We start from the raw sequence: 55,389 nt of genomic DNA, 5'->3' as shown, positions 1-55,389 counted from the left end.
ACTGTGCATGTGAAGCCCTTCCCGCAGGCTTCACGTGGGGCTGAACGGATGCGCTGGACGTCACGCGGTTGGCGTGGCCGCGATCACGTCGTGGAGAGCGCGATGCGGGACATCCCCTTGCACCCGATCCGCCTGGCATGAGAAACAGCCATGCGCCGCGTTGTGCAACTGCACGAAGGCCACCTCCGGATCAGCGAACAGCCTGTCCAGCTGCGCAGCAACCTCGGTCCCGGCGCAGACCTGCGCGCTGCGCATCAGCGCTGCGGCGTCATAGGCGCGCAGCGAGATCATCCGGCGTTGCACATATGGCGGCACGTCACCGGGCCGCAGAACGCAACGGCTCACCCCGCGCTGCACGAAGATCGGGCCGGACGCATGGTAGGGCGAGTGCAGGGGCAGGTGGACGTGTGACAGCAGGAGCAGTTCGCTGCCCGCGGGCGGATCGCTCAGGCTGATCCGGCAGGGATGGCCGCCGTTCGCGCCGGCCCAGCGGCGCTGGATACCCAGTGCGGCAAGGGTGCTGTCGCTCTTCTCGAACAGGTGCTGGAACGGGCGGTGGTCGAGGCCACCGAGGTACCACGTGTGCATGGGCGTCTCCCTGGTCTTCCGCGGATTCTGGGCACGCGTCGGCCGTGCTGCTCGCCGTTTTCCGACCCCGCATCCTGGGTGGCCCGCAGATTGCGGCGGGGATGGCGCGGCAAGGCGCTAAGATGCGCGCGCCGCCCCGGCCGACGAGCGCCGCATGTCCCTGGATTTCCCGACCATTACCGTGCTTGGCTTCCTGCTCTGCATCGGCATTGCGGTGGGCTTCTCGCTGCTGCTGGTCGTGCTGCGCGGACAGCCGGTACTGCGGCAGTGGACCATCAGCCTGTGGTTGCTGACCCTGGGGGTGACCCTGCTGGCCATGCGGCCCTACCTGCCACTGGTCCCGGCGGTGCTGGCCGGCAATGCGGCGATGGCCGGCTGCGGGCTGATGATGCTGCGCGGCGTGGCCCTGCATCTTGGGCAACCATTGCCGCTGTGGCGGCCGCTGCTGATGGCGGCCGCGTTCATGGCCTGCATCTTCGCCTTCCTGGTGCTGTGGCCGAACCTGGGCATGCGCCTGCAGGTGTTCAGCGTGTTCGCGCTGATCGTCGACGGCTGGATCGCCGGGTTGCTGCTGCGGCATGCACCGCCACAGCAGCGCACCAGCTGCCGCCTGGCCGCCGCCGTGTTCCTGGCAGAAGCGGCGTTGTATGCGGTACGCCTGTTGCTGCCGCTGGCGCCCGATGCCGGTGAGGACATCATGCGGACCGGTTCGCCGATGTTCGCCACCTATATTGCCGGGGTGATGCTTGAACTGGCGCGTTGCTTCGCGATGGTGCTGCTGCTGGTCGAGCGCATGCTGGTCGACCTGCGCCATGCGGCCCGCACCGATGGTCTGACCGGCCTGCTCAACCGCAGCGCAGTACTGGCCGACGGCCAGGCGCAGCTGCAGACGCTGCGGCGCCAGCAGCGCCCGCTGGTGCTGTTGCTGATCGACGTGGATCACTTCAAGAAGATCAACGATCGTTGGGGCCACCCGGCAGGCGACCAGGTGCTGCGCCATTTTTCGGCGACGCTGCAGCACTGCGTGCAGGGCCACGAGCACCTGTTGGGCCGCTACGGCGGCGAAGAGTTCGTGCTGGTGCTGGCTGGAAGCACGCGCGGCGAAGCGATGGAACGGGCCGCCGCGATCCGCGCGCGCCTGCAGCAGCGGCCGGCGCTGCTGGCCGGCGGCCCGGTGCTGGTCACCGCCAGTGTTGGCCTTGCGATGGATGCGGGGCAGGGGGACCTGTCGACGTTGCTTGCCGCCGCCGACGCGGCCCTGTACCGGGCCAAGGCCGAGGGACGGGACCGCCTGGTCTGTGCGCCGACGGCCGCGGATTCGTCATTGCCCATCGCCGTCGGCGCGCTGCCCGTGTAAGTTGGGTCACATCTTCCGCGGCAGCCCGTCGTGGTCGACAGGAACGTCCTCCAGGGGAAACGAGCACGATGCAAAGACACCACCTCGCGCTGGCCGGGATGCTGGCCAGCCTGATGCTTGCCGGGTGCAGCCAGACGCCGCCGGCCGACGCCGGAAGCGCCAGCGACGCACCCAGCCGCCGCTTCGGCACGATCGACTTCCAGCCCTGCACGCTGTCCACCGAAGGCGCCAGCGCCAACGTGGAGGCGCAGTGCGCCACCCTGCAGGTGCCGGAGGACCGGGCCCAGCCCGATGGCCGCCGGATCGGCCTGCGCATTGCCTGGCTGGAATCGGGCAGCAGCGGCGCCAGCCAGCCCGACCCGGTGTTCTTCCTGGCCGGTGGCCCCGGCCAGGCGGCCAGCGAGGTGGCGGTCATCGTCGATACCGCGCTGCGCCAGGTGCGCAAGCAGCGCGACGTGTTCCTGATCGACCAGCGCGGAACCGGCGGTTCCAACCCGCTCAGCTGCCTGGGCGCGGACGGCAAGCCACTGCAGATGGACGAGGATGCCGCGCCTTCCGAGGCATCGCTGCGCGATTACGCCCAGCGCTGCGCCGCATCGCTGCAAGGGCGTGCCGATGCACGCTTCTACACCACCACCGAAGCCATCGCCGATCTGGATGCGGTGCGTGGCGCGCTTGGCGTGGACCAGCTCAACCTGGTCGGCGGCTCCTACGGCACCCGTGTGGCCCAGCGCTATGCCGGGGCCTATCCGCAGCATACCCGCAGCATCGTCATCGATGGCGTGGTACCGAACGAGCTGGTGGTCGGTGGCGACTTCGCGACCACCTTCGAGGACGCGATCGCCCTGCAGTCGGCGCAGTGCCGCAAGGATGCCACCTGCAGCAAGCGTTTCCCGACCGACACCCGCGCGCAGCTGCGCAGCGTGGTCGATACCCTGCGCCGAGCGCCGGTTTCGGTGGACTATCGCGATCCGGGTACCAATGCACCACGGCAGGATGTACTGACGCCGGACAGCGTGGTCGGCCTGGCCTTCGCCTTCTCCTACGTGCCGCAGTACTCCTCGCTGCTGCCACTGGTGCTGGATGAGGCCGCACAGGGTCGCTACGCCCCGTTGGCATCGCTGGCGCGCGGCGCGAACCGCAGCATGGATTTCCAGATCAACCGTGGCATGCAGTGGTCGGTGATCTGTAGCGAGGATGCACCGCGTTACCACGCGCCGGCGGAAGATCCCGAGCGGCTGTTCGGCAACGAGGTCGCCAGTGCCTTCTTCGCGGCCTGCCCGGTGTGGCCGCACCGCCCGGCGCCAGCAACCGACGCCGTGCCGCTGCGCAGTGACGTGCCGGCGCTGCTGCTGTCCGGTGAGCTGGACCCGGTGACGCCGCCGCGCTACGCCGCGCAGGTGCTCAAGGGCCTGCCCAACGGCCGTGCGCTGGTCGCCCGAGGCCAGGGCCACGGCACATTGACCGCCGGCTGCATGCCGCGCCTGCTCGGCCAGTTCATCGACACGACCGATGCCAAGGCACTGGATGCCGGCTGCCTGGACACGCTGAGCTACGTGCCGGCGTTCACCTCGTTCAACGGATGGGAACCATGATCGTCGCCGACAACCTGCACAAGGCCTTCGACACCCGCACGGGCCGCATCCAGGCGGTCGCCAACGTCGGCTTCCGCGCCGGGGACGGGCAGATCACCGGCCTGCTCGGTCCCAATGGTGCCGGCAAGACCACCACCATGCGCATGCTCTACACGCTGATGACCCCCGACCAGGGCAGCATCAGCGTCGATGGCATCGATGCGGCGCAGAATCCGGTGGAGGTGCGCCGCCACCTGGGCGTGCTGCCCGATGCGCGTGGCGTCTACAAGCGCCTGACCGCACGCGAGAACATCGCCTACTTCGGCGAGCTGCATGGCCTGTCGGCCGAGCGCATCCGCGAACGTATCGAGGTGCTGTCGCATGCATTGGACATGGGGGACATCCTCGACCGGCAGACCGATGGCTTCTCGCAGGGCCAGCGCACCAAGACCGCGATCGCCCGCGCGCTGGTGCACGACCCGCGCAACGTCATCCTCGATGAACCGACCAACGGCCTGGACGTGATGACCACGCGCGCGCTGCGCCGTTTCCTGCTGGGCCTGCGCGAAGAGGGACGTTGCGTGATCCTGTCCAGCCACATCATGCAGGAGGTGGGCGCGTTGTGTGACCACATCGTGATCATCGCCAAGGGCACGGTGATGGCCGCCGGCAGCGCCGATGAACTGCGTGCGCAGGCCGGTGAAGCCAACCTGGAAGACGCATTCGTGAAACTGATCGGCAGCGAAGAGGGCCTGCACGCATGAGCATGATGTCGACCCTGATGACGGTGATGCGCAAGGAACTGCGCGACCTGTCGCGTGACCGCCGCACGCTGCTGCTGACCCTGCTGTTCGGGCCGCTGCTGTACCCGGTGCTGCTGCTGGGCATGGGCAAGCTGGCCGAGAGCCGGGTGCGCACCCAGATCGAAGAACCGTTGCAGATCCCGACCATCGGCGCCGAGAACGCGCCGAACCTGGTGCGCTTCCTCGCCGCACAGGGCCTCAATGCCGCACCGGCACCGAAGGACCTGGCCGAGGCCATCCGGACCCAGGACATCGATGTGGCGCTGCGCATCAGTGATGACTTCGGCAAGGACTGGGCCGATGGCAAGCCGGCACTGGTGGAGGTGATCAAGGACAGCACGCGGCGCGCCGCCGAAGTCCCCGGCGCCCGCCTGGAGGCGGCACTGGCCACCTACAACGGCCAGGTCGGTGCGCTGCGCCTGATGGCGCGCGGCATCGACGCACAGGTGGCACGCCCGCTGGACGTGGCGCGCCAGGACCTGGCCAGTGCCGAGGCCAAGCGCGGCATGATCCTGTCGATGCTGCTGCCGGTACTGCTGACCCTGACCTCGTTCATTGGCGGCGCCTACCTGGTGATGGACGCTACCGCCGGTGAGCGCGAGCGGCAGTCGCTGGAACCCCTGCTGGCCACCCCGGGCTCGCGCAGCGCGATCGTCAGCGGCAAGATCGCCGCCGCCTGCGTGGTCGGTTTCGTGTCGCTGCTGCTGACCCTGGTCGCGTTCAAGGTGAGCGCGCAGATCGCGCCCGGCAACATCGGCCGCCAGTTCAACATGAACGTCGGCTCGATGCTGCAGATGCTGCTGGTGATGTTGCCGATGCTGCTGATCGGCACCTCGCTGCTGACCTTCCTGTCGGCTGCGGCCAAGAGCATGAAGGAAGCGCAGAGCCACATGACCTGGCTGATGCTGCTGCCGATGCTGCCCGGCTACGCGCTGGTGGCCTATCCGCTGAAGAGCGAGATGTGGCAGTACGCCGTGCCGTTCCTGTCGCAGAACCAGATGCTGCTGAAGGTGATCCGCCACGAGACCATCACCCCGTCGGTATGGGCGATCTACCTCGGCGCCAGCCTCGGCCTGGCCGCCGTGCTCTGGTTCGCCGCCGTACGCCGCTACCACAACGAGCGCCTGGCCATCTCCGGCTGACCAAAAAGGGGACGGAGGGGATTAAGTCGCTTCTGCCTCTCCCGTCCCCTCCTTGCGCGGACGCCCCCGTCTGCGCATCACCACGGGGCGCCCCAGCGTCTGCTCCACCATCCGCAGGAATGCAGCGTCCCCCATTGGGCGTTGCCTGGCGCTGTGGTTGCGGATCGCCGGTACATCGGCGGATGCATTCACGTCGCGCAGGAACCCGGCATACAAGGTCGCCCTTTTCCGGGCGGTCGCTGCCAGCGCTTTGAACGCAGGATGCTGCGTCAGCATCGGATCATCGCGCCGTTGAAGGTTGCCGTGCACGCTGGACCACGGATGATCTTCGGCGCTGGCTGCGATCCCGGCGCGAACCGGATTGCGTTCGATGTAGCGGTATACGCTGAGGAGATAAGCGTCGCTGTCGATCATTGAGGAATGGAAGCGGCCCTGCCACAGCGGCCCACTGCGCCCGTGCCGCTGGTTGAAGGCCTGCACGTAGTTGTTGCCCTGCATGCGCATCGCACCGGCCAGTCCCTGCTGTGTGGATGGCGTGGCCAGCAGGTGGATGTGGTTGTCCATCAGGACATAGGCATGCAGTGCGACGTGGTGCTTGAGGAATGCACCGTGCAACAGGTGCAGGAACAGCTGGCGGTCGATGTCGTCGACGAAGATCGCGCCCTTGTTCACACCGCGTTGGATCACATGATAGGCCTGGCCTGCCAGCATCAGGCGCGCTTGTCGGGGCATGGGATTCGGAGGCTGAAAGGGGTTCCAGCCTGTCATCACGGTCGCGGACCAGGACATCAGGCAATGCCGCGAAGCGGTGTCGGATGAGTCAGAAGCGACTTAATCCCCTCCGTCCCCTTTTGCGTAGCGCGCTGGTGTCATCCCCATTTCGCGCTTGAACACGGCGATGAAGGCACTGGAGGTGTCGTAGCCCATCGACAGTGCGACGCTGATCACCGGTTCGCCAGCCAGCAGGCGTGGCAGCGACAGCAGCACGCGCAGGCGTTGCCGCCACTGGCTCAGCGTCATGCCTGTTGCGGCCAGCCAACGGCGGGCGAGACTGCGACCGGACAGGCCGCTTGTGGTTGCCCATGCATCGACACTGCGCAGGTCGTCCGGCGAACGCGCCAGCGCCGAAGCGATCTTCCGCAATCGCCGATCCTGCGGTTGTGGCAGGGCAAGCGGCAGGGGCGTGCTGGCGGCGATCTCATCGATGATCACGCCAACCAGGCGTGCCTGCGCAGCGTCCAGTGCCGGGTGTGGCCAGCGCAGCGCGCGCGTCATCGCGGCCTGCAACAGCGCGCTGGGCTGGAAAATGCGTGGCAGGTCGGGCAGCCCCATGCAGGCCTCGGCGCTGAAGTACAGGCTCCAGCCATCGAATCCCTCGGCCCCGACCAGTGCGTGGGGCAGCGAGGGTGGTATCCAGGCGACGTGCCCTGCCGGAAGCAGCCACTGCAGATGCCCGGCTTCGATCCGCAGCAGGCCGTGGTGGGCACCCAGCAATTGTCCGCGCAGGTGCTGATGGCGCGCGGTGCGACGCCGCCCGGGCACGCGCAACTGGGAGGCCAGCACGATGGGGCCACCGTCGGCATCGGCCAGAGCGGGGTCAATCAGGGCTGGTGATGTCTGATCTGCCATATCGAATGGCAGTTATACGGCAGAAGCGCCGGCGGCGGGGCGGCACACTGGGCTCCCGATCCCACAGGAGCATCACCCATGCGGCCACAGTACATTCTTCCCGACCACCAGAACGAGGTGCAGATGAACGGTCTTACCGTGCGCAAGGGCAGCGTCGGTGCCTTCCTTGCCAGCGTCCGCGACTGGCAGGACCCGGCCAGTGATTCCACCCGCCGCGCCACCGCCGAGGCCGACCTGCGTGCGCTGCTGCCGGCCCTGCATGCGCTGGGCCTGTTCCAGGTACTGGCCGCGCGCGATCCGGCATTGCAGCGCCTGATCGACAGCCTGCCCTGAAACGGATACGGCCCGGACTTGCCGGGCCGTGTCGTCATGGCGGGGTGGAAACGACTTAATCCCCTCCGTCCCCTTTTTGCGGTCAGGTGCCGCCCGGGGCGAATACCAGGGTGCGGCGGGTGGTGACCGGTGCGCTGACCGGCTCGAAGCGCCAGCGCTTGACTGCGTTCATGGCTTCGCGATCGAAGACGCGCGACGGCGTTGCGCGCAGCACGCGGGCATTGATCACCGAGCCATCGGTGCCGACGGTGATTTCCACCAGTACTTCGCCGGAAGTGCCGGCGCGCAGTGCTTCGGACGGATAACGCGGTGCCGGGGTGCTGACCGGGCGCAGGTTTGGAGCTGCAGCGGCGGCCGGTGCCGCGGCCTGGCGTGCGGCGCTGGCCTGCTGGGCAGCGGCCTGCTGCTGCTTCTGTTCGGCTTCGCGGCGGGCGGCGGCCTGGCGCTCGGCCTCCTGGCGCTCGTTGTCGCGGCGGGCGGCGTCCTGCTGGGCGGCGATCTGCTTGGCTGCGTCGGCTTCCTTGGCGCGCTGCTCGGCCAGGCGCTGCTGTTCGGTCTGCTGCTTGCTGCGGTCCTCGGCGTCCTTCTTCGCCTTCTCGGCTTCGGCCTCGGTGCGCTTGGCAGCGTTCTGCACGCCCTTGGCCAGGCCCTCCTTCAGGCGAGGCAGGGCCGGCGCGGACGCATCCACCTTCTCGATCAACGCCACCAGGCGCTGTGCTTCGGTGTAGTCCTCGCGGCCCAGGTGCTGTTCGGCGGCGATCAGGGTGTAGGGCAGCAGGTCGGTCAGCGCGCTCTTCACCGAGGCGTCGTCCGGGGTCTTGTCACGCAGGGCGAGGTAGTACTCGATGGCGTTGTCGCCGGCCGGCGCATACATGCGGTTCTCGCGCAGCGCCTGGCTGGCCGATTCACGCAGCTGCTCGGTACCCATCGACTGCACCTTGGCGGCGACTACCGGTGCGGCCGGTGCGGTGGCCGCGGGTGCGGCGGCGGGGGCCGGTGCTGCGGTTTCTTCCCTGCCCGAGCAGGCGGCCAGTGCCAGTGCCAGGGCAACCGGCAGCCACCGGCGCGCGGCGGTGATCGTTGAGACGTGCGACATCCTGCTCCCCTCTAGAAGACGACGTGACGTAAATCATTGATACGCATGGCCGGGACCTGCGGTCCGGGCGCGGCAGGGTGACGTTTCCCGACGCCACCGCCGGCAACGGCGAGGGTGCAATCTAGCATCCCGGCCACCGCCACGTACAAGGGCGGTGACCGGGAGGGGCAACGGCGGCCACGCCGTTGCCGGCGGCGACCTCAGTGGTCGTGCGCCTTGTCGTGCGACTTGCTGTGGCTGCTGGACATCAGCTTGTCGGTCCAGGCGATGCCGATCGCCGACAGGATGAACACGCAGTGGATGATGGTCTGCCACAGCACGCCGTCGGGAGTCAGCGTCGAACAGGTCTGCTCGCCGATGTTGGCGGCGGCCGACGCCATGCGTTCCGGCGGGCACAGCGGGATGCCGCCCAGCGCGCCGCTGGCGATGAAGGTCTTCAGCAGGTGGATCGAGGAGATGCCGATGATCGCCATTGCCAGCTTCACTTTCAGCACGCTGGCATTGACGTGGCTCAGCCATTCCGGCTGGTCCGGGTGGCCTTCCAGGCGCAGGCGCGAGACGAAGGTCTCGTAGCCGCCGACGATCACCATCACCAGCAGGTTGGAGATCATCACCACGTCGATCAGGCCCAGCACGATCAGCATGATCTGCTGTTCACCCATCGAGGCCGAATGCGAGATCAGGTGCCACAGTTCCTTGCCGAACAGGAACACGTAGACGCACTGCGCCACGATCAGGCCCAGGTACAGCGGCAGCTGCAGCCAGCGCGAGGCGAAGATCAGCGTGGACAACGGGGAGAGCGGCGGGCGGTTTGCACTCATGCGGGGGATGCTGCGTTTCGGGGGAGAGGCGAGGTTACCGGCCCGCCATGACGGTGCCAACCCAACTCACGCACTAGACTTCAGGTTCCTTTCCGCACCCCGAGCCGACGCCATGATCGACCTGTATTACTGGCCCACCCCGAACGGCCACAAAGTGACCCTGCTGCTGGAAGAAACCGGCCTGGAATACCGCATCCACCCGGTCAACATCGGCTCGGGCGACCAGTTCAAGCCGGAATTCCTCGCCATCTCGCCCAACAACAAGATGCCGGCCATCGTCGACCAGGCCCCGGCCGATGGCGGCGCCCCGCAGAGCGTGTTCGAGTCTGGTGCGATCCTGCTGTACCTGGCCGAGAAGACCGGCCGCTTCCTGCCCAGCGACCCGCGCGGCCGCGTCACCACCCTGGAATGGCTGTTCTGGCAGATGGCCGGTCTGGGCCCGATGAGCGGCCAGATGGGGCATTTCAATGTGTATGCGCCGGAAAGGATCCCCTACGCGGTCGAGCGCTACGACAACGAAGTGCGCCGCCTGCACGGGGTGATGGACAAGCGCCTGGCCCAGCATGCCTTCCTGGCTGGCGACGACTACACCATCGCCGACATGGCCAGCTACCCGTGGATCGGCGCCTACGACAAGCTGCCGGTGGATTTCGCCGCGTTCCCGAACCTCAAGCGCTGGCACGAGGCCATCGCCGCACGCCCGGCCACGCAGCGCGCCTATGCCTTGCGCCAGCAGGTGAACCCGAACGCCGGCAAGCCGCTCAGCGACGAAGAGCGCAAGCACCTGTTCGGCCAGCGCTGACCCAGGGCGCTGGCCAGGGGTCGGATCCCTTTGCACTGCAAAGGGCTCTGACCCCTCAATGCTCTGGCATGGGCACAAGGTCATGCTGCCTTCCTGCACGGGCTTGGTTAGGATGGGGGACAACCGCCCCGCGCCAACTCTGCGCGGCGGACCTGCCGTTTGCCGGGACCCTCCATGCGCCACCTGTTCGCTTCGCTCGCCCTCATGCTCGCCACCAGTACCGCCGCCCACGCCGAAAAGCTGACCCTGGAAGCCATCACCGGCCCGCTGCCGCTGTCCGGCCCGACCCTGATGAAGCCGAAGGTGGCGCCGGACGGTTCGCAGGTCAGTTTCCTGCGCGGCAAGGACAGCGACCGCAACCAGCTGGACCTCTGGAGCTACGACATCAGCAGCGGCCAGACCCGGCTGCTGGTCGATTCCAAGGTGGTGCTGCCCGGCACCGAGACCCTGAGTGATGAGGAAAAGGCCCGCCGCGAGCGCCAGCGCATCGCCGCGATGACCGGCATCGTCGATTACCAGTGGTCGCCGGACGCGCAGCGCCTGCTGTTCCCGTTGGGCGGCGAACTCTACCTGTACGACCTCAAGCAGCAGGGTGCGGCGGCGGTGCGCCAGCTGACCCACGGCGAAGGCTTCGCCACCGACGCCAAGCTGTCGCCCAAGGGCGGCTTCGTCAGCTTCATCCGCGGCCGCAACCTGTGGGTGATCGACCTGGCCAGCGGCAGGCAGCTGCAGCTGACCCACGACGGCAGCACCACCATCGGCAACGGCGTGGCCGAGTTCGTCGCCGATGAAGAGATGGACCGCCATACCGGTTACTGGTGGGCTCCGGACGATTCGGCGATTGCCTTTGCCCGCATCGATGAGGCACCGGTGCCGGTGCAGAAGCGCTACGAGGTCTACGCCGACCGTACCGATGTGATCGAACAGCGTTACCCGGCTGCCGGCGATGCCAACGTGCGCGTCCAGCTGGGCGTGATCGCACCGGCCGCCGACGCGCAGCCGCGCTGGGTCGACCTGGGCAAGGAACAGGACATCTACCTGGCCCGCGTCGATTGGCGCGATGCGCAGCACCTGAGCTTCCAGCGCCAGTCGCGTGACCAGAAGCAACTGGACCTGGTGGAAGTGGCGCTCGATTCCAGCCGCCAGCGCGTGCTCGCCCACGAGACCAGCCCGACCTGGGTGCCGCTGCACAACAGCCTGCGCTTCCTCGACGACGGCAGCGTGCTGTGGTCGTCCGAACGCACCGGCTTCCAGCACCTGTACCGCATCGACAGCAAGGGCAGGACCACCGCGCTGACCCACGGCAACTGGCCGGTGGACGAACTGTTGGCGGTCGATGAGAAGGCCGGCAAGGCCTACTTCCGCGCCGGCATCGAGAGCTCGCGCGAGAGCCAGATCTACGCGGTGTCGCTGCAGGGCGGCGAGCCGCAGCGCCTGTCCACGGCGCCGGGCATGCATAACGCCACGTTCGCCCGCAATGCCAGCGTCTACGTCGACAGCTGGTCCAACAGCACCACGCCGCCGCAGATCGAGCTGTTCCGCGCCAACGGCGAGAAGATCGCTACGCTGGTGGAGAACGACCTGGCCGATCCCAAGCACCCGTATGCGCGCTACCGTGATGCGCAGCGCCCGGTCGAGTTCGGCACGTTGACCGCTGCCGATGGCAGGACCCCGCTGAACTACAGCCTGATCAAGCCGGCTGGCTTCGATCCGTCCAAGCGCTATCCGGTGGCGGTGTATGTCTACGGCGGCCCGGCCAGCCAGACCGTCACCGACAGCTGGCCCGGCCGTGGCGACCACCTGTTCAACCAGTACCTGGCCCAGCAGGGCTACGTGGTGTTCTCGCTGGACAACCGCGGCACCCCGCGCCGTGGCCGCGACTTCGGTGGCGCGTTGTATGGCAGGCAGGGCACCGTGGAAGTGACCGACCAGCTGCGCGGCGTGACCTGGCTGAAGCAGCAGCCGTGGGTGGACCCGGCGCGCATCGGCGTGCAGGGCTGGTCCAACGGCGGCTACATGACCCTGATGCTGCTGGCCAAGGCCTCGAACCAGTACGCCTGCGGCGTGGCCGGCGCGCCGGTCACCGATTGGGGCCTGTACGACAGCCATTACACCGAACGCTACATGGACCTGCCGGCGCGCAACGACGCCGGCTACCGTGAAGCACGCGTGCTGACCCACATCGATGGCCTGCGTTCGCCGCTGCTGTTGATCCACGGCATGGCCGACGACAACGTGCTGTTCACCAATTCGACCAGCCTGATGAGCGCGCTGCAGAAGCGCGGCCAGCCGTTCGAGCTGATGACCTATCCGGGTGCCAAGCATGGCCTGTCCGGTGCCGATGCCCTGCATCGCTACCGTGTGGCCGAAGCCTTCCTGGGACGCTGCCTGAAGCCTTGATGCGCAAACGGGAAGGAGCCCGCCGATGACCCTGCCACCGCCCATCCCCACCCATGGCCCGAGGCCAGCCGGTTGGTGGCGCCGTCACTGGCGCTGGGCGATGCCGCTGGCCGTGCTGCTGGTGCTGGCCGGTACCGGTGGCGTAGTGGCCTGGAGCGTGCTGCGCTGGAGCGAGGCGGCACGCACGAGCCCGCCGATGCGCGAAGCGATGCGTCGCGCCGGATGCAGCATCGAACTGGTGGCAGCCTTCGGCGAGCCGCTGCGTGCCGAATCGATGCCGCTGGGCAGCATGCAGACCGCGATCAACGGCCAGCGCGATGTCGGCCTGACCGTGGCCCTGGAAGGACCCCATGCGCATGGCCGGCTGTTCGTGAAGGGCACCCGCAGTGACGATGTGTGGGACTACCCGGTGATGTACGTGCTGGGCGAGGACAAGCAGACCTTCGACCTGACCGCACTGGATGACGATGAAGCCGCGCAGGAGTGCGAACTGCAGGCCTGCCGCGAACGCGGCGAATGCGCGCTGACCGCTGCGCTGTGACCTCCGGCCGATTGTCGCCATCGCGCTGAGCGCGTAGGGTGCGGGCAACCCTGTCCTGGAGTGCACCATGAAGCCGATCGCGTTGGCCGTTGCCCTGGCCCTGACCGCTGCCCCGTTGCTGTCCGCACCGCCGGCGCTGGCTGCACCCGCCGCCAAGGCCGCTACCCCGGCCAGCCCGGCCTGGGTGGTCCGCAGCAATGCGCTGGCGCAGATCCTGCTCGATGCACAGGGCCCGTTCCAGCCGGAAGAAACCGGCTTCTTCGGCGTGCCCGGCTACGACGACAAGGTGGCCGACCTCGGCCCGGACAACGGCAAGCGCTACCGCGCCGCGATGGCCAAGGCACGCGACGAGCTGAAGGCGAAGCTGGCCACCGAGAAGGATCCCAATGTCCGCCAGGACCTGGAGATCATGATCCACGCCGCCAACCAGAACATCGAAGGCAGCGAGCTCAACGAGAAGTACCTGCTGCCGTGGAGCGATGCGCCGCAGACGGTGTTCAGCGGCCTCAACCTGCTGCTGTCCGACCAGGTGCCGGCCGAGCGCCGGGCCAAGGCGATCGACCGCCTCAAGGCCTATGCGGGCCTGCAGCCGGGCGGCACCGCCTTCACCACGCTGGCCCGCCAGCGCTACGAGGAGCGGCTGAAGGACGGCAGCCTGCTGCAGCCGACGAAGATCGAAGTGCAGCAGTCGCTGGACAACGTCGAGACCTACATCACCGGCATCGAGTCGCTGTTGAAGAAGTACCAGATCGCCGGTGCCGATGAAGCGATGAAGGCCCTGGCCGGGCAGATGAAGGACTACGCCAGCTGGACGCGCACGACCGTGCTGCCGAAGGCACGCAGCGACGCGCGCCTGCCGGCACCGTTGTACGCCTACCAGCTCAAGCAGGTCGGCATCGACATCGACCCGAAGCTGCTGATGCAGCGCGCGCAGCTGGAGTTCATGGAAACCCGCTCGGCGATGCAGCAGCTGGCGCCGCTGGTGGTGAAGGACAAGGGCCTGAAGGTGGCCGACCCGAGCGACCCGGTGGCGGTGATCCGTGCGCTGAAGGCCGACAAGATCGCCGACGACCATCTGGAAGGCCACTACCGCAAGGTGATCGACGCGATCGATCCGCTGATCCGCGAGCACGGCATCGTCGACGTGCCCAAGCGCGCCATGCAGATGCGCCTGGGTTCGGCCGCCGAGAGCGCGGCCAGCCCGGCCCCGCATTTCCTGCCGGCGCCGCTGGTCAACAACACCGGGCAGCAGGGCACCTTCGTGCTGCCGCTGGGCAACCCGGCTGCGGGCCCGGGCGCACAGTACGACGATTTCAACTTCGGTGCGGCAGCGTGGACGCTGAGCGCGCATGAAGGCCGCCCCGGCCACGAGCTGCAGTTCACCGCGATGGTCGAGCGTGGCATCTCGCTGGCACGCACCATGTTCGCGTTCAATTCGGTCAACGTGGAAGGCTGGGCGCTGTATGCCGAGGCCGAGATGGTGCCGTACGAGCCGCTGGACGGGCAGATGATCGCGCTGCAGTTCCGCCTGCTGCGGGCCGCCCGCGCGATGCTCGACCCGATGCTCAACCTCGGCCTGACCGACCGCGCCAACGGCGAGCGCGTACTGATGGAGCAGGTCGGCCTGTCCAAGGCGATGGCCACCCAGGAACTGGACCGCTACATGGTGCGCATGCCGGGCCAGGCGGGCAGCTACTTCTATGGCTACACCCGCATCCTCGAACTGCGCATGCAGACCGAGCTGGCACTGGGCGCGAAATTTGATCGCCTGGCGTTCAACAACTTCCTGCTCGACCAGGGCCTGCTGCCGCCGGACCAGCTGGCCGACGCGGTCAACAAGGTATTCGTGCCGAAGTACAAGTGATGCCTGCGCCGGGGTCGGATCCCTTTCCACAGGAAAGGGCTCTGACCCCGAAGGGTACCGGCAACGCCCATCCACGCATGGCGTGGATCTACCGCATCACCGTTGCGGGGTGATCACCTGCGTCGGCAGCCGTGCCGGCGGTTCCGGGTTCGGTACCCAGATCGCGACGCCGGCGGCGCGTTTCTGCGTGGTCGGAATACCAATGCCGACGCCACCGCCCACATGCGAGCCGAAGGTGCCGGCACCCACCGACATGCCGACCGGCGAGCCGCTGCTGCCCACACCCATCAGCACCACGCCATTGGCGCCCAGTGCCGCTGCTTCACGCTTCAGGCGTGCCACCGCCGCATCGGTCTGGCCCTGCGTGCCGAAGCCCACGGCAGACGCCGATTCCAGCTGGGCGATTTCCTGGGAGCCGGCCGGCGGCGTCGAATAGATCTGGACCAGTGCCGGATCGATTGGCGCGCGGGCACGCCCGAGCATGACCTTGGAGGTGCTGGCACAACCGGCAGTGACCAGCAGGATGGCCGCCAACGCGGCCCAACGGATGTTCATGGCACTACCCCTGTAGGACTGGTTGCGATCATCGGCGGGCCACTCTGAATCGGCGCCAACATCCTGGCACGGGCACGCACCGGCAGACGCTAGCACGCGCCCGGTGACAGCCCCGCCAACGGCAGTAGGCGGCGACCGCGGGAACGACTATGGTGGCGAGACAGGAACCAACTGCGGGAGGGCGGAATGGGTGTGATCAGTCTGTTGTGGGGTGTACTGGCGCTGTTGTGGATGATCCTGGCGCTGATTCCGCTGCTGGGCTGGGGCAACTGGTTCCTGATCCCGTTCGCCGCCGTCGGTGCGGTGATCGCCGCGCTGGGCATCCTGTTCACCCACCCGACCAAGCGCGGCCGGGCCTGGGCCGGGCTGGTGCTGAACGGCATCGTGGTGGTGGTCGGCATCCTGCGTCTGGGCCTGGGCGGCGGCGTGATCTGAGTCCCGCCACCGGGTGCGACAGGGCGTCGCAGGCACACGGCCGCTGGCCGGGCAGGGGCGTACAATATGCGGCTGCGCGAGCCCCCCGCGTGCCTGTGAATCCGCGCCCGGCGCGGCTGCCCCATGATCATCCGACCCCGTCCCCACGGCTGGCAACTGCTGTACATCCTGCGCGGCTCGATCGTTCCTGCGATCGCGCCGAAGGTGCTGGCCATCCTGATCCTGTCCATCGCCGTGGCGGCGGTGGTGGAACTGGCGCCGCCGACCGGCATCGAACGTGTTTCGGTCACGCCGTTCACCCTGCTCGGCCTGGTTCTGTCGATCTTCCTCAGCTTCCGCAACAGCGCCTGTTATGACCGCTGGTGGGAAGGCCGCAAGCTGTGGGGCCAGCTGGTCTACGAATCACGTTCGCTGGGTCGCCAGGTCAACCTGCTGCTGCCCGATGACGCCGGCCGCCGCCGCCGCATCGCCTACCTCACCACCGCGTTCGCCCATGCGCTGGCCGCGCGCCTGCGGGGTCGCATCGTGGCCCTGGCCGCGTTGCCGTGGCTGGACAAGCCGCAGCGCGAGCAGCTGGGCCAACGCGAGAACGTGCCTGACGCATTGCTGTCGATGATCGCTGCCGAGCTGGCCCAGGCGCTGCGCGCCGGCGAGCTCGATCCGATCCTCTACGCCCAGCTGGAGGAGCGCCTGCACGCGATGTCGTCGATCCAGGCCGGCTGCGAGCGCATCCTCAGCACGCCGCTGCCGTTCGCCTACACCCTGCTGCTGCACCGCTGCGCGTGGATGTTCTGCGTGCTGCTGCCGTTCGGCCTGGCCAGTTCGCTGGGCTGGGGCACGCCGGTGCTGTCGGCGGTGCTGGCCTATGCCTTCTTCGGCCTGGACCAGCTGGGCGAAGAAATGGAAGATCCGTTCGGCCTGGAGCCGAACGACCTGCCGCTGGACGCGCTGGTGCGCACGATCGAGATCGACCAGCTCGATGCGCTCGGCGAACGCCCGTTGCCCGAACCCCTGCTGCCGCAGGGTTACCTGTTGCAATAGCCACTCCTCGGAGCCTGCCATGTCCCATCCGCTTTACCGCCCCCGCCGCATGCGCCACGACGAGTTCTCGCGCCGCCTGATGCGCGAGAACACGCTGACCACCGACGACCTGATCTACCCGGTGTTCGTGCACGAACGGGCCGGCCGCACCGCAGTGCCGTCGATGCCGGGCGTGGAGCGGCTGTCGATCGAAGAGCTGCTGAAGGTGGCCGAGGAAGCGCTGGAGCTGGGCATTCCGGTGATCGACCTGTTCCCGGTGATCGACCCGTCGCTGAAGTCGCTGGACGCGTCGGCGGCGTGGGCCGAGGACGGCCTGGCGCAGCGTGCGATCCGCGCGCTGAAGTCGCGCTTCCCGGAACTGGGAGTGATGACCGACGTGGCGCTGGACCCGTACACCACCCACGGCCAGGACGGCATCATCGACGACAAGGGCTATGTGCTGAACGACATTACTGTCGAAGCGCTGGTCAAGCAGTCGGTGTCGCACGCTGAGGCCGGTGTGGATATCGTCTCGCCGTCGGACATGATGGACGGCCGCATCGGCGCGATCCGCCGTGCGCTGGATGCCGACAACCACATCAACGTGCGCATCATGGCCTACTCGGCCAAGTACGCCTCGGCGTTCTATGGCCCGTTCCGTGATGCGGTGGGCAGCGCGGCCAGCCTCGGCAAGGCCGACAAGAAGACCTACCAGATGGACCCGGCCAACGGCGACGAGGCCCTGCGCGAGATCGCGCTGGACCTGGAAGAGGGCGCCGACATGGTGATGGTCAAGCCGGGCATGCCGTACCTGGACCTGGTGCGCCGGGTGAAGGAGACGTTCGGCGTTCCGACCTTCGCTTACCAGGTCAGTGGCGAGTACGCGATGATGAAGGCCGCCTTCGCCAATGGCTGGCTGGACGAACGGGCCTGCGTGCTGGAATCGCTGCTGGGCTTCAAGCGTGCCGGCGCCGACGGTGTGCTGACCTATTTCGCGCCGCAGGTGGCGCGATGGCTGCGCGAGCGCTGACAATAGCGCCACGATAGACGGAGGATTACGCGATGGGACCCGAACTGGGATGGATGCAATGGTTGATCTGGGGCATCGGTACGCTGGTGTTCGGCGCCATCATCGTCGGTGTCTTCATTGCCGCCTGGCGGGCCGGCAAGCGCCCGCCGGAGCAGCTCTCCGCCGCCCGTCACGTGGCCCGTGAGCAGGCCCTGCCGGACAGCGTGCAGGCCGAGCTGGCCGCACTGAACCAGCGCAAGGACAACGGCCAGCTGAGCGAGATGGAGTACGAGCAGCAGCGCGCCAAGGTGTTGTCGCGCTGACTCTGCCGCATCCACGCATGGCGTGGCTCTACTGGTAGTCGCCAACCTTGGTTGGCCGTTTGTTTCTGTGCCGACCAAGGTCGGCCGCTACCGTCGCAATCCTGGTAGCCGCCAACCAAGGTTGGCATCTACCAAACGGCCCTATACCCGCGGCGTGGACCTACCGCACGCATCCCGCCACCAACGCCACCTTCGGCACCGCCAACCGGTACACATCCACACCGCCGGCACGTGGTGCCTTCGCCGCACTGCTGGCGACCATCATCTCGCCCGGCTTGGCGTTGTCGATCACCGGCGCGCCGGTCCAGCCGTCGGCCCGGTTGAACGACAGCCCCAGCGGTTGCAGCGCCACGCCGCTCCAGGCACAGCCGCTGCTCCACACCTGCGCGGTCGCGCCGCTGCCGCGGCTGAATACCACGGCGCCGTCATGGCCCAGCCAGTCGCCGTCGGTCTCGTCGTCGGCGCTGTTCAATGCGCTCAGTGCGGTGGCCGGGCCGCGCATGCCCTGCGCATCCAAGGTCGCCACGAACAGGTCCCAGCCGGCGCCACGGCCCTGCTGGCGGGCAAACAACAGCCGCTGGCCGTCCGCACTCAGGGCCGGCCCACGCTCTTCCCGGCGGCCGCCATCACCGGCCAGCGGCTGCGCATGGCCCAGCCGGCCATCGGCGGCCAGGGCGGCGCGGTACAGCGCCAGCGCGCCCTCGCGGCCGGCCGCGAACAGCAGCCAGCGGCCATCACGGCTGAAGTAGGGATCGCGGGCTTCACCGGCCACGCCGACCGGCAGTGCCTGCGCCTGCTGCCAGCGGCCGTCGACCACGCGTGCCTCCCACAGGCCCCAGCCGGCCTCGCCGCGGCGGGCGAAGACGATGCGCTGGCCATCGGCGCTGATCGTGGCGCGGCCCTCGTCGGCGCGGGTCGAGACCACGCCCATGCCTTCGATGCCGTACTCGTTCAACGCCATCGCCACGGGGGCAGAGAGTAGACTGGCGGCGAGCACCAGCAGGGGCGGGGTGATGCGCATCATCCGGTTCCGTGCACGAACAAAGCATCAGTCTAGCCAGCTTGAGGATTCCATGACCGACCGTTACGCCGTCTTCGGACACCCCGTTGCCCACTCGAAGTCGCCGCAGATCCACGCGACGTTCGGTCGCCAGGAAGGCATCGCCCTCGACTATCGCGCGATCGACCTGGCCCCGGAAGCGTTCCTGGCCGGCCTGGAGGCCTTCGCCGCCGAGGGCGGTGTCGGTGCCAACGTCACCCTGCCGCACAAGGAAGCCGCGTTCTCGGTGTGCACCACGCTGACGGCGCGGGCGCGCCGCGCCGGCTCGGTCAACACGCTGCTGCGCAAGGGCGACCGCTGGCACGGCGACACCACCGATGGCATCGGCCTGGTGCGCGACCTGACCGACCGCCACGGCCTGGACCTGCGCGGCCGTCGCGTGCTGATGATCGGTGCCGGTGGCTCGGCGCGCAGCGTCGCCCCGGCGCTGCTCGATGCCGGCATCACCGAACTGGTGGTGGTCAACCGCACGCCGGAGCGCGCTGACGAACTGATCGACGCCATGGGTGAACCAGGCCGCGCGATCAGCCGCTACTGGGAAGACCTGCGCGACCTGGGCGATTTCGAACTGATCGTCAACGCGACCTCCGCCGGCCGTGACCGCGACGTCGAGTTCAAGCTGCCGCTGTCGCTGGTCAATTCGATGACCACCGCTGTGGACCTGAACTACGGCGAGGCGGCCATCGCCTTCCTGGCCTGGGCCCGTGCGGCGCAGTGCCGCAATACCGTCGACGGCCTGGGCATGCTGGTCGAGCAGGCCGCCGAGAGCTTCCTGCAGTGGCACGGCGTGCGCCCGCAGACCGGCGAGGTCTACCAGTCGCTGCGCCAGGGTTCGGCGGTGCTGGCGGGCGAGGACTGATCGATGGACAGCACAACCCTGATGGTGACCGTGCTGAGCATGGTCGGCGTGCGCCTGCCGGTGCTGATCGCGCTGTGCGTCGGCCTGGTCTGGGTGATCGGTGCGCCGCGCGATGCTACGCGCACCGGCGCACTGGTCGGCCTGCTGCTGTTGCTGCTGTCCAGCCTGGGCGGCCTGGCCGCGGGCATGCTGCCGATGTGGCTGGTCAGCAATGGCAACTTCAGCGCCATCTCGGGCATGAGCGCCATCCTGGGTGTGCTGCACTTCGCACTGGCGATGGTCGAGGCCATTGGCATGGTCCTGCTGGTGTGGGCGCTGGTGCGCCTGCTGCGTAGCCGTACGATCCCGGCGTCCTGACCGGTCGCGCCGGGCCATGCCCGGCGTATATCGCCCTTGAGCAGCGCGGGCTTCGGACCGTGACAGCCACCGGGCGTCGTCGCTGGCCCGTTCAGGGTGCCGGCAACGGTGAATGCGGCCGGCCATGCGACAATGACCGGCCCGATCCAGCCACGGTAACTCCCGGCGTGACCGAAACCGTCGCCGCTCCGCGCACGCTCAATGACTCCTTGAAGGATGCGATCCGCAAGGCGTACACGACGCTGCAGGCCAATACGCCCGGATTTTCCACCCGCCGCTCGCAGAGCCAGATGATCGGCGTGGTGTCGCGCGCGCTGTCGAAAAGTGGCGGCGTCGGCGTGGTCGAGGCGCCCACCGGCGTCGGCAAGAGCCTGGGCTATCTCACCGCAGGCGTACCCATTGCGCTGGCCAGCAAGAAGAAGCTGGTGATCAGTACCGGCACCGTGGCGCTGCAGTCGCAGCTGGTCGAGCGCGACATCCCGAACTTCCTCAAGGCCACCGGCCTGGAAGCAACCGTAGCGCTGGCCAAGGGCCGTACCCGCTACCTGTGCACGCGCAATGCCGCCGAGGCGCAGGGTGAGGGTTCGCAGGGCGGCATGTTCGAGGATGACGCCCCGCTGTTCGACCGGCCGCTGGCGCCGATCGAGATGGACATCGCCAAGCGCCTGACCGACGCCTTCACCGGCGGCAGCTGGGATGGCGATATCGACAACGCACCGGAGACCATCAGCCCCGGCCTGCGCAGCCGCATCACCACGCCGGCTTCGGGCTGCGCCGGGCGCCGTTGTGCCTACTCGGCGCAGTGCGCGGTGCTGCGCTCGCGCAACACCGTGCGCGATGCGCAGATCGTGGTCACCAACCACGCGCTGCTGTTGTCGGCGCTGTCGATTGGCGACAGTGACAACGGCCAGCCGTTGATCGCACCGCCGTCGGACATGCTGCTGGTGCTGGACGAAGGCCATCACATCGGCAACGTGGCGATCGACCAGGGCGCGGCCAGCCTGGCGCTGGACGAGATGGCCAAGCGAACCGGCCGCCTGCAGATCCTGATCGCCGGCGCCTACCGCGCGGTCGACAAGGATCGGCTGGGCAACCTGCTGCCCAACGAAGCGATCGAGGTCGCCAGCAACGTGGCCAAACAGCTGCGCGCGTTCCGTGACCACGTCGAGCGGGTGTGGATGCCGGCGCCGGCGGACGAAGAGCCGATGTGGCGCGCGGCCAACGGGCGCCTGCCCGAGGCCTGGCGCGAGCCGATCGAGGCGCTGGCTGACGATACCCGCAGTCTCTACAACTGGGCGCATGCCGCCACCGCACAGGTGGCCAAGGGCAAGCCGGACGATGCCGCGCGCGAGCGCCTGCAGCGCAACCTGGGCATGGCGCTGGAAATGATCGAGCAGCAGTACAACCTGTGGCAGGCCTGGCGCCGCGAGGACAAGGACGGTGCGCCGCCGATGGCGCGCTGGGTCACCGCCACCCGCGACGGCGACCTGGTGCTGCACGGCTCGCCGGTGTCGGCCGCGCATGTGCTGCGCAAGCTGCTGTGGGATGAAGTGGACTCGGTGGTGATGACCTCGGCGACGCTGACCGGCGGCGGCGATTTCCAGTCGCTGGCGATCGACAACGGCATTCCGGAAGAGGCCGAGATGGTCTCGCTGTCTTCGCCGTTCGACCTGCCGAACCAGGCCGAGCTGATCGTGCCGAAGTTCCCGGTCACGCCGGACGACCGCGAAGGCCACCCGCGTGAAGTGGCGCGCTATCTCGACACCGAACTGGACTGGGCCAAGGGCTCGATGGTGCTGTTCACCTCGCGCTGGAAGATGGAGAAGGTGGCCGGGCTGATGTCGGCCGCGCGCCGCAAGCAGGTACTGGTGCAGGGCGAGATGTCCAAGACCCGCCTGATCGACGAGCACCTGCGACGCGTGGCAGCGGGCGAGGGCTCGGTGCTGTTCGGGCTGAATTCGTTCGGCGAAGGCCTCGACCTGCCCGGCGAAGCCTGCACCACGGTGGTGATCACCCAGGTGCCGTTCGCAGTGCCCACCGACCCGCAGACCGCCACGCTCAGCGAGTGGTTCGAGGGGCGCGGGCTCAATGCCTTCAACCTGATCGCCATTCCGCATGCGCTGCGCACGCTGACCCAGTTCGCCGGCCGCCTGATCCGCACCTCCACCGACACCGGCCGCGTGGTCATTCTTGATTCGCGGCTGCTGACCCGCCGCTATGGCAAGCGCATCATCGACGCGCTGCCGCCATTCAAGCGGGTGATCGGCTGAAAAAAGGGGACGGAGGGGATTAAGTCGTTTTCGGCTATGGCAGAAACGACTTAATCCCCTCCGTCCCCTTTTTGCTTAGTCGCCCAGCAACGCGGTGTTGCGTACGGCGCCCTTGTCGGCGCTGGTGGCGAGCAGGGCGTAGGCTTTCAGTGCGCTGGTGACCTTGCGCGGTCGCGGCGCACGCGGCTTCCAGCCGCGTGTATCGGCGTCGGTGCGGCGCTGGGCCAGCGTGGCCTCATCCAGCAGCAGGTCGATGCGGCGGGCGGGGATGTCGATGCGGATGCGGTCGCCGTTCTCCACCAGGCCGATGACGCCGCCGCTGGCGGCTTCCGGCGAGACATGGCCGATCGACAGGCCCGACGTACCGCCGGAGAAACGGCCATCCGTCAGCAATGCACACTGCTTGCCCAGTCCCTTCGATTTCAGGTAGCTGGTCGGGTACAGCATCTCCTGCATGCCCGGGCCGCCTTTCGGCCCTTCGTAGCGGATCACCACCACCTCGCCCGGTTGCACCTCGTCAGCGAGGATGCCGGCGACGGCGGCGTCCTGGCTTTCGTAGACGCGCGCCGGGCCTTCGAACACATGGATGGATTCGTCCACGCCGGCGGTCTTCACTACGCAGCCATCCACGGCCAGATTGCCGCGCAGCACGGCGAGGCCGCCTTCCAGTGAATACGCATGCTGCAGCGAGCGGATGCAGCCCTCGGCGCGGTCCACGTCCAGCGTCGGCCAGCGCGTGGCCTGGCTGAAGGCCTCCTGGGTGGGAATGCCGGCCGGGCCGGCCTTGAAGAAGGTGTGCAGGATGTCGTTGTCACTGCGCACCACGTCCCAGCGTTCCAGCGCTTCGGCCAGGCTGGTGCTGTGCACGGTCGGCACCGTGGCATCGAGCAGGCCGGCGCGGTCCAGTTCACCCAGGATGCCGAACACGCCACCGGCGCGGTGCACATCCTCGATGTGGTACTTCGGCGTGTTCGGTGCCACCTTGCACAGCTGCGGCACGCGCCGCGACAGCGCGTCAATGTGGGTCAGGTCGAAGTCGACCTCCGCTTCCTGCGCGGCGGCCAGCAGATGCAGGATGGTGTTGGTGGAACCGCCCATGGCGATGTCCAGGGTCATCGCGTTGGCGAACGCGGCCTGGGTGGCGATACCGCGCGGCAGCGCGCTCGGGTCTTCGCCGCCATACCAGCGGTGGCAGAGTTCGACGATCAGGCGGCCGGCGCGGCGGAACAGCGCTTCGCGGTCGGCATGGGTGGCCAGCGTGGTGCCGTTGCCGGGCAGTGACAGGCCCAGCGCTTCGGTCAGGCAGTTCATCGAGTTGGCGGTGAACATGCCCGAGCAGGAGCCGCAGGTGGGGCAGGCGCTGCGTTCGAAGGCTGCCACCTTCTCATCGGAGGCACTGTCATCGGCGGCCACCACCATTGCATCGACCAGGTCCAGCTTGTGCTCGGACAGCTTGGTCTTGCCCGCTTCCATCGGCCCGCCGGAAACGAACACCACCGGGATGTTGAGGCGCAGCGCGGCCATCAGCATGCCGGGGGTGATCTTGTCGCAGTTGGAAATGCACACCAGCGCGTCGGCGCAGTGCGCGTTGACCATGTATTCCACGGCGTCGGCGATGATTTCGCGGCTGGGCAGCGAATACAGCATGCCGTCGTGGCCCATCGCGATGCCGTCGTCCACGGCGATGGTGTTGAATTCCTTGGCGACGCCGCCGACCTGTTCGATCTCGCGCGCGACCAGCTGGCCGAGGTCCTTCAGGTGCACATGGCCGGGTACGAACTGGGTGAAGGAGTTGGCGATGGCGATGATCGGCTTGTGGAAGTCGCCGTCCTTCATGCCGGTGGCACGCCACAGGGCGCGGGCGCCGGCCATGTTGCGGCCGGCGGTGGAGGTGCGGGAACGGTATTCGGGCATGGCTGGCGGAACGGGCGGGCCGTACGACGTGGGGGTCAGCCGATCATGGCCAATTTTTTCGGTTGCTGCTGCAACCACCGGAGCTGGTCCGGCCGGGCTGCGCCCGGCACCCGCCGAAGCAACGGCAACGTCAAAGGCGGGCGCTCCGTGGGATGGCGGGGTGGGTCCGGCTGCGGGGGACGGCGCAAGTACGTCCATGTAGCCTCGGTCGCGCCATCCATGGCGCTCACGCCCCCGCAACCGGACCCACCCGGCCTTCGACAGTTTCCTGCGATCTGTCGGGGCCAGCGCTCTGCTCTTGGTAGGTGTCGACCTTGGTCGACACGATGGATCTCACGCCATGCGTGGATGATGGGGAACGACGAAAATGAAAGTCCGTTCATCTTTCCCGCTTTGCCGATTCCGGTTGCTGGCCCGGATTTGGCATCATTGGGGCATTGATCCGCATACAGGGCATGAGGCCATGAAACGTTCCCGCACCACTGCGCTGCTGCTGATGAGCGCCGCGCCGCTGCTGTTCACCGCCTGCCAGAAGGAGCCGGAGGTGAAGGTGCAGGAAGGCCTGTATACCTCGGTCGAGTCCTGCACCGAGGCTACCGGCGATCCGTCGTCGTGCCGCAACGCCTTCGCCGAAGCGCAGAAGCAGGCCGCCGATGCGGCGCCGAAATACGCCAGCAAGGAAGCCTGCGAGAAGGACTACAAGCCGGAGCAGTGCGTGCAGCAGCACACCTCGGCCGGTACCTCGTTCATCGGCCCGATGATGATGGGCTTCTTCATGTCGCAGATGCTGAGCAACCGCGGCGGCCTGGCCCCGCAGGCGCCGGCCGCGTCGCCTGCCTACCAGGACAAGAGCGCCGGTTGGGCGCGCCCGGCCCCGGGCGGAAGCGGTGGGCTGAACACCGCCAGCGGCATCGGCGCGGGCAAGGCAGGCCTGGCCCCGGTGACCAGCGAGCCGAACCGTGCGGTCACCGCCAGCCGCGGCGGCTTCGGCAACAGCAGCGAACGCCGCAGCACCAGCGGCAGCTACGGCGGCTGATCGAACCATGCAGCGCATCCGGATTGACGCGCGTGCCCAGTGGCGGGCCCGCGCGGAAGAAGCGGGTTTCCGCTTCCACACCATCGACGGCCAGCCGTACTGGGATGAGAGCGCGTATTACGCCTTCACCCTGCGCCAGATCGAACAGGACATCGAAGACCCCAGCGCCGAGCTGCACCAGATGGCGCTGGATCTGGTCGGCGATGTCATCGGCAGCGAACGCTTGATGGACCAGCTGGCGATTCCGCCGCATTTCCGCGACTGGATCGCCGACAGCTGGCGCCAGCGCCAGCCGCACCTCTATGGCCGCCTGGATCTGGCCTATGACGGTACCGGCCCGGCCAAGCTGTACGAACTGAACTACGACACGCCGACCTCGCTGTTCGAGGCCAGCTTCTTCCAGTGGCAGTGGCTGGAAGACCAGCGCAATGCCGGTCGCCTGCCGCAGCACGCCGACCAGTTCAATGCGATCCACGAGGCGCTGGTCGAGCGCTTCGGCGAACTGGCCACGCAGCTGCCGCCGCCGCTGTACTTCAGCGCGGTGGGCAGCTCCGAAGAAGACCGTGGCACCGTGGATTACCTGCGCGACTGCGCCTCGCAGGCCGGCCTGCATGGCCAGGCCATCGCCATCGAGGACATCGGCCTGTCCGAGGACGGCCGCTTCACCGCGCTGGACGATTCGGTGATCGGCACGCTGTTCAAGCTGTACCCGCTGGAAGACCTGATGGCGGAAGAGTTTGGCCGCGCGCTGCCGGGCTCGGGCGTGCAGCTGCTGGAACCGGCCTGGAAGGCAGTGCTGAGCAACAAGGGCATCCTGCCGCTGCTGTGGCAGCGCAACGTCGGCCATCCGAACCTGCTGGAAGCGCACTTCGATGACGGCAGCACGCTGGCGTCGGGCTGGGTGCGCAAGCCGCTGTTCTCGCGCGAGGGTGCCAACATCGAGATGCACCTGGCCGATGGCAGCACCCAGCGCAGCGACGGGCCCTATGACGGTCCGGCGATCATCCAGCGCGCCCATCCGCTCACCCGCTTCGAAGGCGGTTACCCGCTGATCGGCAGCTGGGTGGTAGGCGACCACGCCTGCGGCATCGGCATCCGCGAGGACGACAGCGCGATCACCCGCGACAGTGCGCGCTTCGTGCCGCACGCGATCGTCGATGAGGCGCCGACGCGGATCTACGTCTGACGGTGGCAGGGCGGGTAGTGCCGGCCGCTGGCCGGCAATCGCCGTTGGTAGATGCCGACCTTGGTCGGCGCTGTGGGTTTCGTGCCAACCAAGGTTGGCACCTACCAGAGCGATCGTTGGTATCAGAGCAATCCTTCACGCTTCACCGCCAGGTAGCGCTCCACCAGCGCGCCGGGCAGGGCGTCGGCGGTCACGTCCAGCACCATCACCTTCTCGCTGCGCAGCGCGTCGTGCGCCTTCGCGCGCTGCTGCAGGTACAGCGCAGCGGCACCGGCCTGGGTGGCATCCTCCAGCGTCTGCACCTCTTGCTCGAACACGGCGTCCAGTTCGCGCTCGCGCAGGCTGGCCACGCACACCAGGTGGCGCCGCTGCAGCAGGCGCACCGCCGCCAGCAGGTCTTCGATGTCCTCGTCGCGCACGTTGCTGACCAGCATCACCAGCGCACGCCGGCGCTGGCGCAGCGACACTTCGGTGGCGGCGGCCAGGTAGTCGGTGGCCACCGCACGCGGCTGCAGGTCGTAGCTGGCGCGCAGCAGGTGCTCGACCGTGCCCATGCCGCGCTGCGGCGCCACCCAGCGTCGCTCGCCACCGGCAGCGAACAGGCCGGCGGCGTCGCCCTGGCGCAGCGCCAGGTAGGCCACCACCAGCGAGGCGTTCAATGCATGATCGAAGTGCGACAGTCCGCCTTCGCTGGCCAGCATGCGCCGGCCACTGTCGAGCATCAGCAGCAGCTGCTGGTTCTTCTCGTCCTGGTATTCGCGCGAGATCAGCTTGCGCGCACGCGCGGTGGCCTTCCAGTCGAGCTGGCGCAGGCTGTCGCCGATGCGGTATTCGCGCATCTGGTGGAAGTCGGTGCCTTCACCACGGCGGCGCTTCACGTGCGCACCGACCAGCCGCGAGGCCTGGTCGGCACTGAACAACGCAAACCGGGTGAGCGGTACGAAGTTCGGATAGACCCGCACATCCAGCGCCGGCGGCAGCGTGCGTTGCTGCCACCACAGGCGCCACGGCGAGCGCATGCGCAGGTGCACGCCTTCGAAGCGGTAGTGCCCACGCTGCAGCGGCTGCAGGTGATAGTGCAGGGTGGAGGCGCTGCCGGCCTGCAGGTGCACGCGCTGCGGCAGCGATTCCAGCGGCCAGCCGCCGGGGACCAGGTCGAACACCTGCACCGTCATCGATTGTCCGGCCTGCAGCCGCAGCGCGGCCTCGCGGCGCACGCCCAGCGCCAGCGCCTCGGGCAGCTCGCGTTGCACCTGTGGCGACGGACGCCGCGCCTGCCGCCACAGGTCGGCCAGCGCTGGCAGCGCGATGGCCATGGCGGCCAGCGCCCAGCTCCAGCGCGGCAGCCACCCGCCCAGCACCAGGCCGCCCAGGGCAGCCCAGGCCAGCAGCAGCGCCAGCAGCAGCGGGGCCGGCCTCATCGGCGCGGTGCTTCCACCTTGGCCAGCAGCGCGCCCAGCACATCGTCGGCGTCCTGGCCTTCGATCTGCAGCTCGGGGGCCAGTGCAATGCGGTGGCGCAGCGCGGGGCGCGCGATGTCGCGCACGTCGTCCGGAGTGACGAAGTCGCGGCCGGCCAGCACCGCCTGCGCGCGTGAGGCACGCACCAGCGCGATGCTGCCGCGCGGGCCAGCGCCAACTGCGATGCCCGGCCACTGCCGGGTCGCCGCGACGATGCGCACCGCGTAGTCGATCACTTCGTCATCGACGGTGATCGCCGCGGTGGCACGCTGCAATTCCAGCAGTTCGCCGGCACCGAGCACGCGCGGCACCTGGCTCAGGTCGAAGTCGCTGGCGGCACGGCCACTGGTGATCGCGGTCACCATGCGCTTCTCGTCCTCCAGCTGCGGGTAGTCGATCAGCACCTTCAGCAGGAAGCGGTCCAGCTGTGCTTCCGGCAGCGGGTAGGTGCCTTCCTGCTCCAGCGGGTTCTGCGTGGCCAGCGCCATGAACGGCGGTGCCAGGGTGAAGGCCTTGCCTTCGATGGTCACCTGGCCTTCCTGCATCACTTCCAGCAGCGCCGACTGGGTCTTGGCCGGTGCACGGTTGATCTCGTCGGCCAGCAGCAGGTTGGTGAATACCGGGCCGCGGCGGATCCTGAAGCTCTCGCTCTTCGGGTCGTACACCGCGTGGCCACTGACGTCGCTGGGCATCAGGTCGGGGGTGAACTGCACGCGGCCATAGTCCAGCTCCAGGGCCTGCGCCAGCGCGCGCACCAGCAGGGTCTTGCCCAGCCCGGGCACGCCCTCGATCAGCACATGACCACCGGCCAGCAGGGCCACCAGGATCTGGTCCAGCACATCGGCCTGGCCGATGAAGGCATGGCCGACAGCATCGCGGATGGCATCGACGCGTTCGATCAGGCGGGCATTGGCAGCCGCCGGCAGCTCGGGGACTTCGGTCATAGCAGGGATCTCATCTGGAGCAGCAAGCGGATGCGCTCGCGCAGGGCGGAGGAATCGTGCGGCGGAGGGGGCGTGAGCGCGCTGGCAACGCGGCCTTGCGGCCACTTCAGCAGCTCGGCGATGGCCTGTTCGCGTGGCGCACCATCCAGTGCGGCGGCCACCGGTGCGCGTAGGCGCAGGCGATGCAGGAACAGGGCGAGCACGGCGTCGTACAGGCGCACGCCGTGGCCGAAACGCAGCAGCAGTTCGCCGCTGGCACGCACGTGTTCCAGCAGCGAGCGGCGTTCCAGCACCGGCGACGGCACGCGGCTGCCGAAGCGCTGCGAGCGGCCCCACAACCAGCCCAGCAGGGCCAGCAGCAGCGGCGCCCACAACGGCCAGCCCTGGTAGAACAGGCGCGCCCACAGTGACGGCGGGCGGCTGGCGTACACCAGCCAGAATGCGCCCTTGCCGTAGTTCGGATCGAGCAGGTAACGGGTCAGGTCGCGGTGCGAGAGATCGTGCAGGCCGTCGCTGGCCCTGCCCGCAGCCGACGCCAGGCGCGCCGTCGGCGAATCCACCTCGCCGCGCATGAACTCCATGTCGGCCAGCACGCTTACCTTGCCCTGGCCATGGCGCAGTCGCGCGAACACCAGGCTGCGCTCGTTGCCCCAGCGTCGCTCGGCCTGCGTACCGGCGGCAAAGCCCAGCGTGAAGCGGCGGCCACCACAGAACTCCACGTGATTGGGATCATCGATGACGTGGAACGGCTGGCAGTTGCTGTGCTGGTACAGGCTGTCCACGCCCAGCTGGTCCAGCAGCGGACCCTGCGTGCTGCTGGCGTCGTCCTCGGCGGGCGGCGGCGTGCGCACCAGCAGATGGCCACCGCCTCCGACCCAGTCCAGCAGGGCCGTGGCCGCCGGCGCCGGCAGTTCGCTGCTGTCCTGCAGCAGCACCACCGTATCGTGCGGACCCAGCGTCATCTGCTGCAGGTCCAGCCGGGGCAGCGAGTGCACGTCGATGCCATCAGCGCGCAACGCCTGGCCGAGCACGTACAGCGGGTTATAGCCGGCTTCGCCCTGCGGCGGCAGCTGCACGGTCTCGGTCACCCGTTCATGCGTGCGCAGGTAAAGGATCGTCAGCGGTACGCCGAACAGCACCAACCCACCCAGCAGCAGCGACCAGAACAGGCGCGGGCTCATGCCAGCCACCTGTACTGCTGGCGCAGGGTAGCGGCCAACGCATCGAAATCGGCGCGGCTGGGCAGGCGGCCACCGTAGGCGGCGTACTGCCACATGCGCACGATGCGCGCGAACAGGTCACGGTCGGTGGCATCGGGCATGCGCCGCGAGGCGCGCAGGCATTGCGCTTCGGTGGCCCCGGGTGGAAGCGCGATGCCACTGCGTTCGCCCACCGTGCGCACGCTGGCGCGGTACAGCAGGGCCAGCGCCTGCCGCGGCCGGCCCTGGTCCCACAGCAGGCCGGCCTGGGTGGCCACGTCCGGCGGCAGCACGACCGGCAGTTCCACCTGTTCCTCCACCACCTGCGGTGCGGCTTCGGCCTTGCGCCGGCCACTGCCGCGCAGCCACGGCAACCACAGCCGTGCGGTCAACAGCAGCACCAGCAGCAGGACGCCCAGCAGGCCCCACAGGCCCCACTCGGCCAGGCGCGCCAGCCACGCGATGCTGGCCTTGCGGTTGCTGCGATCGCTCTTGTTGCTGCCGTCGCCTTGCGGCGACGTGTCTTCCTTCTTCTTTTCCCCGGCCTGTTCGATCGGCTTCCAGCGCGTGACCTGGCGGGTCGGGCGCTGCAGCGGATCTTCATAGGCGCGGTTCACCGCCTGACGGAAACCGGCGGTGTCCACCGGCGCCGTACCGAAGATCATCGCCGGCGCATTGGCCGGGTCGTTGGCCGCGGTGGCCGGCTCTTCCGCGCTGTCTTCGTCCTCTTCGGCATCGTGGGCTTCGGTGGCGATCGACCGCGCGTTCTGCGCATGCACCGGCGCGGAGGCCAGTGGCAGGGCAAGGCACAGCAGCAGGGCCAGGCTCGACGCCGCCGGCAGCAGCCGCTCGCGCAGGCGGCGCAGCGCGATCTCCACGTCCCAGGCCTCCATCTGCGTCCGCCGGTTCAAGTACAGGCCGAAGCCGGCGCCGACATAGAACGGCCCGATCAGCGCCGATGCCAGCCAGCACGCCAGGTTGAAGCCCGCCCGCGCCCAGGCGGGCGTGTCCTGGCCGATCATGTCCCATGCGGCGCGCCACGATTCGGACATCAGCTCCAGCGGCATGAACATGAACACTGCGCCGATCGCACCGGACACCAGCACCACTTCAAAGGCCATGCAGGCCACCGTCAGCACGGCAGCGGCGCCCGCGGCACCGGCCGCTACCGCACGGCGGCGTGCACCGCGCTGGGCCGGCGCGTTGCCTTCCAGCAGGTTCACCGGCAGGCACAGGCTGCGCAGCAGGCTGAAACGGCGCCAGCCCAGGTAGCCCCAGAATCCTGAGTTGCCCCAGCTGCGCTGCGCGCGCAGGGCCGCCAGCGTGCCCACCGGCTCACCAAAGATGCCGCGCGACAGCACGTACAGCGGCGCACGTTCGAACAGTGGCTTGCACCACCACATCGCCAGCCAGGCCCAGCCGAATGCATCCAGCCACCAGCCCAGCGCATTGAAGATCACGAACAGCGGTGCGCTGGCCAGCAGCCAGCTGCCCCATGCCGCGCGTGCGTGGCGGCGCGACAGGGCGCTGCCCAGCTCCATCGCTTCCCAGCCACTGCGTGCGCGCAGCACCACGTCCAGGCGGTCAATGCGCATTGCCACCTCCGCGTCCGCCGCGCCACAGCCACAGCAGCACACCGGCCCACAGCATGCCCGCCACGCTGAACTTGCCCCACGCCGGCACCTCGGCAATCGACGACCAGAAGGCCTCGATGAACGCGGCCACCAGCAGCATGAACGCCACGCCCAGGCACAGGCGGGCACCGATGCGACCGCCCTCGACCAGTGCATCCAGGCGGCTGCGCCGGCCCGGTGCCAGTAGTTTCATGCCCAGCTGCAGGCCGGCACCGCCGGCGATCACGATCGCGGTCAGTTCGAAGGCACCGTGGCCTGCAACGAAGCGCCAGAACGGATCACCATGGCCGATGTGCTGCAGGTGGCCGGCCACCGAGCCGATGATCACGCCGTTGAACAGCAGCACCAGCAGCGTGCCCAGACCGGCCAGCAGGCCGCTGGCGAAGGTACGCAGGGCGATGCTGATGTTGTTCAGGATGTAGTGGCCGAACATCATCCAATCGGTGCCGCTGTCGCGTCCCAGGCGCTCGGCGGCGGGGTCGTACATGCGCTCCATCTCGGCGATCTGGCGGTTGTCCATCACCATGTGGATCAGGTCCGGGTAAATCTGCACCAGCACGAAGCAGGCCACCGCCGGCAGCGCGAACATCGCCAGCGCCACCCACATGCTGCGCGCCTGGCTGCGCACCAGCAGCGGGAAGTCGGCCACCAGGAATTCCAATGCACTGCGCCAGCGCGTCGGCGGCGTGCGGTACAGCACGCTGTGGCCCTGCTGCATCAACTGCTGCAGGCGCTGCACCAGCTGTGGGCTGTAGCCGCGCTCGCGGGCCAGCGCCAACTGCTGGCACAGGCGCCGGTAGCGCTGCGGGAAGGCGGTGTCGTCCAGTGCCAGCTCGCTGGCCTTGCGGCGCTTGTGGCGCGAGGCGCTGGCGCGCAGCAGCAGCCAGTGTTCCAGGTCCTGCCATTCCTGCTGGTAGCGGGCGACGAACTGTTCCTGCTTCATCGCCGCCCCAGCAGCCAGTTGGCCATGGCATACAGGCGCAGCACGCCCACCTGGCCGTGGGTGCCGGTCAGTGGCTCGGCAATGCCGGCCAGTTCCTGCTGGCGTGCCGCCGACAACCGGGGCGCGCGCTCGGCGAAGGCCAGCAGCGCCGCTTGTTCTTCCGGTCGCAGGGGCTGCGGTGGGGCCAGTGCGCTGTCGATGGTGGGCGGAGGAGGCAGGTACAGCGCCGGTGCATGCACGACCACGGTACCGGCCACCAGATCGCCGAGGCGGCGGCCATGGGGATCGAACAGGCTGCTGATCAGGCCCAGTGCATAGCCGAACGGCAGCATGTCCACGGTGCGCAGCAGGTTGCGGGTGATGGCGGCCATCCAGCCCACCGGCGCGCCATCGCGGGCGAGCACGCGCAGGCCCAGCGCGCGCTTGCCCAGGGTGCGGCCCCACAGCGCTTCGCAGACGATCGGGTAGGCCCAGTAGACCAGGAACATCAGCACCAGGCTGAGCCCGGAGCCGAACCTGTCCAGCAGTGCCAGCGGAATCGACATCACCACCAGTACCGCGATGCGCACGCCGAGATCCACCAGCCAGGCCATCGCCCGAGGCACCGGGCCGGCCGCCGGCAGCTGCAGCGGCACACCCTCCGGCGTCACCACCTCGCGGTAGGTATCGAGCATCGGTGCGGCCATCAGTGCGATGGCCTTCGTTGTGGGCGGCGGAGTCCTCTCCGGCAGGCAGCCACAGGCATGGGGTCTCGACAGGTCCTGGTCGGGCCCAGACTTTAGCAGAGCCGCATGGCGGCGTTGGCCGCTCAGCCCAGGTATTCGTCCTTCAGCCGCACGTAGTGGTCGGCCGAGTAGTGCAGCGACTCGATCTCCTTGTCACTCAGCGTGCGCGCCGGGCGTGCCGGGTTGCCCACCCACAGCTCGCCTTCGCCGACCACCTTGCCCGGGCCGACCACCGCACCGGCGCCGACGAAGCCATGGCGCTCGACCCGCGCGCCGTCGAGGATGCAGGCGCCCATGCCGATCAGGCTGTAATCACCGATGGTGCAGGCATGGATGATGCAGCCATGGCCGACGGTCACGCCTTCGCCGATCAGGGTCGGGTAGCCGGCCTTGTTGTAAGGGCTGTGGTGGCTGACGTGGATGATGGTGCCGTCCTGCACATTGGTGCGTGCACCGATGCGTATGTAATTGACGTCGCCGCGGATGATCGTGCCCGGCCAGACCGATACGTCCTCGGCCAGTTCCACGTCACCGATGACGGTGCAGGCAGGATCGATGTACACGCGCTCGCCGAGAACGGGCATCTTGTCGCGGAAGGGGCGCAGCGGGTTCATCGGCTTCTCCGGAAATCAGGGCATTCGCAACGATGATACCTGTGTGGTGTGTTGTAGAGCCGAGCCCATGCTCGGCTTGCCGGCCATCAGGGCAGAAGCAGCCGAGCATAGGCTCGGCACTACCGATGTCTCAGGGTTCGTAGCTGTAGCCCATCCCGTATACTGAACGGATCGGCTCGCCTTCCATGCCGGCGTCGGCCAGCTTGCGGCGCAGGTTGCGCACGTGGCTGTCGACGGTGCGGTCGACCACCACGCGATGGTCCAGATAGAGGCGGTCGAGCAGCTCATCGCGCGCCCAGATCCGGCCTGGCGTGGCCAGCAGGGTGCGCAGCAGGCGGTACTCCACCGGCGTCAGGTCCAGGCCTCTCCCATTCCAGGTGGCGCGTGCCGCTGGCTCGTCGATGTGCAGCCCGCTGTTGGCCCGTGCCGCCGGATCCGGGCGGTAGCGGCGCAGTACCGCCACCACCCGCGCGACCACTTCGCGTGGGCTGAACGGCTTGCAGATGTAGTCGTCGGCGCCGATGTCCAGGCCCAGCAGGCGGTCGATCTCTTCCACCCGTGCGGTGACCATGATCACCGGCACGTCACTGCCGGCGCGCAGTTCGCGGCACAGGTCCACGCCGTCGCGCTGCGGCAGCATCAGGTCCAGCAGCACCAGATCGGGCTGGTAACGCGTGAAGGCGTCGATCACCTGGCCGCCATCGTCCACCCATTCGCTGGTCATGCCGGCGGCGGCCAGGTAGTCACGCAGGACCGAGGCCAGGCGTGGCTCGTCCTCGACGATCAGGACCTTCGCGGGCGTGACGGGGGACGTGCTCATGCAGACTCCGGCAGGGTGATGACCACGCGCAGGCCGCCCAGCGGCGAGGGCTCGGCATGGATGTGGCCGCGGTGGGCGAGGATGATGTTGTGGCTGATGGCCAGGCCCAGCCCGCTGCCGCCGCTGGCCCGGTTGCGCGAACTCTCCACCCGGTAGAATCGCTCGAACAGCAGTGCGCACTTGTCGGCCGGCACGCCCGGTGCGGTGTCTTCCACGATCAGCTGGATGCCCGCAGGTACGCGCGCTGCCTGCACAAGTACACGGCCGCCGGCATGGGTATAGCGCAGCGCATTTTCCAGCAGGTTGGCCAGGACCTGCTGCAGGCGTCGCTCGTCACCGGATACCTGCAGCGGTGTGGTGGGGAGGTCTTCTTCCAGTGCCAGCCCTGCCGTGGAGAAGCGCACGCGCATGCCATTGAGCTCGCTGCGCAGCAGCGCCACCAGGTCCAGCGGGGCGAAGCGGTAGGCCAGGCCCCCGGACTGGGTCATCGACAGGTCGTGCAGGTCGTCGATCAGTTTGCCCAGCTGGCGGATCTCGCCCTGCAGGGCACCGAGGTTGGCACGGTCCAGCGGGCGGATGCCGTCCTCGATCGCCTCCAGTTCGGCGCGCACCACCGCCAGCGGCGTGCGCAGTTCGTGCGAGATGTCGGCGATGAAGGCGCGGCGGTTGCGCTCGGTGTCGTCCAGCGCCTGCGCCATCCGGTTGAAGTCGTTGACCAGTGCATCCAGCTCGTCATCGCTGGTGCGCTCGATGCGGGTGGCGTAGTCGCCGGCAGCGAGCCGGTGGGTGGCCGCGGCCAGCTTGGCCAGGCGCTGGCGCAGCGCGCGCGACACCAGCCAGGCCAGCAATACCGTCACCAGCAGCAGCGAGATGCCGATCACCCACCATGCGCGCATCTGGGTGTTGTAGAAATTCAGATCGTTGGTGGCGATGACGGTCTGGAACGGCACCATGCCCAGCCAGCCGACGGTGTGCCCGTCCAGCTGCACCGGATGCGGATCGTCATCGCTGGTGGCATCGGGGTTGCCGGCCACGAACCGATGCTGCGCATCGAACAGGCCCAGCCGGGAGGGAACGCCGGTCTGGTCGGACAGCGGGGGCACCGGCCCTTCGTGCCCATGAGCCAGGTCCGGGCGCAGCAGGCGCGCCCAGCGATCACTGTCGCCGCGCAGATGCTCCCAGCCGCCGTGCGCGCTGTACTCGCGCTGCAGGTGGGGCATCAGGCGCTGCATGCGCAGATCGCCCTGGTCGTTCAGGTAGTCCAGGAAGCCGGTCTGGAACGCCACGCGGCTGGCAATGCCGTTCACCGCCAGCACCAGCAGGCAGGCGGTGAAGATCGCGAGGAAGGTCTTCGCGGTCAGGCCCAATTTGAGTCGAATCTTCGCCATCGCGGGGGCCATTAGCGGCGCATGCGGCGCCGAAAGCAAGCGTCAGCTGAGCCGGTCGCACATTCTCCATATTCTCTGCACAGTTTCACGGCAGCGTGCGAGGGTCAACGAAAGGCCCCCACGCCCCCATGTCACTCCTGCGTCCGCTGTCCCGTTCCCCCCGTTCGCTGTTGTTGCCCTTGTTGCTGGCCCTGGCAGCCTGCTCGGCGGGCAGGACCGAAGCCCCGGCCACCCCCGAAGTGGGCGTGATCACCGCCAGCGCGCAGCCGCTGGCACTGCAGCAGACCCTGCCCGGCCGGGCGGTGCCGTTCGAGGTGTCCGAGGTGCGGCCGCAGATCGGCGGATTGATCCGCCAGCGCTTGTTCACCGAAGGCCAGCAGGTCAAGGCCGGCCAGCTGCTGTACCAGGTCGATCCGGCGCCGTACCAGGCCGCCTTCGATACCGCCCGTGGCCAGCTGGCGCAGGCCGAGGCCACCGTGCTGTCGGCGCAGCCGAAGGCCGAGCGCACCCGCACGCTGCTGGGCATGGATGCGGCCAGCAAGCAGGACGCCGACGATGCCACCTCGGCACTGAAGCAGGCACAGGCCAATGTGATCGCCGCGCGCGCTGCATTGCAGGCTGCGCGCATCAACCTCGACTACACCCGGGTGACCGCGCCGATCGAGGGCCGCATTGGTACCTCCAGCGTCACCGCCGGTGCGCTGGTCGCTGCCGGCCAGGACGCCGCACTGGCGACCATCCAGCGGTTGGACCCGGTCTATCTGGACGTGACCCAGTCCAGCACGCAGATGCTGGCGCTGCGCAAGCAGCTCGATGCCGGCCTGGTGAAGGCCATCGATGGCAAGGCACAGGTGAAGGTGCTGCTGGAGGACGGCAGCACCTATGCGCATGAAGGCACGCTGGAGTTCGTCGGCAGCGCGGTCGATCCGGGCACCGGCAACGTGGTGCTGCGCGCGGTCATCCCGAACCCGGACGGCCTGCTGCTGCCGGGCATGTACCTGAAGGCGGTGCTGCCGATGGCCACCGATGCACGTGCGCTGCTGGTGCCGCAGAAGGCGGTGGTGCGCAATGAACGCGGTGAGCCGCTGCTGCGCCTGCTCGATGCCAGGGACCACGTGATCGAGCGCCGGGTCAGCACCGGCCAGGTGGTGGGTAACCAGTGGCAGATCACGCAGGGCCTGCAGGCCGGCGAGCGGGTGATCGTCAGCAACGGCAGTGCCGTGGCGCTCGGCCAGCAGGTGAAGGCGGTGGCGGCCACGACGGCGCAGCTGGCAGCAATGCCGGCGATCGACCCGAACGGCAACACCGACGAAAAGTCGCACTGAGGCCTGCCGCGCATGGTTCGTTTCTTCATCGACCGGCCGATCTTCGCCTGGGTGATCGCCATCGCGGTCAGCCTGCTCGGCCTGCTCGCGATCATGATCCTGCCGGTGGACCGCTATCCGCAGATCGCCCCGCCCACCATCACCATCCGCGCCACCTACACCGGCGCCTCGTCGCAGACCGTGGAAAACGCGGTCACCCAGGTCATCGAGCAGTCCCAGCAGAGCCTGGACCATCTGATGTACATGACCTCGACCAGTGCCTCCGATGGCTCGGCGCAGGTCAACCTGGTGTTCGCCACCGGCACCAACCCGGACACCGCGCAGGTGCAGGTGCAGAACCAGCTGCAGGCGGCCATGGCAACGCTGCCGCAGGCGGTGCAGCAGAACGGCCTGACCATCACCAAGTCCAGTGGTTCGATCTTCGAGGTGCTGTCGTTCACCAGCGAAGACGGCAGCATGGACAACTTCGATGTCGCCAACTTCATGGAAGCGCGCATCGACGACCAGATCAGCCGTGTCAGCGGCGTCGGCAACATCCAGCCGATCGGCCAGGAATACGCCATGCGTATCTGGCTGGACCCGGAAAAGATGCGCCAGTACGCACTGATGCCGTCGGACATCGAGACCGCACTGCAGGCGCAGAACACCGACGTGTCGGCCGGTGAGCTGGGAGGCCAGCCGGCGCTGAAGGGCCAGCAGCTGGACGCGACCGTGACCGCACGCAGCCGCCTGCACACCCCCGAGCAGTTCGCGCAGGTGGTGCTCAAGGCTGACGCCAGCGGCAGCGTGGTGCACCTGGGTGACGTAGCGACGATCGGCCTGGGCCCGGAGAGCTACGACAGCATCAGCACCTTCAATGGCAAGCCGTCGGCCTCGCTGGGCATTGAACTCAATGCCGGTGCGAACGCGATCGCCGTCTCCAAGGCCATCGATGCACGGCTTCAGCAGCTGCAGAAGTACTGGCCGCATGGCTACACCGCCCACGTGGCGTTCACCACCACGCCGTTCGTGACCATCTCGCTGAAGGAGGTGGTGATCACCCTGATCGAGGCGATCGCGCTGGTCGTGCTGGTGATGTACCTGTTCCTGCAGAACTGGCGGGCCACGCTGATCCCGACCATCGCGGTGCCGGTGGTGCTGCTGGGCACGTTCGGCGTGCTGGCGGCCTTCGGGTACTCGATCAACACCCTGACCATGTTCGCGCTGGTGCTGGCCATCGGCCTGCTGGTGGACGATGCCATCGTGGTGGTGGAGAACGTGGAGCGGGTGATGACCTTCGAAGGGCTGGCACCGAAGCCGGCTACGCTGAAGGCGATGGGCCAGATCACCGGCGCGCTGGTCGGCATCGTGCTGGTGCTGACCGCGGTGTTCCTGCCGATGGCGTTCTTCAGCGGTGTCACCGGCGTGATCTATCGCCAGTTCTCGGTGACGATCGCTGCTGCGATGATCCTGTCGGTGCTGGTGGCGATGACCATCACCCCGGCGCTGTGCGGCAGCATCCTGCACCAGATCCCCAAGGGTGGCCATCCGCATGGCGACCACGGCGGCGAGCCGAGCCTGCTGGGCAAGTTCTTCATCTGGTTCAACCACCGCTTCGAGCGCACTTCCAACGGCCTGCGCCATCGCGTGGATGGCTTCCTTGGCCGGCGCACGCTGGGCGTACTGTTCTACCTGGTGCTGAGCGTGGCCACCGGCCTGCTGTTGTGGCACCTGCCGGGTGCGTTCCTGCCCGATGAGGACCAGGGCATGCTCAACGCACTGGTGAAGTTGCCGGCCGGCTCCACCCTGGAGCAGACCCGTGCAGTGATGGATCGCCTCAGTGCCGCCGCGGTGAAGGACGGCAGCGTGCTGTCGATCCAGGCCACTGCGGGTTTCAGTGTCACCGGCAGCGGCCAGAATGTCGGCCAGGCCTTCATCCGGCTCAAGGACTGGGATGACCGCAAGGACGATGCCGATACCATTGCCGCGCGGCTGACCGCAGCCATGGCCAGCGTGCCCGATGCGCAGGTGTTCATCACCTCGCCGCCGGCCATCCTCGGCCTGGGTGATGCGGGGGGTTTCACCCTGGAACTGCAGGATGAAGGCGGTGCCGGCCATGCCGCCGCCGTGGCCGCGCGCAACACCCTGCTGCAGAAGGCGGCCAGGGATCCGAAGCTGGTCAACGTGCGCTACGCCAGCCTGGAGGACGCGCCGGTGTACGCGGTGAAGGTGGACGATGCCAAGGCGCAGGCCATGGGCGTGAATCCGCAGGACATCAATGACACCTTGAATGCGGCGCTGGGCGGCGACTTCGTCAACAACTTCATCTACAAGGGCCGCATCAAGAAGGTGTTCATCCAGGGCACGGCCGAAGCACGCATGCAGCCACAGGACATCGAGCGCTGGAGCGTGCGCAACCAGGCCGGGCAGATGGTGCCGCTGTCATCGCTGGTCAGCACCCACTGGACCAGCGCGCCGGCCGCATTGCAGCGCTACAACGGCATCTCGGCGATGGAGATCACCGGCCAGCCGGCGCCAGGCGTCAGCTCCGGTGAGGCGATGGCCGAGATCGCGCGCCTGGCCGACACGTTGCCGGAAGGCTTCAGCCATGCCTGGTCGGACATGGCCTACCAGGAACAGCTGTCGGGCAACCAGGCGCCGATGCTGTACGCCATCTCGCTGCTGTTTGTGTTCCTGTGCCTGGCCGCGCTGTATGAAAGCTGGGCGGTGCCGTTCGCGGTGATGCTGGCGGTGCCGGTGGGCGTGTTCGGTGCAGTGCTGATGATGAACCTGCGTGGCCTCAACAACGACGTGTACTTCCAGGTCGGCCTGCTGACCACGATTGGTCTGGCAGCGAAGAACGGCATCCTGATCGTTGAGTTCGCGCGCATCCTCGAACAGCAGGGCAAGAGCACCCGCGAAGCGATCCTGCAGGCCGTCTACCTGCGGCTGCGGCCGATCGTGATGACCTCGCTGGCGTTCCTGATGGGCGTGTTGCCACTGGTGTTCGCCACCGGCGCCGGTTCGGCCGCGCGCCGTTCGCTGGGTACGGGCGTGGCCGGCGGTACGGTCGCCTCGATGGTGCTGGGCATGTTCTTCGTGCCGTTGTTCTACCTGCTGGTGCGCCGCATGTTCCCGGGCCGCGCGCCGGCCGAAGCCACTGCCCCGGAGGCAAGCCCATGACGCCGATGCTGCTGCGTGCCCTGGCGGCCGCAACGATGACCGCCGTGCTGGGCGGCTGCGTGAGCATGGCCCCTCACTACCAGCGCCCCGAGGCACCGGTGCCGGCACAGTTCGGCAATGCGGCCACCGGCGGCACCGAACCGGTACTGGCGATGCCGGCCTGGCGCGAGGTGTTCCTGGAACCACGCCTGCAGCAGGTGATCGCGCTGGCGCTGCAGAACAACCGCGACCTGCGCGTGGCGATGCTGCAGGTGGAGAAGGAACGCGCGCAGTACCGCATCCAGCGCGCGGCGCTGCTGCCGTCGGTGGATGCCAGCGGCAATGTCACCCGCTCGCGGGTGAGCGATGCCAACAGCGAGACCGGCGCCACCCAGGTCACCGAATCCGATGCCGTGCAGGTGGGCATCAGCAGTTGGGAGCTGGACCTGTTCGGGCGCATCCGCAGCCTGAAGAACGAGGCCCTGCAGAACTGGCTGGCCAGCGCCGAGAACCAGCGCGCAGCGCGCACCAGCCTGGTCGCCGAAGTGGCCACGGCCTGGCTGGCGTTGGCCGCCGACGAGCAGTCGCTGGCGTTCACCCGGCAGACCCTGGACAGCCAGCAGCAGACCCTGCAGCGCACCGAGGCCCGCCATGCACAGGGCCTGGCCTCCGGCCTGGACCTGTCGCAGGTGCAGACCAGCGTGGAAGCCGCGCGCGGTGCGCTGGCCAAGCTGCAGACCCAGCAGGCGCAGGATCGCGATGCGCTGCAGTTGCTGGTGGGCGCGCCGCTGGAGGCGGCACTGCTGCCCAGCGCGCAGGCACTGGACGGCACCGTGGCGCTGGCACCGCTGCCGGCCAACCTTCCCTCAAGCGTGCTGCTGCAGCGTCCGGACGTGCTGTCCGCCGAGCATGCGTTGCAGGCGGCCAACGCCGATATCGGCGCCGCGCGCGCCGCGTTCTTCCCGACGCTGACGCTGACCGCCAACTACGGCCACAGCTCCACCGCGTTGTCGACGCTGTTCTCGGCCGGCACCCGCGGCTGGTCGTTCGCGCCCAGCATCACCGCGCCGATCTTCCATGCCGGCGCGCTGAAGGCATCGCTGGACGCTTCGAAGATCGGCAAGGACATCGGCATCGCGCAGTACCAGAAGGCGATCCAGCAGGCCTTCAGTGAAGTGGCCGATGCCCTGGCCACGCGCGATCACCTGGCCACGCAGATGGACGCGCAACGTGCATTGGTCGCCGCCAGCCAGCGCAGCTACACGCTGGCCGATGCGCGTTATCGCACGGGCCTGGATGGCTACCTGCAGGCGCTGGATGCACAGCGCAGCCTGTATGCCGCACAGCAGGACCTGATCGCCCTGCAGCAGCAGGAGGCGGGCAACCGGGTGACGTTGTTCAAGGTGCTGGGCGGTGGCGCGGACGCGCGTTGAGGCGTTCGTTCCGGTCGCTGCCGACCTTGGCCGGCGCTGTGTCATTCATCCACGCATGGCGTGGATCTACTGCAATGCTGCACGCGATCCGCTGTGGTAGCTGCCGACCTTGGTCGGCACGAATGCATGCGTACATCCAGTAGATCCACGCCATGGGTGGATGGCTTCCACTGGCCCCGCGTTACGCCACGCGGCCGCGGCGGGCACGCTCCAGGTGGACCAGCAGCAGTGAGATCGCCGCCGGGGTCATGCCCGGGATGCGCTGCGCCTGGCCGATGGTCTGCGGGCGCACGCGCTCCAGCTTCTGCAGTGCTTCGGCCGACAGCCCGCGTACCGTCGCGTAATCGAAGGCTTCGGCGATCGGCGTGGCTTCATGCCGCTGCTGGCGCTCGATCTCCTCGCGCTGGCGGTCCAGGTAGCCGGCGTACTTCACGCCGATCTCCACCTGCTCGGCCACCTTGGTGTCCGCCACGGCCGGGCCCAGCGACGGCACCTGCATCAGCTGCGCGTAATCCAGTTCGGGGCGCTTGATCAGGTCCAGCACGTTGGTTTCGCGGCTGACCGTTACCCCCAGCGTGTCCTGCACTTCGCGGCCCAGCGCATTGGCCGGGGTCGCCCACAGCGCGCCCAGGCGCGCGCGTTCGGCAGCGACGGCGGCCTGCTTGGTCTCGAACGCGCTCCAGCGGTGGTCATCCACCAGGCCCATGCCGCGGCCGGCCGGGGTCAGGCGCTGGTCGGCATTGTCCTCGCGCAGCTGCAGGCGGTACTCGGCGCGGCTGGTGAACATGCGGTACGGCTCGTTGGTGCCGTGGGTGATCAGGTCATCCACCAGCACGCCCAGGTAGGCCTCGTCACGGCGCGGGCACCAGCCGTCCAGACCGCGTACCTGGCGAGCGGCGTTGAGGCCGGCCAGCAGGCCCTGCGCGGCGGCTTCTTCATAGCCGGTGGTGCCGTTGATCTGGCCGGCGAAGAACAGGCCGTTGACCAGCTTGGTTTCCAGCGAGGCCTTCAGCCCGCGCGGATCGAAGAAGTCGTACTCGATCGCGTAGCCGGGGCGGGTGATGTGCGCGTTCTCGAAGCCGCGGATGCTGCGCACCATCTCCAGCTGCACGTCGAACGGCAGCGAGGTGGAGATGCCGTTGGGGTAGATCTCGACAATGCCCAGGCCTTCGGGTTCGACGAAGATCTGGTGGCTGGCCTTCTCGGCGAAGCGCACCACCTTGTCTTCGATGGACGGGCAGTAGCGCGGGCCGATGCCCTCGATCTGGCCGCTGTACAGCGGCGAGCGGTGCAGCGCGTCGCGGATGATCTGGTGGGTCTGTTCGGTGGTGTGGGTGATCCAGCAGCTGACCTGCTGCGGATGCTCGTCCACCGAGCCGAGGAAGGACATCACCGGCCGTGGCGAATCACCGGGCTGCTCGTCCATCACGCTGTAGTCCAGCGAGCGGCCATCGATGCGCGGCGGCGTGCCGGTCTTCAGGCGGTCCACCTGGAACGGGCGCTCGCGAAGGCGTGCTGCCAGCGTGGTGGCCGGCGGGTCGCCCATGCGGCCGGCGGCGTACTGGGTGGGGCCGACATGGATCTTGCCGGCCAGGAAGGTGCCAGCGGTCAGCACCACCGCCTCGGCGTCGAAGCGCAGGCCGGTCTGGGTGATGACCCCGCGTACAGCGTCGCCTTCGATGACCAGGTCATCGACGGCAGCCTGGAACACGGTCAGGTTGGCCTGGCCTTCGACGATGGCGCGGATCGCCATGCGGTACAGGTTGCGGTCGGCCTGGCAGCGGGTGGCGCGCACGGCCGGGCCCTTGGAGGCGTTGAGGGTGCGCCACTGGATGCCGGCACGGTCGGCGGCGTGCGCCATCGCACCGCCCAGGGCGTCGATTTCCTTGACCAGGTGCCCCTTGCCGATGCCGCCGATGGCCGGGTTGCAGCTCATCGCGCCCACCGTCTCGATGTTGTGGGTCAGCAGCAGGGTGCGCACGCCGGTGCGGGCCGCGGCCAGCGCGGCTTCGGTGCCGGCGTGGCCACCGCCGATGACGATGACGTCGTAACGATGGAAGGACGGGTTCATGGGGGCTGTTCAGCTGGGGGCGGGCGCGGCCGGGGCGGCGCCGGGGTGGCGATTTTAGCGCCATTCGGGGCCGGGACGCCGGTGTCGGCTGGCTGGCGTCGAAATCAGCCCTAAAGTTGGCAGGATTTTTGCAGATAACCCAATAGCACCCACCGTGGCTGGCGCCGTAGGCGCCCGTGACCGGAATTGGAACAGGGGCCGGTACAGGCGCACGGTGGGGGAGCAGAGGGCCGGCAGTCGGGGGACTGTCCGGCCCTGTTTTTTTGGGGCTGCCGGGAAAGCCCCCATCCACGCAGGGCGTGGATCTACTGAAGCTGAGGCCTGCACCAATGGCGCTGGACCGCCTCCAAAACAGATGGCCCCGCATTGCGGGGCCATCTGCCTTCAGAGGTGCCGACATCCGACAGGGCCGGAACAGGGGGGATCCAGATGTTCCTGTCGGATATCGACGTAGAGCTTTTTGCGGCTGCCCGTGTCGTTTTTGTCACTTTGTGACGCGGGCCGTCACTGGTCCCGTAGATTGCGGCTTGGACCGTGTGAAATGCAATACGGTTCAGCGCTCAACTGTGCGCTGCGTCCCACGATCCATGTTGCGCCAGGGGGAACCGTTCATCCTCGGCGCGCTGGGCGCCGGGGCCGGACGGGCTTGCGGCGGCGGCGCCGACGGCTGGATGTTCGACTGCGGCGGGCGACGCATCGAGTCCATGTTCCGCCACGGCGAACCACCGTTGTACGACGGCCGCGACGGCGGCGGACGGTTCTCGCCACCGTTGCCGGGCGGGCGCGGCGGCGGGCGGTGGTTGTGCGGCGGGCGGTAGATCGGGCGCGAGTAGTACGGGTTGCCATAGCCACCGTAGTAGCCGCCATAGCCGCCGTAGTACGGGTAGCCGTAGTTGTAGGGATAGCCGGCCGGGTAGCGGTACTCCACCGACGGCGCACCGTGGTAGTAGCTGCCGCTGCGGCCACCGCCGACATAGTCGTAAGTGGTGCAGCCGGTCAGGGCCAGCATCAGGCCACCGGCAAGCATCAGGCGCATTTTCATGGTGGGTCCCCCCAGAGGACGGGTTGTGCAGTCAGCTTCGTGCGCAGGCATTGAATCGGCCCTTAACTTCACTGGCCAGGATGAATGGAGGTGAAGGCCTTCATGCTGGCATGACCTGTGCCGGGGTCGCCAGCGCGGGGCCATACGTTAATCTTGCGTCATGAGCGATTCACTGTTGCCCCGTGCCGACGATGTCCTGGCTGCCGCTGCGCGGATCGCGCCGCACGCCAGCGTGACCCCGGTGCTGCGCTCGCGCACGCTTGATGCGCTGGCCGGCGCGCAGCTGGCGTTCAAGGCCGAGCATCTGCAGCGCGGTGGCGCATTCAAGTTCCGCGGCGCCTGCAATGCGGTGTGGTCGCTGGATGCCGGTCGCGCCAGTGCCGGCGTGGTCACCCATTCCTCCGGCAACCACGGCGCCGCTCTGGCCCTGGCCGCGCGCACCCGTGGCATTCCCTGCCACGTGGTGGTGCCCGAAGGTGCGGTGGCGGCCAAGCTGGCCAACATCGCCCGCCACGGTGCCACGCTCTGGCGCTGCCCGCCGACCATCGCCGACCGCGAGGCCACCTGCGCCAAAGTGCAGGCTGATACCGGCGCGACCCTGGTCCATCCCTATGCGGACCCGGCGGTGATGGCCGGGCAGGGCACCGCGGCGCTGGAGCTGCTGCACAGCGACGGCCCCTTCGATGTGCTGGTGGTGCCGGTGGGGGGCGGTGGCCTGGCCAGCGGTACCGCGCTGGCCCTGCAGCTCGCCAGCCCGCAGACCCGGCTGGTGCTGGCCGAACCGGCCGGTGCCGACGACACCGCACGCTCGTTGGCCGCAGGCGAGCGCCAGGCTGCCTTCACCCCGGACACGATCTGTGACGGCCTGCGGACCCTGGTCGGCGCGCCCAACTTCGCGCTGCTGCGTGCAGCCGGCGCCGAGGTGATCGTGGTCGATGACGCCGCGACGATGGCCGCGATGCGCCTGCTGTGGGAAGTGCTCAAGCAGGTGGTCGAGCCGTCCTCGGCCACCGTGCTGGCCGCAGTGCTGGCACAACCCCAGCGGTTCGCCGGATTGCGCGTGGGCCTGGTGCTGTCCGGCGGCAACGTCGACCTGCCCGCACTGCGCTGGGGGGCGCCGTGAGCCGCGACCGGCATCGTCCCCGTACCGGCCCGTTGGGCTGGCTGTGGCGGCTGTTCGTGGTGCTGGTGATCTGGCTGCTGGGCGTGACCGCCTGGATCGTCTGGGTCGGCGAGCGTGATCAGGCCGCCAAGGCCGACGCCATCATCGTGCTCGGCGCAGCGGCTTATGACGCCAAGCCGTCACCGGTATTCGAAGAGCGCATCCGCCATGGCCTGGACCTGTACGAGGCCCGGTACGCGCCCTTGCTGATCTTCACCGGCGGCTACGGCGGCACCGGTGCGCGCTTCTCCGAATCGCAGGTGGCGCGGCGGTATGCGCTCAAGCATGGCGTGCCGGACGATGCGATCCTGATCGAGACCGCCTCGCGCAACACCGTGCAGAACCTGGTCGAAGCCAAGCGGCTGATGGACCAGCGCGGCCTGCACCGGGTGATCATCGTCAGCGACCCGCTGCACATGGCGCGCGCGCTGCGCCTGAGCAAGGCGCTGGGCATCGATGCGCTGGCCTCGTCCACGCCCAGCACGCGTTTCCGCAGCTTCCACACCAGCTGGCGCTTCCTGGTGCAGGAAATCTATTTCTTCCACCGCGACCTGGTGCGCCCGCCGCTGAGTTCGCCGGCCAATACCTGAAGCAGCCGAGGGTGAAGCAGCCGAGCATGGGCTCGGCTCTACAGGTGGGTGTTCATGCCCGGCTGCCTTATGTCTGCTTGCGCCGTATCGGAATCGCCGACACCGGCACCGAGGCCACGTCATGCCCGCCTTCGCGGATCGGCGCGCCCGGGTCCGGTGCCCAGGCGTGGGCATAGATCACTTCCCAGCTGCTGGGCAGCTTGCCATCCGCGCGCCGCATCGGTTCATACGCCGCTGCCGCAGCGGCGAAACGGCCACGCCCGGTGAGCGTGTGGCGGCGGTCCACCCGCGCATTGGTCGCGCCCATCGCGCGCAGTTCCCGCATCAACGAGGGCAGGTCGTCATAGGTCAGGGTGAACAGGTCGCGGTCCAGCACCGGGTCGCGGAAGCCGGCCATCATCAACGCATCGCCGAACTGGGCGATCTGTGCAAAGCGGCTCACGTGCGGGCGGTCATCGGCGGCCGCGAAGGCCTCGTTGAGCTCGACCAGCGTGTCCGGGCCGAAGGTGGAGCACAGAAGCAGGCCGCCGGGCTTGAGCACGCGGCGGAATCCGGCGAACACCGCCGGCAGGTCGTCCACCCACTGCAGGCACAGGTTGCTGAAGATCACGTCCACGCTGTTGTCGGCCAGCGGCAGCGCGGCGGCGTCGCCGCACAGGCGCTGGAACGGCTTCCACCAGCCGGCCTGGCGCTTGGCCTGGTCCAGCATCGGCAGCGCCACGTCCAGCGCGATCACCTGTGCCTTCGGCCAGCGCTTCTTCATCAGCGCACTGGCGTGGCCGGTGCCGGCGCCGATATCCAGCACCACCTCGGGCTTGCGTGCTTCCAGGTAGTCCAGCGATTCCACCAGCCGCGCCTGCACCTCGCGCTGCAGGGCGGCGGCGGCGTCGTAGCTGTTGGCGGCGCGGGCGAACGCGCGGCGGACATGGCGGGCATCGAAGTGGGACGGCATTGCGAAAGTCTCTTAGAACGTACCGGGGTAGGCGCCGCCGTCGATCAGCAGGTTCTGCCCGGTGAGGTAACCGGCCTGTGCGCTGCACAGGAAGGCGCAGGCGGCGCCGAATTCGTCCGGCGTGCCGAAGCGGCCGGCGGGAATCTGCTGGCGGCGGCGCTCGGCCACCTCGCCGGCATCGCCGTCCTTGCCCGCACTGTGGGCGAAGTTGGCGCGCAGGCGGTCGGTGTCGAACTGGCCGGGCAGCAGGTTGTTGATCGTGACGTTGTGCGCCACCGTGCGCCGCGACAGCCCGGCGACGAAGCCGGTCAGCCCGCTGCGCGCGCCATTGGACAGCGCCAGGATGTCGATCGGGGCTTTTACCGCCGAAGAGGTGATGTTGACGATGCGGCCGAAACCGCGCGCGATCATCGCGTCCACCGTGGCACGGATCAGCGCGATGGGCGCCAGCATGTTGGCGTCCAGCGCGGCGATCCAGTCGTCGCGCTCGAAGTTGCGGAAATCACCGGGCGGCGGGCCACCGGCGTTGTTGACCAGGATGTCCACCTGCGGGCACGCGGCGAGCGCGGCGGAGCGACCGGATTCGGTGGTGACGTCGGCGGCGACGGCGCGCACTTCAGCAGCGCCGGGCAGGGCGCGCAGTTCTTCAGCGGCGGCCTGCAGGGCGGCTTCGCCACGGGCCACGATCACCACGTTGACGCCCTCGCGCACCAGCGCACGCGCGCAGCCCAGGCCCAGGCCCTTGCTTGCGCCGCAGACCAGTGCCCAGCGGCCGTTGATACCCAGATCCATGCGTCAATCCTGCGGAATTCGGAGGGGGCTCATTGTCCGCCATCGGCCGGTGACAGGCCGGCAACGAAGTGTTGCAGGGCGGTGGCCACCTCGTCGGCATGGCCCAGGAACGGCGCGTGGCCGCCGTGGACGATGGTCAGCGCCTGCGCATCCGGGGCCAGTGCCGCGGCGGCCTGCATCGCCGCGGGAGACACCAGCCGGTCACGCTGGCCGGCGATCCACAGGCTGGGCTTGGTCAGCGTCGGCAGTGCCCCGCGCAGGTCGGTGGTTTCCAGCAGGCGCAGGCCTTCCAGCAGGGCGCGCTCGGTGGGCGCACCACGCTCGACCAGGCGCTGGCGCAGCGTGCGCAGCTCCTCACGGGCGTGTGCCGACCCCATCACGTCCAGCGCCAGGAAACGCTCCAGGGTGCCGCCGAAGTCAGTGGCCAGCTCACGCCCGAACTGCTCGAACACCGCTGGCTCCACCGCATGCGGCCAGTCCTCGCCACGCATGAAGCGCGGCGTGGCTGCGATCATCGCCAGCCCGCGCACCTTCGGCAGCGTCGCCGCTGCGTGCAGCGCAAACAGGCCGCCCAGCGACCAGCCGCACCACACCGCTGGCGGCGTGGCCGCGGCAATGGCGCTGACCACGAACGGCAGGCGCAGCGGCGTGGTGTCCTCGCGGCTGTGGCCATGGCCGGGCAGGTCCACCAGGTGCAGGGTGAACCGATCGGCCAGGCGCTGCACCAACGGCGCGAACACACCGCCCTGCAGGGCCCAGCCATGGATCAGTACCAGGTCCGGCCCCTGGCCGGTGACGTCGATATGCATGGGAAAGCGACAGCAGGCTCAGGCAAAGACCGGCAACGGCGGTGGCGCGGTGTCACGCACCGCCAGGTCCACGCGATCGCGCGCGCTGGCGATGGCTTCCACCAGGCCGCGCACCTGCTCGGGGGTGTGCAACGCGGACAAGGTGACCCGCAGGCGTGCCTTGCCTTCGGGCACCGTGGGCGGACGAATCGCGCCGACCAGCCAACCGGCCTGTTCCAGTGCCCTGGACAGCGCCACGGCGCGGTGATCGTCGCCACACAGCAGCGGCTGGATCGGCGTTTCCGAGGCCATCAGGTCCAGGCCATGGCGGCGCGCTTCGCTGCGGAACAGCGCGATCAGGTCGGTCAGTTTCGAACGGCGCCAGTTGTCGCGGCGTGCCAGGCGCACCGCTTCCAGTGCAGCGGCGGCCAGCGGCGGCGCCATTGCAGTGGTGTAGATGTACGGGCGCGCGGTTTCGGCCAGGTGCTCGACCAGATCGTCGCGGCCCAGCACCAGTGCGCCGGAACCGCCCAGTGCCTTGCCCAGCGTGACCAGCTGCAGCGGCACATCGTCCACGCCCAGCCCGGCGGCGGCCACGGCGCCACGGCCATCACCGACCACGCCCACGCCGTGCGCATCGTCCACATAGAACAGCGCCCGCTGCAGGCGCGCCACCAGCGACAGCGCGCGCAGCGGCGCGATATCGCCATCCATGCTGAAGACACCGTCGGTGGCCAGCATCGCTGCGCCATCGGGCGCATGTTTCAGCTGGCGCATCGCACCTTCGGCATCAAGGTGCGGATAGCGGCGCAGGCGTGCACCGGCCAGCCGCGTCGCGTCGAGCAGGCTGGCGTGGTTGAGCTTGTCCTGCACGCATACGTCGTTCTCTTCGCTCAGCAGTGCCTGCTGCACGGCCAGGTTGGCGGCAAAGCCACTACCGAACAGCAGCGCCCGCGGGTAGCCCAGCCACTCCGCCACTTCGCGCTCCAGCGCGTCATGCAGGGCGTGGTGGCCACAGACCAGGTGCGAGGCTCCCGCGCCGGTGCCTTCGCGTGCGGCGGCATCCTGCAGCGCGTTGACCACGCTGAACTGCTGGGCCAGGCCCAGGTAATCATTGCTGCAGAAGCCGGTCAGCCACTGGCCGTCCACCTCCAGGCGGACACCGTCGCGACGGCTGACCGTGCGCCGCGTGCGGCGACGGCCTTGGGCATCGCGCAGGGCGCGTTGGGCGTGGAGGCGGGCGGTCAGGTCGGGGCGGGCCATGGCGGCTGAATGCGGCGACGGGGCGGCTAGGGTAGCGCGTTGCCGCGGCGCCTGCTTGCGGCCCGTCTCAGGCCGCGTGAGCGCAGCCACAGGCGGGCGCATCGGCGCCGATATCAGCGTGCACGGTGCCGCCGTGGTCGTGGCCCTCGGCATCGACCTGCACCGCCATCGGCTGCAGCCCCAGGCGAGCGAACAGGGCCAGGTCGCGTTCGCTTTCCGGGTTGCCGGTGGTCAGCAGCTTGTCGCCGTAGAAGATCGAATTGGCACCGGCCAGGAAGCACAGCGCCTGCAGCTCGTCACTCATCGCTTCGCGCCCGGCCGATAGCCGCACCATCGAGCGTGGCATGGCGATGCGCGCCACCGCGATCATGCGCACGAACTCGAACGGGTCCAGTTCGGCACTGCCATGCAGCGGTGTACCCGCTACCTGCACCAGCTTGTTGATCGGCACCGAATCAGGGTGTGCCGGCAGCGTGGCTAGCGCCAGCAGCAGGCCAACGCGCTGCGCGCGCGTCTCGCCCATGCCGACGATGCCGCCGCAGCAGGTCTTCAGGCCGGCATCGCGCACGTGCTCCAGCGTGTCCAGGCGGTCCTGGTACTGGCGGGTGTGGATGATCGAATCGTAGTAGTCCGGCGCGGTATCGAGGTTGTGGTTGTAGTAGTCCAGGCCCGCATCCTTCAGCGCACGCGCCTGCTCGCCACTGAGCATGCCCAGCGTGGCGCAGGTCTCCAGGCCCAGCGCCTTCACCCCGGCGATCATTGCCGCCACCTTCGGGATGTCGCGGTCCTTCGGTGATCGCCACGCCGCACCCATGCAGAAACGCGACGCACCGGCGGCCTTGGCCTGGCGTGCCTTGGCCAGCACCGCATCGGTGTCCATCAGCTTCTGCGCGTTCACGCCGGTGCTGTAGCGCTGCGCCTGCGGGCAGTACGCGCAGTCTTCCGGGCAGCCGCCGGTCTTCACCGACAGCAGGGTGGAGACCTGCACCTGCGACGGGTCGAAATGCTCGCGGTGCACCGCCGCGGCGCGGAACAGCAGCTCGGGGAACGGCAGATCGAACAGCGCCTGCAGTTCGTCGTGTTGCCAGTCGTGGCGGATGGCAGCAGCCATGGCGGGACCTTGGGTACGAATGGAGCGAGGGCGGCAGTGTGGGTGGGTGCGAGGGGTCTGTCAACCACAAAGTGTCATCATGGGTTTACAGTGGTTGAGGCCATCGAACCCGCTGCATGCGCTGTCTTTCACCGCATCCTGCAAGGCCTGCAGCCACAGTGGCCGCTGTCGAACGGATGCGCTGGCGCGCACACTCTGCCGCATGACCGATCTCCATCGCCTCCGCGGCCGCATCACCGCGCTGGTTCTCAGCGAAGCCTGGCGCCGCCGCGCCGCGCTCTGGGGCGGCGCCGTGGCGGTGGCGCTGGTGGCCATCCTGTTCGCCAAGGCCAGCGACGCGGCGTTCCATCTGTTCCAGCGCATCACCGCGCATTCGCCGTGGTGGGCGCTGCTGCTCACGCCGGGCATCTTCGCGCTGCTGGCCTGGTTGACCAGCGGCGTGCTGAAACCCACGCGGGGCAGTGGCATTCCGCAGGTCATCGCTGCCTTGGACAAGCCGGATGAGCCGTTCCGGACCACCAATCTTTCGCCCGCCGTCTCGGCCGGCAAGTTGTTGCTGACGTCGTTGTCGCTGCTCGGCGGCGCGTCGGTGGGGCGCGAGGGCCCGACGGTGCATGTCGGTGCCAGCCTGATGTACCTGTTCGGCCGCTGGTTCGGCTTCAAGGACCCTCGCGAGCTCTCGCACTTCCTGCTGGCCGGTGGTGCGGCGGGTATCGCGGCGGCGTTCAACACGCCGCTGGCCGGCATCGTGTTCGCCATCGAAGAACTCAGTGGCCGCTTCGAGCATCGCTTCTCCGGCACCTTGCTGACCGCTGTGATCGTGGGCGGCGTGGTGTCGCTGGGCCTGCTCGGCAACTACACCTACTTCGGCCATGTGAGCGCACGCCTGCCGTTGGGCCAGGGCTGGCTGGCAATCCTGCTGTGCGGCGTAGTGGCCGGGTTGCTGGGAGGCCTGTTCGCCCGCGCGGTACTGGCCAGTGCGGCGGGTCGGCCGCGTTGGCTGGGTCAACTGCGGCAGCGGCATCCGGTGCTGCTGGCTGCGGGATGCGGCCTGGTGGTCGTGGGGCTGGCAATGGTGTTCGGCGAAGGCGCGTTCGGTACCGGCTATGAGCAGGCACGCAGCCTGGTGCAGGGGCAGGCGCTGGTCGGCCACGAGTTCGGGTTGATGAAGCTGCTGGCCAACCTCGCATCGTACGTGGCCGGCATTCCCGGCGGCCTGTTCTCGCCGGCGCTGGCGGTCGGTGCGGGACTGGGCCATAACCTGGCGGTGCTGATGCCGGGCGTGGACCCACGCGCGTTCGTGCTGCTGGGCATGTGCGCCTACCTGACCGGTGTCACCCAGGCACCGCTGACGTCGGCGGTGATCTCGCTGGAGCTGACCGACAGCGGCGACCTGCTGCTGCCGATCCTGGCCACGGTGCTGATCGCGCGCGGCGTGTCCGGGCTGGTATGCCGCGTGCCGATCTATCGTGGTCTGGCGGAGCTGCTGGTCGGGCATACAGCCGCAGAACCCGGCCCCGCGCAGCGCACGCCCGGCAGCTGACGCCTGCGCGTCGCGTGCCGGCAACCTCAGCCGGGGCGCAGCTGCGCCTCCACATGCTCGGACAGCCCGCGGCAGGCCAGCAGCAGGCCATCGACCACATTGTCGCCGAGCTGCTGGTCCGGCCCGCCGCCCTGGCGGGTGCGTTCCACCGCGTGCAGGCATTCCAGCAGCAGGGTCAGCCCGCTGGCCGCGCGGTCGGCGCGGGCCAGGGCCATGCGGCGGCCGGGCGGCAGTTCGGTTTCCGGCCAGGGCTGGCCATTGGCAGCGTCCACGGCGCGGATGCGCCGCAGTTCGGCGAGGAAGCTGAGAGCCGGTGGCGTGGGCTCTTCGCCCGCGACGGAAAGCGCTTCTTCGATGCGGATGGCGAGCGCCTCGGGAAGCGTGGCGCAGGCATCGCCCAGGGTGGCGTGCAGGAAGGGATAGGCAGGTGTGGTCATGGCGGCATCCTTGACGGGGAATACAACGCCACCAGCGCGGAGCACGAAGGTGGCGGACGGTGCGGGTTGCAATACCGGATCAACAAGACGTAAAAGCCGGCGGGCCGTGGCCCCCACGCACCGTCCACCGTGGATCGGGGACGGATTGCCAACCGACGTCGCGAGAGAGTCGACGCCGATTGGCAAGCGTAAAACGTCAAGTTGAAGTTCGGGATTGCAAGCCCGGCCACCTGATGCAGGTGGCGATCCATCATCGCGGCGGAAAGCCACGCAGTTCCAATTGATTGTTCTGCGGATTGCAGTACGAGCGGTTGAAAAAATCACTTATCGCATCTGACACGGTACTGCACCGCAGGGTGCTGATCGCGGCACTCTGCGCAGATCTGGTGCCGGACCTGTGCAGAGGATCGTGCAGGCCAACGGCGGGTGCGAGCCTCAAGGGCGCGCCGTCGGCCGATGACGGAAATGGCGTTCGCGGTGGCGAGTGGAGCCCGCCGGCTGGACATCGTTGAAGGTGGCGTCAGCCTTATGCGGCGCGTGGTTCCGTCGTTCGGGTGCCATCGCGTGCTTGTCGCATCCGGCGGAAGCGGTGCGTTGCTCGCGCGCGCTCGCCTATGATCGGGCCATGTATCGATGCCAGGGATGTCCATGATGCTGTCGTTGCGAGCGGCCCTGCTGGCGCTGCTGCTGCCACTGACAGGGTGCGCGCAGGACGCGCCGGTGCCGCTGACCCAGTCCAACGAAGAGGGTTGCACCTGGCTGCGCAGCCTCGGCCCGCAGGACCCGTATGCCGACCCGGTGCCGATCAAGCAGGCCTGCGTGGGACCGTACCTGCTGGAGTTCCCGCAGAACTACTTCGACGAGCAGATGGGGGCGGATTTCCAGGGCAACTTCGACCTTGCGCTGGAGTACCCGTCGCTGCAGCCCTTCAGACCGGGTGAGCGAGCGAGGCGCGATGTGGATATGGCCATGCGTACGGTAAAGATTGGGTACTCCTATCCATGGAAGCCGGTGCGGGAGGTAATGCGCAGTTTCTAC

Annotated in this window: 50 protein-coding genes (1 of these 50 cut by a window edge); 25 read left to right on the top strand and 25 right to left on the bottom strand. The window is 68.5% G+C overall.

Annotated elements, in window-relative coordinates:
• Positions 1–60 precede the first annotated feature (60 nt).
• Positions 61–588, bottom strand: coding sequence for a DUF1203 domain-containing protein (locus B9Y64_RS17700; protein WP_100441848.1), 528 nt, complete (start codon positions 586–588; stop codon positions 61–63).
• A 154-nt stretch (positions 589–742) separates the two neighbouring features.
• Between B9Y64_RS17700 and B9Y64_RS17695 the strand changes: the two genes are divergently transcribed.
• From B9Y64_RS17695 to B9Y64_RS17680, 4 genes are all read left to right on the top strand, one after another.
• The gene (locus B9Y64_RS17695) at positions 743–1,945 is read left to right on the top strand and encodes a GGDEF domain-containing protein (RefSeq protein ID WP_100441847.1); all 1,203 of its coding nucleotides are present in this window, start codon (positions 743–745) and stop codon (positions 1,943–1,945) included.
• A 68-nt stretch (positions 1,946–2,013) separates the two neighbouring features.
• Positions 2,014–3,540, top strand: coding sequence for an alpha/beta hydrolase (locus tag B9Y64_RS17690; RefSeq protein WP_100441846.1), 1,527 nt, complete (start codon positions 2,014–2,016; stop codon positions 3,538–3,540).
• On the top strand, positions 3,537–4,283 hold the full coding sequence (locus B9Y64_RS17685) for an ATP-binding cassette domain-containing protein (protein ID WP_100441845.1): 747 nt from the start codon (positions 3,537–3,539) through the stop codon (positions 4,281–4,283). The genes B9Y64_RS17690 and B9Y64_RS17685 overlap by 4 nt, the downstream gene beginning before the upstream one ends.
• Positions 4,280–5,464: an ABC transporter permease gene (locus B9Y64_RS17680; protein WP_100441844.1), complete on the top strand. Its 1,185-nt coding sequence runs from the start codon at positions 4,280–4,282 to the stop codon at positions 5,462–5,464. Before B9Y64_RS17685 ends, B9Y64_RS17680 begins: the two co-directional genes overlap by 4 nt.
• A gap of 21 nt (positions 5,465–5,485) precedes the next feature.
• Here B9Y64_RS17680 and B9Y64_RS17675 read toward each other — a convergent pair whose 3' ends face one another.
• Positions 5,486–6,196: a transposase gene (locus B9Y64_RS17675; RefSeq protein ID WP_100441843.1), complete on the bottom strand. Its 711-nt coding sequence runs from the start codon at positions 6,194–6,196 to the stop codon at positions 5,486–5,488.
• 99 nt (positions 6,197–6,295) lie between these two features.
• A complete protein-coding gene (locus tag B9Y64_RS17670) occupies positions 6,296–7,093 on the bottom strand; it encodes an AraC family transcriptional regulator (RefSeq protein WP_100441842.1) in 798 nt (265 codons plus the stop codon).
• A gap of 78 nt (positions 7,094–7,171) precedes the next feature.
• On the opposite strand from B9Y64_RS17670, the gene B9Y64_RS17665 reads away from it, so the two are divergent.
• A complete protein-coding gene (locus tag B9Y64_RS17665) occupies positions 7,172–7,426 on the top strand; it encodes a hypothetical protein (RefSeq protein WP_100441841.1) in 255 nt (84 codons plus the stop codon).
• An 82-nt stretch (positions 7,427–7,508) separates the two neighbouring features.
• Here B9Y64_RS17665 and B9Y64_RS17660 read toward each other — a convergent pair whose 3' ends face one another.
• Together B9Y64_RS17660 and B9Y64_RS17655 are read right to left on the bottom strand one after the other, a co-directional pair.
• The gene (locus B9Y64_RS17660) at positions 7,509–8,522 is read right to left on the bottom strand and encodes an energy transducer TonB (protein ID WP_100441840.1); all 1,014 of its coding nucleotides are present in this window, start codon (positions 8,520–8,522) and stop codon (positions 7,509–7,511) included.
• A gap of 200 nt (positions 8,523–8,722) precedes the next feature.
• On the bottom strand, positions 8,723–9,343 hold the full coding sequence (locus tag B9Y64_RS17655) for a TIGR00645 family protein (protein ID WP_100441839.1): 621 nt from the start codon (positions 9,341–9,343) through the stop codon (positions 8,723–8,725).
• A gap of 112 nt (positions 9,344–9,455) precedes the next feature.
• Here B9Y64_RS17655 and B9Y64_RS17650 point away from each other — a divergent pair, with 112 nt between their 5' ends.
• The 4 genes from B9Y64_RS17650 to B9Y64_RS17635 all read left to right on the top strand — a co-directional run bounded on the left by B9Y64_RS17650 (position 9,456) and on the right by B9Y64_RS17635 (position 14,950).
• A complete protein-coding gene (locus B9Y64_RS17650; RefSeq protein ID WP_100441838.1) occupies positions 9,456–10,145 on the top strand; it encodes a glutathione binding-like protein in 690 nt (229 codons plus the stop codon).
• A gap of 174 nt (positions 10,146–10,319) precedes the next feature.
• Positions 10,320–12,545, top strand: a complete 2,226-nt coding sequence (locus B9Y64_RS17645) for a S9 family peptidase (protein WP_100441837.1) — start codon at positions 10,320–10,322, stop codon at positions 12,543–12,545.
• A gap of 25 nt (positions 12,546–12,570) precedes the next feature.
• On the top strand, positions 12,571–13,086 hold the full coding sequence (locus B9Y64_RS17640) for a cytochrome c oxidase assembly factor Coa1 family protein (RefSeq protein WP_100441836.1): 516 nt from the start codon (positions 12,571–12,573) through the stop codon (positions 13,084–13,086).
• A gap of 67 nt (positions 13,087–13,153) precedes the next feature.
• A complete protein-coding gene (locus tag B9Y64_RS17635) occupies positions 13,154–14,950 on the top strand; it encodes a DUF885 domain-containing protein (RefSeq protein ID WP_100441835.1) in 1,797 nt (598 codons plus the stop codon).
• A 96-nt stretch (positions 14,951–15,046) separates the two neighbouring features.
• Here B9Y64_RS17635 and B9Y64_RS17630 read toward each other — a convergent pair whose 3' ends face one another.
• Positions 15,047–15,505, bottom strand: coding sequence for a hypothetical protein (locus tag B9Y64_RS17630; RefSeq protein WP_100441834.1), 459 nt, complete (start codon positions 15,503–15,505; stop codon positions 15,047–15,049).
• Between the two features lie 186 nt (positions 15,506–15,691).
• On the opposite strand from B9Y64_RS17630, the gene B9Y64_RS17625 reads away from it, so the two are divergent.
• The 4 genes from B9Y64_RS17625 to B9Y64_RS17610 all read left to right on the top strand — a co-directional run bounded on the left by B9Y64_RS17625 (position 15,692) and on the right by B9Y64_RS17610 (position 18,292).
• Entirely contained in the window at positions 15,692–15,940 is a 249-nt protein-coding gene (locus B9Y64_RS17625; RefSeq protein WP_005420185.1) for a hypothetical protein, read from the top strand.
• A gap of 123 nt (positions 15,941–16,063) precedes the next feature.
• Positions 16,064–16,981: a bestrophin family protein gene (locus B9Y64_RS17620; protein WP_100441833.1), complete on the top strand. Its 918-nt coding sequence runs from the start codon at positions 16,064–16,066 to the stop codon at positions 16,979–16,981.
• A gap of 19 nt (positions 16,982–17,000) precedes the next feature.
• A complete protein-coding gene (gene hemB, locus B9Y64_RS17615) occupies positions 17,001–17,990 on the top strand; it encodes a porphobilinogen synthase (RefSeq protein ID WP_100441832.1) in 990 nt (329 codons plus the stop codon).
• A 32-nt stretch (positions 17,991–18,022) separates the two neighbouring features.
• A complete protein-coding gene (locus tag B9Y64_RS17610; RefSeq protein ID WP_032129122.1) occupies positions 18,023–18,292 on the top strand; it encodes a hypothetical protein in 270 nt (89 codons plus the stop codon).
• Positions 18,293–18,452: 160 nt separating this feature from the next.
• Here the strand turns inward: B9Y64_RS17610 and B9Y64_RS17605 are convergent, their stop codons facing one another.
• A complete protein-coding gene (locus B9Y64_RS17605; protein ID WP_100441831.1) occupies positions 18,453–19,316 on the bottom strand; it encodes a TolB family protein in 864 nt (287 codons plus the stop codon).
• Between the two features lie 49 nt (positions 19,317–19,365).
• Here B9Y64_RS17605 and aroE point away from each other — a divergent pair, with 49 nt between their 5' ends.
• The 3 genes from aroE (at position 19,366) to dinG (ending at position 22,838) form a co-directional block, all read left to right on the top strand.
• Positions 19,366–20,211, top strand: a complete 846-nt coding sequence (gene aroE, locus B9Y64_RS17600) for a shikimate dehydrogenase (RefSeq protein WP_100441830.1) — start codon at positions 19,366–19,368, stop codon at positions 20,209–20,211.
• Between the two features lie 3 nt (positions 20,212–20,214).
• Positions 20,215–20,568: a hypothetical protein gene (locus B9Y64_RS17595; RefSeq protein WP_100441829.1), complete on the top strand. Its 354-nt coding sequence runs from the start codon at positions 20,215–20,217 to the stop codon at positions 20,566–20,568.
• Positions 20,569–20,735: 167 nt separating this feature from the next.
• A complete protein-coding gene (gene dinG, locus B9Y64_RS17590; protein WP_100441828.1) occupies positions 20,736–22,838 on the top strand; it encodes an ATP-dependent DNA helicase DinG in 2,103 nt (700 codons plus the stop codon).
• Between the two features lie 75 nt (positions 22,839–22,913).
• Here the strand turns inward: dinG and ilvD are convergent, their stop codons facing one another.
• Positions 22,914–24,752: a dihydroxy-acid dehydratase gene (ilvD, locus tag B9Y64_RS17585; protein ID WP_100441827.1), complete on the bottom strand. Its 1,839-nt coding sequence runs from the start codon at positions 24,750–24,752 to the stop codon at positions 22,914–22,916.
• A 463-nt stretch (positions 24,753–25,215) separates the two neighbouring features.
• Between ilvD and B9Y64_RS17575 the strand changes: the two genes are divergently transcribed.
• Positions 25,216–25,788 carry a DUF1190 domain-containing protein gene (locus B9Y64_RS17575; RefSeq protein ID WP_100441825.1) on the top strand — a complete coding sequence of 191 codons (573 nt, stop codon included), beginning with the start codon at positions 25,216–25,218 and terminating at the stop codon, positions 25,786–25,788.
• Positions 25,789–25,795: 7 nt separating this feature from the next.
• On the top strand, positions 25,796–26,974 hold the full coding sequence (locus tag B9Y64_RS17570) for a glutathionylspermidine synthase family protein (RefSeq protein WP_100441824.1): 1,179 nt from the start codon (positions 25,796–25,798) through the stop codon (positions 26,972–26,974).
• A 122-nt stretch (positions 26,975–27,096) separates the two neighbouring features.
• On the opposite strand, the gene B9Y64_RS17565 is transcribed toward B9Y64_RS17570, so the two are convergent.
• From B9Y64_RS17565 to baeS, 9 genes are all read right to left on the bottom strand, one after another.
• Positions 27,097–28,395 carry a DUF58 domain-containing protein gene (locus tag B9Y64_RS17565; RefSeq protein ID WP_100441823.1) on the bottom strand — a complete coding sequence of 433 codons (1,299 nt, stop codon included), beginning with the start codon at positions 28,393–28,395 and terminating at the stop codon, positions 27,097–27,099.
• Complete coding sequence (locus B9Y64_RS17560; protein ID WP_061479013.1) at positions 28,392–29,378, bottom strand: AAA family ATPase; 987 nt, start codon at positions 29,376–29,378, stop codon at positions 28,392–28,394. The genes B9Y64_RS17565 and B9Y64_RS17560 overlap by 4 nt, the downstream gene beginning before the upstream one ends.
• On the bottom strand, positions 29,375–30,559 hold the full coding sequence (locus B9Y64_RS17555) for a DUF4350 domain-containing protein (RefSeq protein WP_100441822.1): 1,185 nt from the start codon (positions 30,557–30,559) through the stop codon (positions 29,375–29,377). Before B9Y64_RS17555 ends, B9Y64_RS17560 begins: the two co-directional genes overlap by 4 nt.
• Positions 30,556–32,172 carry a DUF4129 domain-containing protein gene (locus tag B9Y64_RS17550; protein ID WP_100441821.1) on the bottom strand — a complete coding sequence of 539 codons (1,617 nt, stop codon included), beginning with the start codon at positions 32,170–32,172 and terminating at the stop codon, positions 30,556–30,558. The genes B9Y64_RS17555 and B9Y64_RS17550 overlap by 4 nt, the downstream gene beginning before the upstream one ends.
• Positions 32,162–33,154, bottom strand: coding sequence for a stage II sporulation protein M (locus B9Y64_RS17545; protein WP_100441820.1), 993 nt, complete (start codon positions 33,152–33,154; stop codon positions 32,162–32,164). The genes B9Y64_RS17550 and B9Y64_RS17545 overlap by 11 nt, the downstream gene beginning before the upstream one ends.
• The gene (locus B9Y64_RS17540; protein ID WP_100441819.1) at positions 33,151–33,840 is read right to left on the bottom strand and encodes an RDD family protein; all 690 of its coding nucleotides are present in this window, start codon (positions 33,838–33,840) and stop codon (positions 33,151–33,153) included. The genes B9Y64_RS17545 and B9Y64_RS17540 overlap by 4 nt, the downstream gene beginning before the upstream one ends.
• Positions 33,841–33,962: 122 nt before the next feature.
• Entirely contained in the window at positions 33,963–34,493 is a 531-nt protein-coding gene (locus B9Y64_RS17535) for a gamma carbonic anhydrase family protein (protein ID WP_100441818.1), read from the bottom strand.
• A gap of 130 nt (positions 34,494–34,623) precedes the next feature.
• Positions 34,624–35,313, bottom strand: a complete 690-nt coding sequence (locus B9Y64_RS17530) for a response regulator (protein ID WP_100441817.1) — start codon at positions 35,311–35,313, stop codon at positions 34,624–34,626.
• Positions 35,310–36,713 carry a sensor histidine kinase efflux regulator BaeS gene (gene baeS, locus B9Y64_RS17525; RefSeq protein WP_100441816.1) on the bottom strand — a complete coding sequence of 468 codons (1,404 nt, stop codon included), beginning with the start codon at positions 36,711–36,713 and terminating at the stop codon, positions 35,310–35,312. The genes B9Y64_RS17530 and baeS overlap by 4 nt, the downstream gene beginning before the upstream one ends.
• Positions 36,714–36,829: 116 nt before the next feature.
• Here baeS and smeA point away from each other — a divergent pair, with 116 nt between their 5' ends.
• From smeA to smeC, 3 genes are read left to right on the top strand one after another with little or no spacing between them, the layout of a single operon-like run.
• Positions 36,830–38,026 (top strand): multidrug efflux RND transporter periplasmic adaptor subunit SmeA, encoded by a 1,197-nt coding sequence (gene smeA / locus B9Y64_RS17520; protein ID WP_100441815.1) that lies wholly within the window; start codon positions 36,830–36,832, stop codon positions 38,024–38,026.
• A gap of 12 nt (positions 38,027–38,038) precedes the next feature.
• Positions 38,039–41,188, top strand: a complete 3,150-nt coding sequence (smeB, locus tag B9Y64_RS17515; RefSeq protein WP_100441814.1) for a multidrug efflux RND transporter permease subunit SmeB — start codon at positions 38,039–38,041, stop codon at positions 41,186–41,188.
• The gene (smeC, locus tag B9Y64_RS17510; RefSeq protein WP_100441813.1) at positions 41,185–42,600 is read left to right on the top strand and encodes a multidrug efflux transporter outer membrane subunit SmeC; all 1,416 of its coding nucleotides are present in this window, start codon (positions 41,185–41,187) and stop codon (positions 42,598–42,600) included. The genes smeB and smeC overlap by 4 nt, the downstream gene beginning before the upstream one ends.
• Before the next feature lie 181 nt (positions 42,601–42,781).
• Here the strand turns inward: smeC and mnmG are convergent, their stop codons facing one another.
• Both mnmG and B9Y64_RS17500 read right to left on the bottom strand, forming a co-directional pair.
• A complete protein-coding gene (mnmG, locus tag B9Y64_RS17505) occupies positions 42,782–44,671 on the bottom strand; it encodes a tRNA uridine-5-carboxymethylaminomethyl(34) synthesis enzyme MnmG (RefSeq protein WP_100441812.1) in 1,890 nt (629 codons plus the stop codon).
• Between the two features lie 553 nt (positions 44,672–45,224).
• Positions 45,225–45,713, bottom strand: a complete 489-nt coding sequence (locus tag B9Y64_RS17500) for a hypothetical protein (RefSeq protein ID WP_100441811.1) — start codon at positions 45,711–45,713, stop codon at positions 45,225–45,227.
• A 160-nt stretch (positions 45,714–45,873) separates the two neighbouring features.
• Between B9Y64_RS17500 and B9Y64_RS17495 the strand changes: the two genes are divergently transcribed.
• Positions 45,874–46,836 (top strand): pyridoxal-phosphate dependent enzyme, encoded by a 963-nt coding sequence (locus B9Y64_RS17495; protein WP_100441810.1) that lies wholly within the window; start codon positions 45,874–45,876, stop codon positions 46,834–46,836.
• Positions 46,821–47,465 carry a YdcF family protein gene (locus tag B9Y64_RS17490; RefSeq protein ID WP_406753173.1) on the top strand — a complete coding sequence of 215 codons (645 nt, stop codon included), beginning with the start codon at positions 46,821–46,823 and terminating at the stop codon, positions 47,463–47,465. Before B9Y64_RS17495 ends, B9Y64_RS17490 begins: the two co-directional genes overlap by 16 nt.
• A 67-nt stretch (positions 47,466–47,532) precedes the next feature.
• On the opposite strand, the gene bioC is transcribed toward B9Y64_RS17490, so the two are convergent.
• From bioC to bioB, 5 genes are all read right to left on the bottom strand, one after another.
• A complete protein-coding gene (gene bioC / locus B9Y64_RS17485; RefSeq protein WP_014648766.1) occupies positions 47,533–48,417 on the bottom strand; it encodes a malonyl-ACP O-methyltransferase BioC in 885 nt (294 codons plus the stop codon).
• Between the two features lie 12 nt (positions 48,418–48,429).
• A complete protein-coding gene (locus tag B9Y64_RS17480) occupies positions 48,430–49,209 on the bottom strand; it encodes an SDR family oxidoreductase (RefSeq protein WP_100441808.1) in 780 nt (259 codons plus the stop codon).
• 29 nt (positions 49,210–49,238) lie between these two features.
• Positions 49,239–50,018, bottom strand: coding sequence for a pimeloyl-ACP methyl ester esterase BioH (gene bioH / locus B9Y64_RS17475; RefSeq protein ID WP_100441807.1), 780 nt, complete (start codon positions 50,016–50,018; stop codon positions 49,239–49,241).
• 18 nt (positions 50,019–50,036) lie between these two features.
• A complete protein-coding gene (bioF, locus tag B9Y64_RS17470) occupies positions 50,037–51,260 on the bottom strand; it encodes an 8-amino-7-oxononanoate synthase (RefSeq protein WP_100441806.1) in 1,224 nt (407 codons plus the stop codon).
• Between the two features lie 67 nt (positions 51,261–51,327).
• A complete protein-coding gene (gene bioB / locus B9Y64_RS17465; RefSeq protein ID WP_100441805.1) occupies positions 51,328–52,371 on the bottom strand; it encodes a biotin synthase BioB in 1,044 nt (347 codons plus the stop codon).
• A 202-nt stretch (positions 52,372–52,573) separates the two neighbouring features.
• Here bioB and B9Y64_RS17460 point away from each other — a divergent pair, with 202 nt between their 5' ends.
• Positions 52,574–53,914: a chloride channel protein gene (locus B9Y64_RS17460; RefSeq protein WP_100441804.1), complete on the top strand. Its 1,341-nt coding sequence runs from the start codon at positions 52,574–52,576 to the stop codon at positions 53,912–53,914.
• Positions 53,915–53,940: 26 nt separating this feature from the next.
• Here B9Y64_RS17460 and B9Y64_RS17455 read toward each other — a convergent pair whose 3' ends face one another.
• On the bottom strand, positions 53,941–54,351 hold the full coding sequence (locus B9Y64_RS17455) for a hypothetical protein (protein ID WP_100441803.1): 411 nt from the start codon (positions 54,349–54,351) through the stop codon (positions 53,941–53,943).
• A 642-nt stretch (positions 54,352–54,993) separates the two neighbouring features.
• Between B9Y64_RS17455 and B9Y64_RS17450 the strand changes: the two genes are divergently transcribed.
• Positions 54,994–55,389, top strand: the start of a protein-coding gene (locus B9Y64_RS17450; protein ID WP_100441802.1) for a hypothetical protein. 492 nt of this gene lie beyond the right edge of the window; the window shows 396 of its 888 coding nt (coding positions 1–396); it begins with the start codon at positions 54,994–54,996; its stop codon lies off the right edge, out of view.

The organism is Stenotrophomonas maltophilia (assembly GCF_002799245.1).
GTDB classification, from domain to species: Bacteria; Pseudomonadota; Gammaproteobacteria; order Xanthomonadales; family Xanthomonadaceae; genus Stenotrophomonas; species Stenotrophomonas maltophilia_S.
This window is presented reverse-complemented; position numbering and strand designations above follow the sequence as displayed.

What these genes read in the sequence shown, in the direction of transcription:
- B9Y64_RS17700 (WP_100441848.1), bottom strand. Translation starts at nt 588, where the DNA reads ATGCACACGTGGTACCTCGGTGGCCTCGACCACCGCCCGTTCCAGCAC.
- B9Y64_RS17695 (WP_100441847.1), top strand. Translation starts at nt 743, where the DNA reads ATGTCCCTGGATTTCCCGACCATTACCGTGCTTGGCTTCCTGCTCTGC.
- B9Y64_RS17690 (WP_100441846.1), top strand. Translation starts at nt 2,014, where the DNA reads ATGCAAAGACACCACCTCGCGCTGGCCGGGATGCTGGCCAGCCTGATG.
- B9Y64_RS17685 (WP_100441845.1), top strand. Translation starts at nt 3,537, where the DNA reads ATGATCGTCGCCGACAACCTGCACAAGGCCTTCGACACCCGCACGGGC.
- B9Y64_RS17680 (WP_100441844.1), top strand. Translation starts at nt 4,280, where the DNA reads ATGAGCATGATGTCGACCCTGATGACGGTGATGCGCAAGGAACTGCGC.
- B9Y64_RS17675 (WP_100441843.1), bottom strand. Translation starts at nt 6,196, where the DNA reads ATGCCCCGACAAGCGCGCCTGATGCTGGCAGGCCAGGCCTATCATGTG.
- B9Y64_RS17670 (WP_100441842.1), bottom strand. Translation starts at nt 7,093, where the DNA reads ATGGCAGATCAGACATCACCAGCCCTGATTGACCCCGCTCTGGCCGAT.
- B9Y64_RS17665 (WP_100441841.1), top strand. Translation starts at nt 7,172, where the DNA reads ATGCGGCCACAGTACATTCTTCCCGACCACCAGAACGAGGTGCAGATG.
- B9Y64_RS17660 (WP_100441840.1), bottom strand. Translation starts at nt 8,522, where the DNA reads ATGTCGCACGTCTCAACGATCACCGCCGCGCGCCGGTGGCTGCCGGTT.
- B9Y64_RS17655 (WP_100441839.1), bottom strand. Translation starts at nt 9,343, where the DNA reads ATGAGTGCAAACCGCCCGCCGCTCTCCCCGTTGTCCACGCTGATCTTC.
- B9Y64_RS17650 (WP_100441838.1), top strand. Translation starts at nt 9,456, where the DNA reads ATGATCGACCTGTATTACTGGCCCACCCCGAACGGCCACAAAGTGACC.
- B9Y64_RS17645 (WP_100441837.1), top strand. Translation starts at nt 10,320, where the DNA reads ATGCGCCACCTGTTCGCTTCGCTCGCCCTCATGCTCGCCACCAGTACC.
- B9Y64_RS17640 (WP_100441836.1), top strand. Translation starts at nt 12,571, where the DNA reads ATGACCCTGCCACCGCCCATCCCCACCCATGGCCCGAGGCCAGCCGGT.
- B9Y64_RS17635 (WP_100441835.1), top strand. Translation starts at nt 13,154, where the DNA reads ATGAAGCCGATCGCGTTGGCCGTTGCCCTGGCCCTGACCGCTGCCCCG.
- B9Y64_RS17630 (WP_100441834.1), bottom strand. Translation starts at nt 15,505, where the DNA reads ATGAACATCCGTTGGGCCGCGTTGGCGGCCATCCTGCTGGTCACTGCC.
- B9Y64_RS17625 (WP_005420185.1), top strand. Translation starts at nt 15,692, where the DNA reads ATGGGTGTGATCAGTCTGTTGTGGGGTGTACTGGCGCTGTTGTGGATG.
- B9Y64_RS17620 (WP_100441833.1), top strand. Translation starts at nt 16,064, where the DNA reads ATGATCATCCGACCCCGTCCCCACGGCTGGCAACTGCTGTACATCCTG.
- hemB (WP_100441832.1), top strand. Translation starts at nt 17,001, where the DNA reads ATGTCCCATCCGCTTTACCGCCCCCGCCGCATGCGCCACGACGAGTTC.
- B9Y64_RS17610 (WP_032129122.1), top strand. Translation starts at nt 18,023, where the DNA reads ATGGGACCCGAACTGGGATGGATGCAATGGTTGATCTGGGGCATCGGT.
- B9Y64_RS17605 (WP_100441831.1), bottom strand. Translation starts at nt 19,316, where the DNA reads ATGATGCGCATCACCCCGCCCCTGCTGGTGCTCGCCGCCAGTCTACTC.
- aroE (WP_100441830.1), top strand. Translation starts at nt 19,366, where the DNA reads ATGACCGACCGTTACGCCGTCTTCGGACACCCCGTTGCCCACTCGAAG.
- B9Y64_RS17595 (WP_100441829.1), top strand. Translation starts at nt 20,215, where the DNA reads ATGGACAGCACAACCCTGATGGTGACCGTGCTGAGCATGGTCGGCGTG.
- ilvD (WP_100441827.1), bottom strand. Translation starts at nt 24,752, where the DNA reads ATGCCCGAATACCGTTCCCGCACCTCCACCGCCGGCCGCAACATGGCC.
- B9Y64_RS17575 (WP_100441825.1), top strand. Translation starts at nt 25,216, where the DNA reads ATGAAACGTTCCCGCACCACTGCGCTGCTGCTGATGAGCGCCGCGCCG.
- B9Y64_RS17570 (WP_100441824.1), top strand. Translation starts at nt 25,796, where the DNA reads ATGCAGCGCATCCGGATTGACGCGCGTGCCCAGTGGCGGGCCCGCGCG.
- B9Y64_RS17565 (WP_100441823.1), bottom strand. Translation starts at nt 28,395, where the DNA reads ATGAGGCCGGCCCCGCTGCTGCTGGCGCTGCTGCTGGCCTGGGCTGCC.
- B9Y64_RS17560 (WP_061479013.1), bottom strand. Translation starts at nt 29,378, where the DNA reads ATGACCGAAGTCCCCGAGCTGCCGGCGGCTGCCAATGCCCGCCTGATC.
- B9Y64_RS17555 (WP_100441822.1), bottom strand. Translation starts at nt 30,559, where the DNA reads ATGAGCCCGCGCCTGTTCTGGTCGCTGCTGCTGGGTGGGTTGGTGCTG.
- B9Y64_RS17550 (WP_100441821.1), bottom strand. Translation starts at nt 32,172, where the DNA reads ATGCGCATTGACCGCCTGGACGTGGTGCTGCGCGCACGCAGTGGCTGG.
- B9Y64_RS17545 (WP_100441820.1), bottom strand. Translation starts at nt 33,154, where the DNA reads ATGAAGCAGGAACAGTTCGTCGCCCGCTACCAGCAGGAATGGCAGGAC.
- B9Y64_RS17540 (WP_100441819.1), bottom strand. Translation starts at nt 33,840, where the DNA reads ATGGCCGCACCGATGCTCGATACCTACCGCGAGGTGGTGACGCCGGAG.
- B9Y64_RS17535 (WP_100441818.1), bottom strand. Translation starts at nt 34,493, where the DNA reads ATGAACCCGCTGCGCCCCTTCCGCGACAAGATGCCCGTTCTCGGCGAG.
- B9Y64_RS17530 (WP_100441817.1), bottom strand. Translation starts at nt 35,313, where the DNA reads ATGAGCACGTCCCCCGTCACGCCCGCGAAGGTCCTGATCGTCGAGGAC.
- baeS (WP_100441816.1), bottom strand. Translation starts at nt 36,713, where the DNA reads ATGGCCCCCGCGATGGCGAAGATTCGACTCAAATTGGGCCTGACCGCG.
- smeA (WP_100441815.1), top strand. Translation starts at nt 36,830, where the DNA reads ATGTCACTCCTGCGTCCGCTGTCCCGTTCCCCCCGTTCGCTGTTGTTG.
- smeB (WP_100441814.1), top strand. Translation starts at nt 38,039, where the DNA reads ATGGTTCGTTTCTTCATCGACCGGCCGATCTTCGCCTGGGTGATCGCC.
- smeC (WP_100441813.1), top strand. Translation starts at nt 41,185, where the DNA reads ATGACGCCGATGCTGCTGCGTGCCCTGGCGGCCGCAACGATGACCGCC.
- mnmG (WP_100441812.1), bottom strand. Translation starts at nt 44,671, where the DNA reads ATGAACCCGTCCTTCCATCGTTACGACGTCATCGTCATCGGCGGTGGC.
- B9Y64_RS17500 (WP_100441811.1), bottom strand. Translation starts at nt 45,713, where the DNA reads ATGAAAATGCGCCTGATGCTTGCCGGTGGCCTGATGCTGGCCCTGACC.
- B9Y64_RS17495 (WP_100441810.1), top strand. Translation starts at nt 45,874, where the DNA reads ATGAGCGATTCACTGTTGCCCCGTGCCGACGATGTCCTGGCTGCCGCT.
- bioC (WP_014648766.1), bottom strand. Translation starts at nt 48,417, where the DNA reads ATGCCGTCCCACTTCGATGCCCGCCATGTCCGCCGCGCGTTCGCCCGC.
- B9Y64_RS17480 (WP_100441808.1), bottom strand. Translation starts at nt 49,209, where the DNA reads ATGGATCTGGGTATCAACGGCCGCTGGGCACTGGTCTGCGGCGCAAGC.
- bioH (WP_100441807.1), bottom strand. Translation starts at nt 50,018, where the DNA reads ATGCATATCGACGTCACCGGCCAGGGGCCGGACCTGGTACTGATCCAT.
- bioF (WP_100441806.1), bottom strand. Translation starts at nt 51,260, where the DNA reads ATGGCCCGCCCCGACCTGACCGCCCGCCTCCACGCCCAACGCGCCCTG.
- bioB (WP_100441805.1), bottom strand. Translation starts at nt 52,371, where the DNA reads ATGGCTGCTGCCATCCGCCACGACTGGCAACACGACGAACTGCAGGCG.
- B9Y64_RS17460 (WP_100441804.1), top strand. Translation starts at nt 52,574, where the DNA reads ATGACCGATCTCCATCGCCTCCGCGGCCGCATCACCGCGCTGGTTCTC.
- B9Y64_RS17455 (WP_100441803.1), bottom strand. Translation starts at nt 54,351, where the DNA reads ATGACCACACCTGCCTATCCCTTCCTGCACGCCACCCTGGGCGATGCC.